General features: G+C 43.3%; 63 protein-coding genes and 2 pseudogenes (2 of these 65 only partly in view). 51 read left to right on the top strand and 14 right to left on the bottom strand.

What is annotated here, in order from left to right:
- On the bottom strand, window positions 1-781 hold the beginning of the coding sequence (locus QFZ77_RS17940; RefSeq protein ID WP_307441544.1) for an LTA synthase family protein. The gene continues 1,331 nt to the left of window position 1, outside the view; 781 of the gene's 2,112 nt are visible here — the first part of the coding sequence; the start codon lies at window positions 779-781; its stop codon lies off the left edge, out of view.
- Window positions 782-1,025: 244 nt separating this feature from the next.
- Between QFZ77_RS17940 and QFZ77_RS17945 the strand changes: the two genes are divergently transcribed.
- Window positions 1,026-1,886: a YitT family protein gene (locus QFZ77_RS17945; RefSeq protein WP_373462750.1), complete on the top strand. Its 861-nt coding sequence runs from the start codon at window positions 1,026-1,028 to the stop codon at window positions 1,884-1,886.
- Here the strand turns inward: QFZ77_RS17945 and QFZ77_RS17950 are convergent.
- Together QFZ77_RS17950 and QFZ77_RS17955 are read right to left on the bottom strand one after the other, a co-directional pair.
- Entirely contained in the window at window positions 1,883-2,581 is a 699-nt protein-coding gene (locus tag QFZ77_RS17950) for a response regulator transcription factor (protein ID WP_307441546.1), read from the bottom strand. The genes QFZ77_RS17945 and QFZ77_RS17950 overlap by 4 nt on opposite strands.
- A 14-nt stretch (window positions 2,582-2,595) precedes the next feature.
- Window positions 2,596-3,954, bottom strand: a complete 1,359-nt coding sequence (locus QFZ77_RS17955) for a sensor histidine kinase (protein ID WP_307441548.1) — start codon at window positions 3,952-3,954, stop codon at window positions 2,596-2,598.
- A gap of 42 nt (window positions 3,955-3,996) precedes the next feature.
- On the opposite strand from QFZ77_RS17955, the gene QFZ77_RS17960 reads away from it, so the two are divergent.
- Together QFZ77_RS17960 and QFZ77_RS17965 are read left to right on the top strand one after the other, a co-directional pair.
- Window positions 3,997-4,998, top strand: a complete 1,002-nt coding sequence (locus QFZ77_RS17960; RefSeq protein ID WP_307441551.1) for a CPBP family intramembrane glutamic endopeptidase — start codon at window positions 3,997-3,999, stop codon at window positions 4,996-4,998.
- A gap of 47 nt (window positions 4,999-5,045) precedes the next feature.
- Complete coding sequence (locus QFZ77_RS17965) at window positions 5,046-6,026, top strand: aldose 1-epimerase (RefSeq protein WP_307441553.1); 981 nt, start codon at window positions 5,046-5,048, stop codon at window positions 6,024-6,026.
- Window positions 6,027-6,100: 74 nt separating this feature from the next.
- Here the strand turns inward: QFZ77_RS17965 and QFZ77_RS17970 are convergent, their stop codons facing one another.
- Together QFZ77_RS17970 and QFZ77_RS17975 are read right to left on the bottom strand one after the other, a co-directional pair.
- Complete coding sequence (locus tag QFZ77_RS17970; protein WP_307441555.1) at window positions 6,101-6,484, bottom strand: YmaF family protein; 384 nt, start codon at window positions 6,482-6,484, stop codon at window positions 6,101-6,103.
- A gap of 60 nt (window positions 6,485-6,544) precedes the next feature.
- Window positions 6,545-8,632, bottom strand: a complete 2,088-nt coding sequence (locus tag QFZ77_RS17975; RefSeq protein ID WP_307441556.1) for an LTA synthase family protein — start codon at window positions 8,630-8,632, stop codon at window positions 6,545-6,547.
- 223 nt (window positions 8,633-8,855) lie between these two features.
- Here QFZ77_RS17975 and QFZ77_RS17980 point away from each other — a divergent pair, with 223 nt between their 5' ends.
- On the top strand, window positions 8,856-10,247 hold the full coding sequence (locus QFZ77_RS17980; RefSeq protein ID WP_307441558.1) for an MFS transporter: 1,392 nt from the start codon (window positions 8,856-8,858) through the stop codon (window positions 10,245-10,247).
- Between the two features lie 66 nt (window positions 10,248-10,313).
- Here the strand turns inward: QFZ77_RS17980 and QFZ77_RS17985 are convergent, their stop codons facing one another.
- Together QFZ77_RS17985 and QFZ77_RS17990 are read right to left on the bottom strand one after the other, a co-directional pair.
- Window positions 10,314-10,958, bottom strand: coding sequence for a DsbA family oxidoreductase (locus QFZ77_RS17985; protein WP_307441559.1), 645 nt, complete (start codon window positions 10,956-10,958; stop codon window positions 10,314-10,316).
- A 50-nt stretch (window positions 10,959-11,008) separates the two neighbouring features.
- Window positions 11,009-11,830, bottom strand: coding sequence for an AraC family transcriptional regulator (locus QFZ77_RS17990; protein WP_307441560.1), 822 nt, complete (start codon window positions 11,828-11,830; stop codon window positions 11,009-11,011).
- A 125-nt stretch (window positions 11,831-11,955) separates the two neighbouring features.
- Here QFZ77_RS17990 and QFZ77_RS17995 point away from each other — a divergent pair, with 125 nt between their 5' ends.
- From QFZ77_RS17995 to QFZ77_RS18040, 11 genes are all read left to right on the top strand, one after another.
- Window positions 11,956-13,983, top strand: a complete 2,028-nt coding sequence (locus QFZ77_RS17995; RefSeq protein WP_307441561.1) for a beta-galactosidase — start codon at window positions 11,956-11,958, stop codon at window positions 13,981-13,983.
- 340 nt (window positions 13,984-14,323) lie between these two features.
- Complete coding sequence (locus tag QFZ77_RS37845; protein WP_373462618.1) at window positions 14,324-14,620, top strand: transposase; 297 nt, start codon at window positions 14,324-14,326, stop codon at window positions 14,618-14,620.
- Window positions 14,621-14,713: 93 nt separating this feature from the next.
- The gene (yidD, locus tag QFZ77_RS18000) at window positions 14,714-14,962 is read left to right on the top strand and encodes a membrane protein insertion efficiency factor YidD (RefSeq protein ID WP_307441562.1); all 249 of its coding nucleotides are present in this window, start codon (window positions 14,714-14,716) and stop codon (window positions 14,960-14,962) included.
- Window positions 14,963-15,329: 367 nt separating this feature from the next.
- Window positions 15,330-17,327: a methionine--tRNA ligase gene (gene metG, locus QFZ77_RS18005; RefSeq protein WP_307449615.1), complete on the top strand. Its 1,998-nt coding sequence runs from the start codon at window positions 15,330-15,332 to the stop codon at window positions 17,325-17,327.
- A 120-nt stretch (window positions 17,328-17,447) separates the two neighbouring features.
- On the top strand, window positions 17,448-17,828 hold the full coding sequence (locus tag QFZ77_RS18010; RefSeq protein ID WP_307441564.1) for a hypothetical protein: 381 nt from the start codon (window positions 17,448-17,450) through the stop codon (window positions 17,826-17,828).
- Between the two features lie 161 nt (window positions 17,829-17,989).
- Window positions 17,990-18,913 carry a metal ABC transporter substrate-binding protein gene (locus QFZ77_RS18015; protein WP_307441566.1) on the top strand — a complete coding sequence of 308 codons (924 nt, stop codon included), beginning with the start codon at window positions 17,990-17,992 and terminating at the stop codon, window positions 18,911-18,913.
- 41 nt (window positions 18,914-18,954) lie between these two features.
- Window positions 18,955-19,734, top strand: a complete 780-nt coding sequence (locus tag QFZ77_RS18020) for a metal ABC transporter ATP-binding protein (protein WP_307441567.1) — start codon at window positions 18,955-18,957, stop codon at window positions 19,732-19,734.
- A gap of 53 nt (window positions 19,735-19,787) precedes the next feature.
- On the top strand, window positions 19,788-20,588 hold the full coding sequence (locus QFZ77_RS18025) for a metal ABC transporter permease (RefSeq protein WP_307441569.1): 801 nt from the start codon (window positions 19,788-19,790) through the stop codon (window positions 20,586-20,588).
- Window position 20,589: 1 nt separating this feature from the next.
- Window positions 20,590-21,303 (top strand): cytochrome c biogenesis CcdA family protein, encoded by a 714-nt coding sequence (locus QFZ77_RS18030; protein WP_307441571.1) that lies wholly within the window; start codon window positions 20,590-20,592, stop codon window positions 21,301-21,303.
- Window positions 21,304-21,475: 172 nt separating this feature from the next.
- The gene (gene mntR, locus QFZ77_RS18035) at window positions 21,476-21,901 is read left to right on the top strand and encodes a transcriptional regulator MntR (RefSeq protein ID WP_047673922.1); all 426 of its coding nucleotides are present in this window, start codon (window positions 21,476-21,478) and stop codon (window positions 21,899-21,901) included.
- Window positions 21,902-22,013: 112 nt separating this feature from the next.
- On the top strand, window positions 22,014-22,976 hold the full coding sequence (locus QFZ77_RS18040) for a patatin-like phospholipase family protein (RefSeq protein WP_307441574.1): 963 nt from the start codon (window positions 22,014-22,016) through the stop codon (window positions 22,974-22,976).
- A gap of 12 nt (window positions 22,977-22,988) precedes the next feature.
- On the opposite strand, the gene QFZ77_RS18045 is transcribed toward QFZ77_RS18040, so the two are convergent.
- Both QFZ77_RS18045 and QFZ77_RS18050 read right to left on the bottom strand, forming a co-directional pair.
- On the bottom strand, window positions 22,989-23,246 hold the full coding sequence (locus QFZ77_RS18045; RefSeq protein WP_307441576.1) for a hypothetical protein: 258 nt from the start codon (window positions 23,244-23,246) through the stop codon (window positions 22,989-22,991).
- Window positions 23,243-24,136 carry a DUF1385 domain-containing protein gene (locus tag QFZ77_RS18050; RefSeq protein ID WP_307449619.1) on the bottom strand — a complete coding sequence of 298 codons (894 nt, stop codon included), beginning with the start codon at window positions 24,134-24,136 and terminating at the stop codon, window positions 23,243-23,245. The genes QFZ77_RS18045 and QFZ77_RS18050 overlap by 4 nt, the downstream gene beginning before the upstream one ends.
- Window positions 24,137-24,337: 201 nt before the next feature.
- On the opposite strand from QFZ77_RS18050, the gene QFZ77_RS18055 reads away from it, so the two are divergent.
- The 5 genes from QFZ77_RS18055 to QFZ77_RS18075 all read left to right on the top strand — a co-directional run bounded on the left by QFZ77_RS18055 (window position 24,338) and on the right by QFZ77_RS18075 (window position 28,399).
- Entirely contained in the window at window positions 24,338-24,829 is a 492-nt protein-coding gene (locus QFZ77_RS18055; protein ID WP_307441577.1) for a YqhR family membrane protein, read from the top strand.
- A 79-nt stretch (window positions 24,830-24,908) separates the two neighbouring features.
- Window positions 24,909-25,340, top strand: coding sequence for a type II 3-dehydroquinate dehydratase (aroQ, locus tag QFZ77_RS18060; protein WP_307441580.1), 432 nt, complete (start codon window positions 24,909-24,911; stop codon window positions 25,338-25,340).
- Between the two features lie 15 nt (window positions 25,341-25,355).
- Window positions 25,356-26,429 (top strand): M24 family metallopeptidase, encoded by a 1,074-nt coding sequence (locus tag QFZ77_RS18065; RefSeq protein WP_307441581.1) that lies wholly within the window; start codon window positions 25,356-25,358, stop codon window positions 26,427-26,429.
- 15 nt (window positions 26,430-26,444) lie between these two features.
- On the top strand, window positions 26,445-27,008 hold the full coding sequence (gene efp, locus QFZ77_RS18070) for an elongation factor P (RefSeq protein ID WP_307441582.1): 564 nt from the start codon (window positions 26,445-26,447) through the stop codon (window positions 27,006-27,008).
- 134 nt (window positions 27,009-27,142) lie between these two features.
- Window positions 27,143-28,399, top strand: coding sequence for an aspartate kinase (locus QFZ77_RS18075; RefSeq protein ID WP_307441583.1), 1,257 nt, complete (start codon window positions 27,143-27,145; stop codon window positions 28,397-28,399).
- An 8-nt stretch (window positions 28,400-28,407) separates the two neighbouring features.
- Here the strand turns inward: QFZ77_RS18075 and QFZ77_RS18080 are convergent, their stop codons facing one another.
- From QFZ77_RS18080 to comA, 3 genes are all read right to left on the bottom strand, one after another.
- Window positions 28,408-28,872: a DUF441 domain-containing protein gene (locus QFZ77_RS18080; RefSeq protein ID WP_307441584.1), complete on the bottom strand. Its 465-nt coding sequence runs from the start codon at window positions 28,870-28,872 to the stop codon at window positions 28,408-28,410.
- A 72-nt stretch (window positions 28,873-28,944) separates the two neighbouring features.
- On the bottom strand, window positions 28,945-29,667 hold the full coding sequence (locus tag QFZ77_RS18085) for a 2-phosphosulfolactate phosphatase (RefSeq protein ID WP_307441586.1): 723 nt from the start codon (window positions 29,665-29,667) through the stop codon (window positions 28,945-28,947).
- Window positions 29,668-29,670: 3 nt separating this feature from the next.
- Window positions 29,671-30,474: a phosphosulfolactate synthase gene (comA, locus tag QFZ77_RS18090; protein ID WP_307441587.1), complete on the bottom strand. Its 804-nt coding sequence runs from the start codon at window positions 30,472-30,474 to the stop codon at window positions 29,671-29,673.
- 336 nt (window positions 30,475-30,810) lie between these two features.
- Between comA and QFZ77_RS18095 the strand changes: the two genes are divergently transcribed.
- The 31 genes and pseudogenes from QFZ77_RS18095 (at window position 30,811) to QFZ77_RS18240 (ending at window position 55,145) form a co-directional block, all read left to right on the top strand.
- A complete protein-coding gene (locus QFZ77_RS18095) occupies window positions 30,811-31,074 on the top strand; it encodes a YqhV family protein (RefSeq protein WP_079409538.1) in 264 nt (87 codons plus the stop codon).
- 72 nt (window positions 31,075-31,146) lie between these two features.
- Window positions 31,147-32,130, top strand: coding sequence for a stage III sporulation protein AA (gene spoIIIAA / locus QFZ77_RS18100; protein WP_307441591.1), 984 nt, complete (start codon window positions 31,147-31,149; stop codon window positions 32,128-32,130).
- A 6-nt stretch (window positions 32,131-32,136) separates the two neighbouring features.
- Complete coding sequence (spoIIIAB, locus tag QFZ77_RS18105) at window positions 32,137-32,655, top strand: stage III sporulation protein SpoIIIAB (RefSeq protein WP_171692456.1); 519 nt, start codon at window positions 32,137-32,139, stop codon at window positions 32,653-32,655.
- A 62-nt stretch (window positions 32,656-32,717) separates the two neighbouring features.
- Window positions 32,718-32,921 (top strand): stage III sporulation protein AC, encoded by a 204-nt coding sequence (gene spoIIIAC, locus QFZ77_RS18110; RefSeq protein WP_029197158.1) that lies wholly within the window; start codon window positions 32,718-32,720, stop codon window positions 32,919-32,921.
- A 10-nt stretch (window positions 32,922-32,931) separates the two neighbouring features.
- The gene (gene spoIIIAD / locus QFZ77_RS18115; protein WP_307441594.1) at window positions 32,932-33,321 is read left to right on the top strand and encodes a stage III sporulation protein AD; all 390 of its coding nucleotides are present in this window, start codon (window positions 32,932-32,934) and stop codon (window positions 33,319-33,321) included.
- 23 nt (window positions 33,322-33,344) lie between these two features.
- Complete coding sequence (gene spoIIIAE, locus QFZ77_RS18120) at window positions 33,345-34,544, top strand: stage III sporulation protein AE (protein ID WP_307441595.1); 1,200 nt, start codon at window positions 33,345-33,347, stop codon at window positions 34,542-34,544.
- A 12-nt stretch (window positions 34,545-34,556) separates the two neighbouring features.
- The gene (spoIIIAF, locus tag QFZ77_RS18125) at window positions 34,557-35,306 is read left to right on the top strand and encodes a stage III sporulation protein AF (protein WP_307441596.1); all 750 of its coding nucleotides are present in this window, start codon (window positions 34,557-34,559) and stop codon (window positions 35,304-35,306) included.
- Window positions 35,307-35,310: 4 nt separating this feature from the next.
- On the top strand, window positions 35,311-35,949 hold the full coding sequence (gene spoIIIAG / locus QFZ77_RS18130) for a stage III sporulation protein AG (protein WP_057307059.1): 639 nt from the start codon (window positions 35,311-35,313) through the stop codon (window positions 35,947-35,949).
- Window positions 35,950-35,984: 35 nt separating this feature from the next.
- Window positions 35,985-36,731 carry a SpoIIIAH-like family protein gene (locus QFZ77_RS18135; RefSeq protein WP_307441599.1) on the top strand — a complete coding sequence of 249 codons (747 nt, stop codon included), beginning with the start codon at window positions 35,985-35,987 and terminating at the stop codon, window positions 36,729-36,731.
- A gap of 156 nt (window positions 36,732-36,887) precedes the next feature.
- A complete protein-coding gene (gene accB, locus QFZ77_RS18140; protein ID WP_057306420.1) occupies window positions 36,888-37,385 on the top strand; it encodes an acetyl-CoA carboxylase biotin carboxyl carrier protein in 498 nt (165 codons plus the stop codon).
- A 104-nt stretch (window positions 37,386-37,489) separates the two neighbouring features.
- Entirely contained in the window at window positions 37,490-38,848 is a 1,359-nt protein-coding gene (gene accC / locus QFZ77_RS18145; protein WP_307441601.1) for an acetyl-CoA carboxylase biotin carboxylase subunit, read from the top strand.
- Between the two features lie 167 nt (window positions 38,849-39,015).
- Complete coding sequence (locus tag QFZ77_RS18150; RefSeq protein ID WP_057306418.1) at window positions 39,016-39,429, top strand: Asp23/Gls24 family envelope stress response protein; 414 nt, start codon at window positions 39,016-39,018, stop codon at window positions 39,427-39,429.
- Between the two features lie 88 nt (window positions 39,430-39,517).
- Entirely contained in the window at window positions 39,518-40,078 is a 561-nt protein-coding gene (gene amaP, locus QFZ77_RS18155; RefSeq protein WP_173184387.1) for an alkaline shock response membrane anchor protein AmaP, read from the top strand.
- A 14-nt stretch (window positions 40,079-40,092) separates the two neighbouring features.
- Window positions 40,093-40,320: a DUF2273 domain-containing protein gene (locus tag QFZ77_RS18160; RefSeq protein ID WP_307441604.1), complete on the top strand. Its 228-nt coding sequence runs from the start codon at window positions 40,093-40,095 to the stop codon at window positions 40,318-40,320.
- A gap of 142 nt (window positions 40,321-40,462) precedes the next feature.
- Window positions 40,463-40,921: a transcription antitermination factor NusB gene (gene nusB / locus QFZ77_RS18165; RefSeq protein WP_307441605.1), complete on the top strand. Its 459-nt coding sequence runs from the start codon at window positions 40,463-40,465 to the stop codon at window positions 40,919-40,921.
- 74 nt (window positions 40,922-40,995) lie between these two features.
- Window positions 40,996-41,862, top strand: a complete 867-nt coding sequence (gene folD / locus QFZ77_RS18170; RefSeq protein ID WP_307441606.1) for a bifunctional methylenetetrahydrofolate dehydrogenase/methenyltetrahydrofolate cyclohydrolase FolD — start codon at window positions 40,996-40,998, stop codon at window positions 41,860-41,862.
- Window positions 41,863-41,870: 8 nt separating this feature from the next.
- A complete protein-coding gene (xseA, locus tag QFZ77_RS18175) occupies window positions 41,871-43,241 on the top strand; it encodes an exodeoxyribonuclease VII large subunit (protein WP_307441607.1) in 1,371 nt (456 codons plus the stop codon).
- A complete protein-coding gene (gene xseB, locus QFZ77_RS18180) occupies window positions 43,228-43,482 on the top strand; it encodes an exodeoxyribonuclease VII small subunit (RefSeq protein ID WP_057306412.1) in 255 nt (84 codons plus the stop codon). The genes xseA and xseB overlap by 14 nt, the downstream gene beginning before the upstream one ends.
- Window positions 43,483-43,531: 49 nt before the next feature.
- On the top strand, window positions 43,532-44,389 hold the full coding sequence (locus tag QFZ77_RS18185; protein WP_373462751.1) for a polyprenyl synthetase family protein: 858 nt from the start codon (window positions 43,532-43,534) through the stop codon (window positions 44,387-44,389).
- Window positions 44,390-44,507: 118 nt separating this feature from the next.
- Window positions 44,508-46,394 (top strand): 1-deoxy-D-xylulose-5-phosphate synthase, encoded by a 1,887-nt coding sequence (gene dxs, locus QFZ77_RS18190; protein ID WP_307441608.1) that lies wholly within the window; start codon window positions 44,508-44,510, stop codon window positions 46,392-46,394.
- Between the two features lie 36 nt (window positions 46,395-46,430).
- Window positions 46,431-47,265 (top strand): annotated as a pseudogene (locus QFZ77_RS18195) (TlyA family RNA methyltransferase).
- A gap of 152 nt (window positions 47,266-47,417) precedes the next feature.
- Window positions 47,418-47,870, top strand: a complete 453-nt coding sequence (locus tag QFZ77_RS18200; RefSeq protein WP_307441610.1) for a hypothetical protein — start codon at window positions 47,418-47,420, stop codon at window positions 47,868-47,870.
- Between the two features lie 2 nt (window positions 47,871-47,872).
- Window positions 47,873-48,322, top strand: a complete 450-nt coding sequence (gene ahrC, locus QFZ77_RS18205) for a transcriptional regulator AhrC/ArgR (RefSeq protein WP_307441612.1) — start codon at window positions 47,873-47,875, stop codon at window positions 48,320-48,322.
- Between the two features lie 15 nt (window positions 48,323-48,337).
- Complete coding sequence (gene recN / locus QFZ77_RS18210) at window positions 48,338-50,065, top strand: DNA repair protein RecN (RefSeq protein ID WP_307441613.1); 1,728 nt, start codon at window positions 48,338-48,340, stop codon at window positions 50,063-50,065.
- 118 nt (window positions 50,066-50,183) lie between these two features.
- Complete coding sequence (spoIVB, locus tag QFZ77_RS18215; protein ID WP_047673952.1) at window positions 50,184-51,524, top strand: SpoIVB peptidase; 1,341 nt, start codon at window positions 50,184-50,186, stop codon at window positions 51,522-51,524.
- A gap of 233 nt (window positions 51,525-51,757) precedes the next feature.
- Window positions 51,758-52,552, top strand: a pseudogene (gene spo0A / locus QFZ77_RS18220) (sporulation transcription factor Spo0A).
- A 174-nt stretch (window positions 52,553-52,726) separates the two neighbouring features.
- Window positions 52,727-53,113 carry a site-specific integrase gene (locus QFZ77_RS18225; RefSeq protein WP_307441614.1) on the top strand — a complete coding sequence of 129 codons (387 nt, stop codon included), beginning with the start codon at window positions 52,727-52,729 and terminating at the stop codon, window positions 53,111-53,113.
- A 274-nt stretch (window positions 53,114-53,387) separates the two neighbouring features.
- A complete protein-coding gene (locus tag QFZ77_RS37850; protein ID WP_373462620.1) occupies window positions 53,388-53,603 on the top strand; it encodes an HAD hydrolase-like protein in 216 nt (71 codons plus the stop codon).
- A gap of 13 nt (window positions 53,604-53,616) precedes the next feature.
- A complete protein-coding gene (locus tag QFZ77_RS18230) occupies window positions 53,617-53,967 on the top strand; it encodes a hypothetical protein (protein WP_307441615.1) in 351 nt (116 codons plus the stop codon).
- An 18-nt stretch (window positions 53,968-53,985) separates the two neighbouring features.
- A complete protein-coding gene (locus QFZ77_RS18235) occupies window positions 53,986-54,333 on the top strand; it encodes a VOC family protein (RefSeq protein ID WP_307441617.1) in 348 nt (115 codons plus the stop codon).
- 149 nt (window positions 54,334-54,482) lie between these two features.
- Entirely contained in the window at window positions 54,483-55,145 is a 663-nt protein-coding gene (locus QFZ77_RS18240) for a carboxylesterase family protein (RefSeq protein ID WP_307441619.1), read from the top strand.
- Window positions 55,146-55,739: 594 nt separating this feature from the next.
- Here the strand turns inward: QFZ77_RS18240 and QFZ77_RS18245 are convergent.
- Both QFZ77_RS18245 and QFZ77_RS18250 read right to left on the bottom strand, forming a co-directional pair.
- On the bottom strand, window positions 55,740-56,561 hold the full coding sequence (locus tag QFZ77_RS18245) for a hypothetical protein (protein WP_307441620.1): 822 nt from the start codon (window positions 56,559-56,561) through the stop codon (window positions 55,740-55,742).
- Window positions 56,562-56,789: 228 nt separating this feature from the next.
- On the bottom strand, window positions 56,790-56,941 hold the 3' portion of the coding sequence (locus QFZ77_RS18250; protein ID WP_307441622.1) for a hypothetical protein. Its footprint extends 115 nt past the window's final position; only the last 152 of its 267 coding nucleotides appear in the window; its start codon lies off the right edge, out of view — the gene reads right to left on this strand; the stop codon is at window positions 56,790-56,792.

Raw genomic sequence — 56,941 nt, forward strand, 5'->3', positions numbered from 1 at the left:
TTGGATCCCAGAAAGCCTCACTTAACACGACAATAACGTTTGGTTTTACAGGGTTGTTTGGATCCCCAGCTTTAATCGGCTTAGGTGAATTACTAACAATAGCTTCAACTGCTTTATCATCGTAACCTTCACGTTTATCGGTAAACATCGACTTGGTATTCAGAAACGTTGCTAATGCGTAGCCGTTTGTTTTGGTATTCTCAACTTGGTTCCATACGGATGCTTTGATACCGCACCATTTCTGAATCGGAAGAGGCAGATCCGTGTAAACCGCAGACAACATAGCGATCGCGATGAGAGCAAGAATTCCACGTTCTTTTAGTGCAACCTTTTTCGAGAATAAGGTCGTGCGGTATAACAGAAAATAACTGGCCGCGAGGAAAAGAAGAAGGATTATCAAAATTTTGAAGCTAAGAATATTCGAGATATATTTCACCATATCCGACGCTTCGCCGGCCAAGACGATATCCCAGGGTGTCAAAGGAACACCTAATATTTTTAACTTAACGCCACTTATTAGGGCCAAGGTAAGAAGAATACCTGAAATGACCCAATAGGCAATTCTAGTTCGACCAATCATGGCGATGAATAACAATAACAAGCTGAAGACGATCCATTCATTGAATAGCAGTTCAAGCAGATGCTTGTAACTCCAAGTAATCATTTCTATATAATGCCCGCGGCTCAAAATTTCCATGATCAATACAGGAATTAGGGCAATTAATAATAGTGGCAATCGTTGCCGGGTTAGAAGCAATAAGCGATTAATGTGCTGGTTCATATATGTCTCCTATGACTTTCAAATTAAGAAATTGTAAATGACAACAGCCATCATTATACCACGGCTGACGGTAATATTCGATGGTATAATATCTAACATTTTTTATAATAAAGTATCAAGGGAAAGGCTTATTTGGCAGGAAAAAGATGGTTTTGTCGAGAAATGTATGTATAGAAGATAGAGAAATGGAGGGGATTGCATGTCAGAGGAACAAATTCAATATGTGAAAAAAGCGACAATGCAAATGCAGCATCGAAGAATGACCAAGAAAGCTTTACTTCGACGCAGCGTGTTTTTATTTTTAGGTGCAGTACTTATGTCAATTGGATTGGAGATTTTCTTAGTCCCCAACAAAATTATTGACGGGGGCATCACGGGAATATCAATCATATTATCTTATCTAACCAATATTCAAGTCGGGATATTTTTGACCTTATTAAATCTTCCATTCCTGTTTATCGGATATAAATTAATAGGAAAAACGTTTGCATTATCAACACTTTTCTCAATTCTAGTCATGTCCACAGGAACGTATCTGCTGCACCCCGTGAAAGAGCTAACCAATGATCCTTTGCTTGCAGCTGTCTTCGGCGGCATTATTCTCGGTATTGGGGTAGGAATGGTTATTCGTTTCGGGGGATCACTCGATGGTACAGAAATTGTTGCGATTCTCGTTTCAAAAAAGATACCGTTCTCCGTAGGCGAGATTGTGATGTTTTTCAACCTATTCATTCTAGGCAGCGCAGGGTTTGTATACAGTTGGGATCGTGCGATGTATTCGCTAATCGCTTATTTTATTGCTTATAAAATGATTGATGTGACCATTGAAGGGTTTGATGAGTCGAAGTCCGTGTGGATCATCAGTGATAGCTTCAGACAAATTGGTGAAGCTATTCTGGACCGCTTAGGGCGCGGTGTCACTTATCTGGAAGGGGAAGGCGGCTTCACGGGAGATAACAAGAAGGTCATCTTCTGTGTAATTACGCGGCTGGAGGAAGCGAAGTTGAAATCCATCGTGGATGAGCTCGATCCTGCAGCGTTTCTCGCAGTTGGCAATATCCACGATGTCAAGGGAGGACGTTTCAAGAAGCGGGACATCCATTAGTCCCCTTTGCCGTCTCCCCCCGTTGTATTTCCTCGTTCAAACAAACCCAAGTCTCTGATTTTCTGTGCGGCATCCTTGCTGCTCGGACTACCTAGTTTCTTCAAGATATGCCCCACATGAATTTTGACCGTTCGTAAGGAGATGAAAAAGCGGTTTGCAATTTCCGTTTGCGTATGTCCTTGATCAATCATCTCTAGTACCTGAAGCTCTGTAGGCGTGATTAGATCGCTGACTTCTTTAACTTTGAATTGGTGCTCTAACCGTTTGAGCCTGCGGAATTCCTCTCTCATCTGTTCAGCTACTGCCGCGTTAATCGAAGATTGGCGTGCATGTACGGCTCGAATAATGGTGGGAAGCTCTTCGAATCTGGATTTAATCTGGTAGTCAATAGCACCGGCTTGAAAGGAACGGAAGATGAAATCCTTCTCCTCCATCGAGGTAAGCATAATCACTTTAACTCCCCAAGATAAGAGCGCTTGTTCAGCAAGTCCAATGCCTGCGGGCTCATCTTGCAGCATGATATCCATAAGAACGACATCGGCTCCTGGTTCCGAATTAGCAAATAGTTCCCTTGCTTCTTCTGCGGTTGATACGGTGCCCACGACAATCAAATCTATCTGTCGATTCAAATAGGCTTTAAGGCCGCGAAGCCAATCAAGGTCATCCTCAACAATCAAAATACGAATTGGTTCCAAGTAGGAATCCCCCTTTATTTCTTTAGTCGGTTGCCGGGGAATGTTAGAAACACACTCGTGCCTTTCCCTGGCGCACTGCTTAATTCCAAGGCCCCCCCATGTTTCTTCATTACACTGTAGCAATAAGCGAGCCCAAGTCCAAAGTTGCTATGACTGCCGCTTTTGGTCGTATAAAACGGTTCTAATACTTGCTTCAGCACGGATTTCTCCATGCCTATTCCGTTATCTCTTATTTCCAAAATAATGTTCTTTTTAGCATGAAATGCTTTAATTGTAAGTTCGCCGCCTTTGGGCATGGCTTCTACCGCATTCATGAGTACATTCGTTAACGTTTCAGCAATTTGCATGGGATCTAATTGAAGAATTAAGTTCTCAGGGGTGCTTTGATTCACCTGAATTATACTTAGGTAAGGTCCAAGAGGAAGAAGGACTTCCTTAATAAGCTCCGCTACATCGATTGAAGATACCCGAAGAGGGAGCTCCTGTGTTTGTTCATGTACTCGGCTAATCATGTCACGGATATGCATGGAAGCCCCCATAACGACATCGATGTCCTGCATAAGTTCCGGTTGATTCGTTTCCTCGGCATGTTGTTTCATTTTCTCGAGGAACAAACGCATTTTCCCGACATCATTCTTAATCGAATGGTTTAAAATCGCGGTTCCCGATGTGATGGCGCGGAGCGTCGAGTCCAGCTTGCGACGTTCGATGAGCAGACGCATTCCGAGAAAACCATATTTGAAAAAGGTAAACACGAAAAAAGGCACAACGAAAGCAAGGATCCATACGTGATAGACCCACATACGGTAAAAACCGAAGCTTGGCATAACGTAATTAAGTATGCCTACACAAAGGATAGGCGGAAGGAGGGCTAAGCAGGTGAACAAATGAGTCCGCTTCATAGCCGGAAGCCGTTCTGTTTTGATTACAATAAGTACAGCACCTATGAAAATATAAGGAATAACCCAGGAGGCTACGATGGGAAAGTCAATGGGCATTTCCTCCGTATAACTGGCTGTGAAAAGGATGCAGGCAATTGGAGGAATGAGTAGTCCTATTGGCAGCCACGTTTGAATAGCCGGTTTCTGCCAGGACGCGTTATATCTCAAAGAAAGCATGGCAAATGAATACGGCAAGCCATAGTAAGATATTAGTGAGCTGATGCCCATGACGCGATAAAGTAGAGCACTAATGGATGGGTTGGGTACTGTTTGCTGGATATAGGGGATAAAGGTTTCAGACAAAACGGCAGCAAGGGCGCCGAAGCCACCGGTAAAAGCAATAGCGCTCATCCAGCGCATTGTACTGGATCGTGGATCTACCATGACAAGCCCCAACGCGATGATCCAGAGTGCAAATAGAACGAAAAGCATGTTTCCTCCGTCAAATGAATCAGATGTTTCTTCTATTGTGGCATGGAGCCAACATTTGCACAAGAGCATCCTTTCCTTCGTAAGTTGGCAGGAAATAGGCGATTATTCTCGAATAAGTGGTTTAGAAGGGAGTGGAACCTTATTGAGGTAAAGAAGCGAAAGTCCTTATCCATTCTAACGATTGTGGGTAAAGTACTATTAACCCTCGTTTTCATTGTTGTGATTACCGTGTTATTATCGATCGTAGCCGCGGTTGTAGCGATTCTGAGGCATCCTGCTCATGATATTAGTATGGCAGGAGTTGCTGGGGATCCATTCTTTATAAAAGCAGCTTTATGGGCGCAAATTATCGGTTTTATTAGCGGTGTTGTTCTTTCATATGCTATTTTCGAAAGACGTAAAGGCTGGACACTTGGACTTCATACTCACCTGCTTGGCAGAAGATTCGGAGAAGGCTTCACTGCAGGCGCATTACTTATTACGATCAGCAGTGCAGGGATATGGCTGCTGGGTGGGATTAAGATCGTATCGTTTCAATGGACTGGAACGCTCGGGCTCGAACTGACGTGGGGGTTTTTACTCTTCGTAGGGGTTGCTGTTAATGAAGAATTATTCGCACGCGGCTATTTACAAGGACTGGTGAAGGAAAGGTTCGGTACCCTATCTGGCATAACGGTTTCGACTGTTGTATTTGCTTTTTTGCATACATTTAATCCAGGTATGTGGAGTTCGCCGCTTCCAATCATGAATTTACTGCTTGCAGGCCTATTGTTCGCCTTATGTCGAGAGTACTCGGGCGGTTTATGGATGCCGATAGGAATGCACTTGTCTTGGAATTTTTTTCAAGGCTGTATCCTCGGATTCGAAGTATCCGGTACACCGATGCCGTCGCTCATTAAGACCGAGATACAGGGAACTTCGCTTGTTTCAGGGGCGGGTTTTGGGGCTGAAGGCAGCTTGGTCACTAGCATAATCCTTGTACTTGGAATTGTTATGATATCTACATACTATCAAAGATGTGCTAGGCAATTGCAAATGAATTAAGTAATGCTTAAGAAAACAAGAACTGCAAAACACAAAGGAGGATTATCATGAGTCAGTACGAGATTATCAACAGCGAGTGGGACGGGGAGTCGACCCTTCGCCTAGTCGACCATCATGCACAGGCTGAGGCCGAAATCATCCCGGCTGTCGGATTGCATCTGTTCCGCTTCGATGTGCGGAACCATGCCTACATCGCGAAGCCAGCCAGCTTGGCTGAGCTTCGCGTCAAGTCTTCGCGCTACGGCGTGCCCATTCTGTTCCCGCCGGGGCGCGTCAAGCTCGCGGCCTTCTCATTCGGAGGCCGCGAGTACAGGCTCCCCGCGAATCGGGAGCCGGACCACGCCCACGGCGAGCTGCGCGAGCGGCCGTGGAAGGTCATTGCCAGCGGCGCGGATGCCGCCGGCGGGGCCTATGTCTCCGCGGAGTTCGACTTCGCGGAGCATCCGGACATGCTGGCGTATTATCCACACGCCGCATGCTTTCGCTTCACGTACCGTCTGAAGGACGGTACGCTGTCACTCAGCGGTGAAATCGCCAACCGCAGCGGTGAAACGATGCCGCTATCTCTTGGCTTTCACCCGTACTTCGCGTTCGCGAAGGGCGAAGCCAACCGCGTACGGGTCGTGATCCCCGCGGCGGCGGAGTGGCCGCTCAGCGCGGATGGTTACGCGGCGGCGGAGCCCGCGTCTTCGCCGCTCACTGCGGCGCTGCAGCATGGCACGCTCGTCACGGAGCTGCCGAATTACCCAGGCGGCTCGCAGATGCTCAGCATCGAGCCGGGGCCGCAAACCTGCGAGCTTCAGTATGAAGCTCGGGGGACTAAGCTCGTGTACGACATGGGAGACAAGTTTCCCATTCACGTGCTTTTCACAGCGCCATGGGCGGAAGCTGTGTCGCTTGAACCTTATACAAGTATCATGAACGTGTTCAACGAGCCCTTTTCGCCAGAAATTTCAGGTGCCCAAGGCTTAGCTGCGGGAGAATCATTCAAATTCAAGTGGTCAATCCATATTGAACCATTGCAGTAACACCCAAAAAAGAGTCAAGGAAAGGCATATCAGCCTTCTAACTTGACTCTTTTTCTTTTCCGTCCCATGAGTACTCACCAAGACTCATAGCTAAGACCAACAGATGAATAACCAGCATAACTGTGCCGGTGCAGCTCCTGGATAAGACCTTCTATTTGCTTAGATTTAACCAGTGCTCCCCCTCGTGAGGTGTTATAAGCATTCAGTTCGACGGTGCCATCTAGTAAATGAAAATGAGTTCCATCCTGAAGTGCTATGGGAGGCCCTGTCGTACCATAATAGGCATGATAATGGCCATATCGGATGCCGGAAATGCCTTGGTATTGATGCACGTGATTGTCATAAGCCGTACCGTTTACACTAAACGTATATAGTCGCAATAAGTGATGATGGTTTAAATCTTCTGATGTTATAATTTTAAAGAAATGAACATGAGCAGGTGGTATACGTGGGTGCATGCCCCCCCCCCTCGGCTACAGGATATGCTTCATCCTATTCGAGGGGGGCTAGAGTCATGACTATTGGAGCGGATAAAAATTGGATTGGCCGATCTTCATCTTTTTATCATCATAAATACGTACTTCGACTTGGTGAGGTTTTCCAGCCTCCAAAGGTGGGTTCTCTGACAGATCAACATAAAGCGTATCTTCACCATCGAAATTGGATTTAAACACTACTCCGTCAATATATACATTGCAGGAGGAATAAAAGGGCTTACCAACAACCTGGAGTTTGTTTTCACTTTGACTCACCTTTGTTATAACGGGATCGCCGTAACCCAAGGTGTAGCCTGGTTGTACAATCGAGTTTTTAAAGCCTTTAGCTTCATAGCCATATCGGCCTCCGAATAAGTTGTCGTATTGAAGCTTCATATAGTCGGTAAGATCACTTTCCTTGATTTGATACTTGTCCCACATCTCATTTGGCGGAATAACAGGAATTTTTTGCGACAATTGGTAGAGATAGTCTGTGTAGTAACTGCCCTGAACACCAGCCATTTGAAGAACCTTGGGACCTAGAAAGGATGGGCTGATCTTTAGATCCTTCTTCTCTTGATCCGCAGGCAGGAAATTGTTCCAAATTAAGAAAGGCGTGTAATGTGTCTTCGTGTACAAATCTGGATCATCAGGAAGGACATATTTAGCATCGCGATAAACCTTATAATTTTCCTCGAAAAAAGGTAAATGATCTCCAAAAAAGAGAATGATCGTTGGCTCTGACTTTCTTGAGTAATAGTCCACTAGGGACTGAAGCGCTTTGTCAGTACCCGAGATACCCTGGGCGTATGTCTCCAAAATACCTTTGGATTCAGGTGTAATATCTCCTTTTACTTCAATCGTGTTTTTGATGAATTTCCCTGGTTTGAAGGGATGATGATTCTCCATTGTGTTCGCGAAAATGAAATCAGGCCCGTCGCTTTTCTCCGTTTCCTCAATAATCTTTTTTACAACAGCTCGGTCCGCATAGTTCGGTCCTTCAAAATCATTTGGGAAAAACTCACTGGCGATGAACCGTGAAAATCCAAAATGCTTATACACCTTTCTGCTGTCGAAAAAATAACTAAAGAATGGATTAATGGAAGTAGCGGTATAACCCTGCCTTGTCGTTATACTGGCTAAAGAGTCAACACCATGATTCATATACTCGATGTAAGGTAATATTTTATCAGGTGATTTCCCAAAGAATCGCATGGAATTACTTGATAAGACTTCAAATTCAACATTTGCAGTGCTGCCTCCGAATTGTGGAGATAACATCCAACCGCTGGTGAATGTTTTTTGCAGCTGATGTAAATTCGGAATAGGATCTCGACTAAACGAGATATTTTTCATAATCGTAGGATCCCAAAAAGCTTCTCCAAGCACCACAATGATGTTTGGCTTTTTGTCATTTACCGCTTTTTTCTCTGGGAGTTGTTCCAGAATGGAGGTAACGGCTTTTTTGTTATAACCATCCGGTTTTGCGACCTTTAGAAAACCTAACATTTGTACAGAGGAATACAAGTATCCATTCTCGTCGTAGGTGATCGTTTGATCCCAAGGCACCGTATAAATGCCATATAAATTCATGAAAGGAATCGGCTTGTCCGTATAAAGACTGGTTGCCATGATGATGGCAATAACAGCATAAATACTACGTTCAATCCAAGTTAATTGGATACGTCGATGCAGGAAAACCAAATGAAATAATAAAGCAATTATCACGAGGAAGATCACAACGGTACCCATTATTCTAAAATTCAGATACCCTTGCAAAAATGCTTTGTACTCAACAATTTGATTATTAAATACAAGGTCCCATGGATAATAAGGCGCTCCAATGGCTTTTAATTTACTGCCGCTAATTGCTCCTAGAGGAAGCAAAATCGAACAAAGCATCCAAAAGGGTAAGCGGCTCCGACCTGTTAATGCAATAAGGAACAAATACATAGTACCAACAACAAAGTAGGCAAGAACCATGGAAAGTGGGTGAGACACGACCCATTTATGAAGTTCATCATAGGAGCCTCTTTCTAAGTATTCAACCATGCCCATCAGTAGAAAAGGTAATACAATAATCAAAATGCGAGAGGGTACATGCTTAAGTATTTGACGTAAATTAGTCATTCGTTGAACTCCTGTTCTATATGAGCCAGTTCCATTCGTCCATTATCTTATATTTTCGAAAAAGATGAAAGATAGCCCTTGACAGCCATAACTATAACATTTATCATTACAGTTAATTGTTATGAAAAATATTACAGTTAGTTGATTGTAATTGTTTTTTCCAGTCAATATAAGAAACTCTTATGATAAAATGGCTGGAGACATAGAAAATGGAGGTGGAACCATGCAGCATGTTGCTACAGCAACAGACATGACACAAGAGAAGGTTATAGATGCCAAGAAGGCTGTGCCATGGATTATTTTTCTTATTTTTTTCGCTGTGTTGAACGAAACCGTTTTTAACGTTTCCACGCCAGCGATCGCCAAGCAATACGCGATTACCCCGACAGGTGTGAGTTGGGTACTCACCACATTTATTATTTTCTTTGGGATAGGCTCGGTTATTTATGGCCGCTTATCCGATATTTTCAGCTTGAAAAAGCTAATTGTTGCAGGAATCGTTATTTATAGTGTAGGTTCTGCTCTGGGCTTTCTTCTTCAAGCTTGGTATCCAGCCGTTATTTTTGCCCGCGCGGTTCAAGGTGCAGGCGCATCAGCTATTCCGGCATTAATCATGGTCGTGGTGGCTCGATACTTTTCACCTTCGGATCGGGGGAAAATATTCGGAATTTTAACATCTACCGTATCATTTGCTATTGCAGTAGGCCCCGTTGTTGGCGGATTTGTCTCATCAACCTTGCATTGGACATATCTATTTATCATTCCACTATTTACACTGATTTCAATTCCTTTCTTCAGACAGATATTACCTGAGGAGAAGCGCAAAGAAGGCAGTGTCGACATTCTTGGTGCGGTCCTCGTTGCTTTTTCCGTGGCGGGTATCACGGTATATTTATCATTCCCTCATTGGTACTATTTGGCCGCGAGTGTGGTCTTATTTATTTGGTTCGTTGCTCATATTCGCCGAGCTAAAGAGCCTTTTATCGAGCCTGCCTTGTTCCGTAACAAGCTGCTTCGTGGCGGTTTGATCGTTGGTTTTCTCATTTTCTGTACAGTGATGGGTATTATGTTTGTTATTCCTTTGATGCTGGCGACAGTAAATGACTTGAGTACGAGTATGATCGGTCTCATTCTGTTCCCTGGTGCCATTTGCGCTGTTGTGTTCGGAACAATAGGCGGTAATTTAGCAGACAAGAAGGGAAATAACTTCGTTGTATACATTGGAATGGGGCTTTTGTTTGTAAGTCTCGCGGCTATTGCCCTCACGGTAGGTCATTCCCCTTGGCTCATTTCAGCTGCATTGCTTCCCACCTATGTTGGTTTTTCCTTTATTCAGACGGCTTTAGCTAACCGTGTTTCCTTGACGCTGGAAGTGCATGAGACGGGTGTAGGGATGGGCTTGTTCAACCTCATTTCGTTTATCTCAGGCGCAGTAGGAACGGCACTTGTTGCCAAACTGTTAGATGGCGGCATGATGGATTTTTACAAGAATCCGGTTTTGAGTACGATAAAAGCTGTACCGTATAGCAATCTTCTCCTTATTTTTGCCGCAGTAGTGATTATTAGTGCTTTATTTTACAAGCAAATATTTGGGAAGAAGCTACACACAGCTTAATCCTTTCGTGTATAAAATAAAAAACCGACTACTTCTCAATTATGAGAGAGTCGGTTTTTGTTTGTTTTAAGCTTCTTCTTCCGTTTGCTCCTCACTGATTTGCTGCAGGGCTTGCAGGAAAGTGGCCGAAGGCTGAGCGCCAGTAAGTGCATATTTACGATTGATTACGAAAAAGGGAACTCCCGAAACTCCAGCTTGTCTGGCAAAATCAAGATCCTCCTCGACCTGCTCTAACCCTTCCTTTACATTTAAACGAGTGGAGGTTTGTTCCCGATTCATGCCGAGTTTTTCAGCAAAATCAAGCAAAACATCCACATTCCCAATATCTTTTCCATCTTCAAAGTAAGCTTTAAATAAACCGTCAACAAGATCTTTTTTATGATCTTCCGGTGCGATAGCGATGAGCTGATGCGCCTTTAATGTATTTGGCATCTTCTCAACTTTGGAGAAATCGAAATATAAACCGGACGCTTCACCAGCCTTTGTAACCTGCTGCAGCATGCCGCTAAGCTTGGCTTCATCTGCCCGGACCTTTTGGAGCATAACATCACGGAAAGGTGATCCCTCTGGAGGTGTTGAAGGGTCTAGTTGGTACGCACGATAGTGGATTTCAACAGGCTCCGATGTAAAATTGGCTAATGCGTCAGTTAAATTCTTTTTACCAATTCGGCACCATGGACAAACAATATCTTGAAATATTTCAATAATCATAGAATAGACTCCTTTAATGAATGAATAGTAACTATTTTTATTATAGCACACTAATTCATTTGCCTAAACCGCTCAGGTGTGAGTCCGACATGCTTGCGAAAACTCGCGACAAAGTGGCTTGTATCTCGGAACCCTACTTGCTCAGCCACATCCTTGACGGTCTGATGCTGCTGTTTCAATAGCATCTCTTTGGATTTGCGAAGACGCATCATAATTAAATAGGAATAAGGGGATAGCCCAAATGCATGCTGAAACAGTGTATTCATGTGTCTAGGTGTAATCTCTAGGATACGAGCCATTTCTTCAAGTCCGATATCAGGGTTATGGTAGTGACTTTCAAGCCAAATCAATAATGGTTGCAGCTGGACCATTTGATTGCGAATAGAGGCGCGGTTATTGATTTGTCCATGCTTCTTTAGCTGAATTAGAAAGTGATATAAATCCGCTGAGGCTTCATACCCCGAATATTCGAGGGCTGCATCCATATTGGCTAAAATTCGTCCTATTTCCCCTTGCAGCGGACCTTCCTCATCCCAACGAAAAATTGCAGACTCCATTAAATCAAAGGAACGAAGCATGGCAGCTGCACAGGTCCCTCCGAATGTGACATATTGCGTGCACCATTGTTCAGTTACAGCCCAATAAGAATGAGGTACACCTGGAAGCAGCAATACCCCTGAACCTTTTGATAAGCGGAATTTTTTCCCTTCCATAGTGAATTCCCCTTCACCTGAATAAGTTTGCAGCCAATGGTAACTAGGAAACCCCTCAGGTCTTAATAACTTTTCTTGATCCTCATGGTGACCAATGCTTTCAATAAATAATGGAAACGGTTGCGCCGTTGAAGGCATTAATTCATATCTTTTATGCATTTTTCACGATCCTGTTCCATTTTATTATATAAGGGTGTAAGAATATTATATTTTAAGCCTCATAATAATCCAATACAATGTACTTATTCTTATATGAATAATCAAAATAAAAAGAGGTGCATAACTTGATAAACAAGAAACTTCCCAAAATTTGGTATGGTGGAGACTACAACCCAGAACAATGGGACAAAGAGATAATGAATGAAGATCTACGGATGTTTAAACTTTCAGGGATTGATGTTGCGACCATAAATGTTTTTTCGTGGGCGCTCTCACAGCCGAATGAAGATACCTACGACTTTGCATGGCTGGATGAAATTATCGACCGTCTTTATGAGAATGGCACCTACGTATGTCTAGCAACAAGTACAGGTGCTCATCCTGCATGGATGGCACGTAAATATCCGGATGTATTGCGAGTTGATTTCGAGGGGCGTAAACGTAAATTTGGAGGACGACATAATTCTTGTCCAAACAGCCCAACTTACCGAAAATATTCAGAGCGGATCGCAGAAAAGCTTGCTGAACACTACAAGGATAACCCAGCCGTACTAATCTGGCATGTTTCTAATGAATACGGAGGATATTGTTACTGCGACCATTGTGCGGACGGCTTCCGAAATTGGCTCCAGGAACGTTATACAACACTCGAAACCTTGAATAAAGTTTGGAATACGGGTTTCTGGGGTCATACCTTCTATGAATGGGCAGAAATTGTTCCACCAAATGCCCTTTCCGAAGAATGGGGAGTGGACAATACAAACTTCCAAGGAATCTCGCTCGATTACCGCCGTTTTATGTCGGATAGTTTGCTTGACTGTTACAAACTAGAATATAACGCCATCAAAAAACATACACCTGACCTTCCCGTAACAACGAATTTAATGGGACTTTATAAAGAATTAGATTATTTCAAATGGGCTAAGCATTTAGATGTTGTCTCTTGGGATAATTACCCTTCCCTAAATACACCTATTAGTCTGACGGCCATGACCCATGACCTTATGCGCGGCTTGAAGCAAGGACAGCCATTCATGCTTATGGAACAAACGCCAAGCCAGCAAAATTGGCAGCCCTACAATTCACTAAAACGCCCCGGTGTTATGAAGCTTTGGAGCTACCAGGCTGTGGCTCATGGAGCCGATACCGTGATGTTTTTCCAGCTGCGCCGATCAGTAGGAGCTTGTGAGAAATATCACGGAGCCGTCATCGAGCACGTTGGACATGAACACACACGAGTGTTCCGCGAATGCGCAGAGCTAGGGTCTGAATTGCAAAAACTCTCAGACAGTCTGCTGGACACTAGAATCAATGCTCGGGTCGCGATCGTTTTCGATTGGGAGAATCGCTGGGCCGTCGAGCTGTCCAGTGGACCGACCGTTGCACTCAAATATGTGGATGAAGTCCACAAATATTATGACGCTCTATTTCAGCAAAATATTCAAGCCGATCTAATAGGCACAGACACAGATCTATCAGACTATGACATCGTTATTGCACCCGTGCTTTACATGGTGAAGAAAGGTTACGCAAAGCGGGTGGAGGACTTCGTCCGTTCAGGAGGAATCTTCCTGACGACATTCTTTAGCGGAATAGTAAATGAGAACGATATCGTCTCACTTGGCGGCTACCCTGGTGAATTGCGCGAGGTGCTCGGAATATGGGCAGAAGAAATCGATGCACTTTTCCCTGATCAAAGCAACCAAATCGTGCTAAAAGAACAATGGGGATCACTCAGCGGTGAGTATCAATGTGGACTTCTGTGTGACTTAATCCATTCAGAAGGAGCCGAGATAAAAGCGGTCTATGGCAGCGATTTCTATCAAGGAATGCCAGCACTAACCGTAAATAAATTCGGGACAGGTCAAGCATGGTATGTAGCCACTAGTCCTGAGTCATCCTTTTTGCAGGGATTTCTAGCTAATTTATGCAAAGAAAAAGGAATAACTGCCCCAATTCCCCCAGTTCCAGGTGTTGAGATTTCACAAAGAACCAATGAGAGTGGAACATATCTATTTATCCTGAATCACAATGATCAATCCGTGAACGTAGATTTAGGAATCTTAAAGGGAACGGATTTAATAGTAGGTCAACCAGTAACCAATACCGTTACACTTTCTGCAAAAGGTGTTCTCATTCTATCAATAAGTTGAACATATTCTTTTATAAGTTTTTGGAAAACAACCTCAGTCTCGAGACAAAGGTTGTTTTCATTTTATGTGTAATTTAACTATTGCAACAAACGTAGCATCGATCTCTCCATAGACGTAACCAATGTTAGTAAAATCGCCTTGAAATGGCTAAGGTCGTGAAATTTCTATTTATATTAGTAGTTTGATTCTGTGGTATCTACAATGAGTGAGGACGGGATAAATCAAACTAAAGTAATTCCTCCATAATATATAGAACTACTCTAACAACACTCGAACCATCCTTCCATCCTACTCAACAGTTCACTACCGTTACGTTGATATTTGAAGCGAGGGTGAGGATATGGAACTGCAATTTACCGATGTGCAATCTCATACGTTTCTAACAGAAGAGGAATGTGAGAATTTCTTAATGAAAATGCGCTGGTCAAATGGGTTTTGTTGTCCTGCTAAGGAGAATAGACTTAAAATAAATAGACTTAATTCCAAATTGATGATACGGAGTATTTTACCTAAGGATCACGAAAGATATTTACATAATAAGAATCGATCGGGCTTTACGTTTAATAAATGGATCATGACTTTTGTATCGGTCTATTTATATCCTACTTTTCTTAAGTGTTTTCAACTCTCTGCTTAGCCATAAAGGGCTTGAATTGACTCGGTCCTTTATTTCAGGCATGATGGATGAGCAGCATGTTTTGAATACAATGGAGTAGGGAGAGAGACTCGGTTGAAAAAGACTTTACAAGTACCTATTTATTTCTATCGGAAGTTTATTTCTCCTTTGAAGCCACCTACTTGCCGATTCTATCCCACTTGTTCGCAATATGCATTAGAAGCAATTGAAGTTCACGGTGCATTGAAGGGATCTTGGCTGTCGGTGAAACGGATTTGTAAATGCCATCCTTTTCATCCGGGTGGTGTTGATCTTGTGCCGGCACGAGCGGAAAATTTATCTCATAATGATCAGTCTGCTTGACAGGCAGCTTATATTTTCGATATATTTGCCTTAAGTTGTAAATATGGTTTCGATGAACGGATAAGTACAAACGGATGCCTATAAACAGAGAGCCGGGTTAGGTGAAAGCCGGTATAGGAGTAGGTTTGGAATATGGTCCCGGAGAATAGGTCTTCGAGCTACCCAAATTACATTTGAGAAACAAATGGCAAAATGGGAGTAAGCTGGCCTCGTGTCCCAGCGTTAATGGGCAAGTCGTAATCGACTTACTGAGCCCCGAGCTTGTGAAAGGCGGGGAAACCTGGGTGGTACCGCGTGAGTTCAGCTCTCGTCCCAAGATGGATGAGGGTTTTTTGTGTTTTCTACTAATTGCTAGGAGGAACGAATGATGTCAACGCAATCGAAAACATTTTACATTACAACACCAATTTATTACCCGAGTGATAAGCTGCATATTGGTCACGCTTATTCTACTGTAGCCGGTGACGCTATGGCCCGCTACAAGCGACTGCGCGGCTTTGATGTTAGGTATTTAACTGGTACGGATGAGCATGGTCAGAAGATCGAGCGCAAGGCCCAAGAGAAAGGGACGACGCCTCAGCAATTTGTTGATCATATTGTTTCAGGAATCAAAGAGCTTTGGGCGAAGCTGGATATTTCATATGATGATTTTATACGAACGACTGAAGATCGTCATAAAGCTGCCGTTGGTAAGATTTTTCAAAGATTACTGGATCAAGGGGATATTTATTTAGGTGAGTATGAGGGTTGGTACTGTATTCCCGATGAATCTTTTTTCCCGGAAAGCAAGCTGGTAGATGGGAAATGTCCAGATTGTGGGCGACCTGTGGAGAAAATGAAGGAGCAAACTTATTTCTTCCGGATGAGCAAATACGCCGATCGCTTAGTGCAGTATTATGAGGATAACCCAGATTTCATCCACCCAGAATCTCGTAAAAATGAAATGTTGAATAACTTCATTAAACCAGGTCTTGAGGATTTGGCTGTATCCAGAACGACTTTTGACTGGGGAATCAAAGTTCCTGGGGATCCGAAACATGTCATTTATGTCTGGATCGATGCGCTATCCAACTACATTACCGCGCTTGGCTATGGTTCTGAAGATGAAAGTAACTTCAAGAAATATTGGCCTGCTGATGTTCATTTAATGAGTAAGGAGATTGTTCGATTCCACACGATTTATTGGCCAATTATGTTGATGGCTCTTGATTTACCTTTGCCGAAAAAGGTGTTTGCGCACGGCTGGCTGCTCATGAAGGACGGCAAAATGTCGAAGTCCAAAGGGAATGTTGTCGATCCGGTTACGTTGATCGACCGTTATGGATTAGATGCGCTGCGTTACTATCTCATGCGCGAAGTGCCTTTTGGGGCGGATGGAACATTTACGCCAGAAAGTTTTGTTGAGCGAGTCAATCATGATCTCGCCAATGATCTCGGGAATCTATTGAATCGTACGATCGTGATGATCGATAAGTACTTTGCAGGCAAGATTCCCGCTTATGTTGCGGGGGCTACAGAATTTGACGAAAGTCTCTTGGAGACTGTTCGTTCTACGGTAGCGAAGTACGAGGAAGCTATGGAAAAGATGGAATTTTCCATTGCGCTTTCAGCTGTGTGGCAGCTTATCAGCCGTACGAATAAATATATCGACGAGACGCAGCCGTGGTCGATGGTGAAGGATGAGGCCAAGAGAGAGATTCTTGGCTCCGTGATGTATGTGCTGGCAGAATCCCAGCGCATTTCATCCGTGCTGCTGCGTCCGTTTTTGACCAAGACGCCGGAACTGATTTGGCAGCAGCTAGGCTTAGCTGACGAAGACCTGCCACGTTTGACGGCGTGGGAGAGCGTGCAAACCTTCGGGCATCTCCCTGCTGGCACAAAGGTGCAGAAGGGAGAGCCTATGTTCCCTCGACTGGACGTGGAGGCAGAAATCGCCTACATCGTCGAGGCTATGGGAGGCGGCGCTGCAGCTAGCGCCGACGAATCGACAGCGGCAGCACCTGCGGCTGCTGCCAGTACAGTGCCCGCGCCAGAGGCAAAGGATGAAATCGCAATTGACGATTTCGCCAAGGTGGAGCTGCGCGTAGCACAGGTGTTATCGGCGGAGCCTGTGAAAGGCGCCGATAAGCTTCTCAAGCTGCAGCTCGACCTCGGATACGAGCAGCGCCAGGTTGTCTCGGGCATCGCGAAGTTTTACTCGCCCGAAGAGCTTGCTGGACGCAAAGTGATTTGCGTCACGAATTTAAAGCCCGTCAAGCTGCGCGGCGAGCTGTCACAAGGAATGATTCTCGCCGCTTCACATGGCGACCAACTGACTCTTGCTACTGTCCCTGATTCGATGCCGAATGGAGCCATTGTGAAATAATCGGAACCAATCGAATAAACACCCTATCCCTTATTTTTCCGGGATGGGGTGTTTGAGTTGGATGGGTGTTTTTAATGTGAGTGGGGCATGATAAAGGAAACTAACCACGGAGTGAGGCATATGAGTGTTCGGTTTCTTGTGAAATTAATGAGTATAACAGGAATGGTTATTCTTATATCGGCTTGTTCGATTTTCGGTGGCGACTCGGGTAAGAAGAAGGAGGATGCCAAAAAGGATCAATCGAAATCTAAAACACAGAGTACAAAAGGGAAAGAAAGTATTATTAATCAAGAGTTGAAAAAGCAATACGAGATGTACAATGAGATTCTTCAATATAAGATTGAACAGGATAAAAAGCTTATTAAACAGTCAGAAGAACGTTATAAGAAGTTAAAAGAGGAAAGTGATAAACCATCTGATTCTAAGGAAAGTGGGGATACAAGTAAAAAGGATTCAGGTGGCAAGAAAGGTGATGAATCGGGTGGAGGTCAATCGAAATAACCATCACGAACCATTAACTTGCAACAGATGGGGCCATGCTGTGATTCGGCAGCTGGCTTTTTTGTTTTTTACGCTTCGATGTATTGACTTCAATTAAGGGGACTCGTATAATCAATTCGTTAATAAAAATTATTACGATTTAGAAAATGGGTGGGTTGATTATGATGGTAAGAAATAAGAGAGTTCTTTACATAGTCTTATTGGCTATTTTAACGGTTGTCATGGCTGGTTGTGGAAGTACTGCAAGTTCGAAAGCTAAGATGGTTCAAGGCAAAGTCAATGTAGTGACCAGTTTTTATCCCCTTTATGAATTTACCCGCAACATTGGCGGGGAGTATGTGAATGCAATCAATTTGGTCCCAGCTGGCGTAGAACCGCATGATTGGTCGCCTAAGAGCAGAGACATCAAAAATATGACCCAAGCCCAGGTTTTTGTGTATCAAGGAGCAGGATTTGAAGGTTGGGTACAGGACTTCCTCGGTAGTTTGTCGGCAGACTCGACTTTAAAGGTAGTTGAGGCTAGTAAAGGGGCAGATTTAATAAAAACGACGGAAAATAAAGAGGAATATGACCCTCATGCTTGGTTAAGCCCGTTAAACGCTGTGAAAATGGCTAATAATATTAAAATGGCATTGATTGAAGCGGATCCTGCTCATAAGGATGTTTTTGAGCAAAATTATACGGAATATGCAGCGAAATTGACCGATTTGGATGCGCGATATAAAAAAGAAATTGCTCTTACATCGAAGAAAGAAATTGCGGTTTCCCATCACGCTTTCGCTTATTTATGTAGGGATTATGGTTTGACACAAATGTCCATAATGGGATTATCACCGGATGCTGAGCCGACTGCTCAGGATTTGAAAAAAATGAATGAGTTTTTGAAAGAACATGGTTTGAAATATATTTTCTTTGAAGAACTGGTATCAGATAAACTAGCCAAAACGTTAGCTAAAGATGCTAAAGTGGATACAATGGTACTTAACCCGATAGAGGGATTAACGGATGAACAGATGAAGGCAGGCAAAGATTATATCTCGATCATGGACGAAAATTTGAAAAACCTAGTAATTGCCTTACAATAAGGTAAGCGTAATTCTATTCTTAATGAGTCAGGAGTAAAAAGATGGAGAATAACAGTAAAAACTTTTGCCATCGGAGCATAGTATCTATTGATAAGCTTTCATTCTCCTATGATAATAAGAAAGTGATAGATAAGCTTCATTTCGATGTTCTTGAACGTGATTTTGTGGGTGTCATTGGTTCCAATGGCGCTGGGAAAACCACGCTGCTTAAAATGCTTGTCGGTCTGTTGAAACCAACAGAAGGGGAGATCAGGCTGTTTGAAAGCCCACTGAGCCAATTCAAAGATTGGGAACGTATCGGTTATGTTCCTCAAAAAAATGCGTTCAACCCCTTATTCCCAGCGACAGTCAGGGAAATTGTTTTATCTGGTATGTATAGCAAGAAGAGGGTCTATCGCCGGTTGACCAAAGCCGACATTCAAAAGGCTGAAGACGCGATGCTTGCAATGCGCATCGAGGATTTAGCTGACCGTCGTATCGGTCAGCTGTCGGGGGGACAGCAGCAGCGTGCTTTCCTTGCACGCGCTATCGTAAATAACCCTGAGCTGCTCATACTCGATGAGCCGACGGTTGGCATCGATGCTGAAACGCAGGTCGGATTTTTTCGAATGATCCGCCATATGCACCAGCATCATCATATGACCTTCATCATGGTATCCCATGATATGGACATGATGCAGTCATATCTAGGTACAGAGCCGCAAAAGGTTAGTGGCGGCATTAAGTTTTATGTAAAGCATACCCATGATCCGGAGGATTGCCGTGAGACGAACTTGACACACTCAATCGGCCAGATTCGTGAGATGATCGGAGTTCAATAAAGAGGAGAGACTTTGTTCTCCGAACAAAGATCCCTATATTAGGAGCGGGCATTTTGGACATATTTACGGAATACTTTTTTCAACGTGCATTAATTGGTGGCATTCTGATTGGGCTTACAGCGCCTTTAATGGGCGTTTTTCTTGTCCTTCGACGGTTGTCCATGATTGGGGATACACTTGCGCATGTTTCAATTGCAGGTGTTGCTCTTGGATTTCTCATTAACGTGTATCCTTTGGGTGTTGGCCTCGTGTTCGCTTTGCTTGCATCGTTTGCCATTGAACGTTTGCGCAAAGCCTACAAGACCTACGCTGAGCTTTCCATAGCCATTATTATGTCAGGCGGGGTTGCACTGGCGACTCTCCTTTTTACTATTGGCAAAGGCTTTAATATGAACGTCATGAGTTATTTGTTCGGCAGTATTTACACATTGGATTCAACCGATTTATGGGTTGTTTTTGGTGTTTGTGTGCTCGTAATTGCCGTAATCGCGGCCCATTTCAAAGAGTTCTTCCTTATGTTCTTTGATGAAGATGCAGCGAGTGTAAGTGGACTTCCGCTTAAATATTATAATATGATGATTACAATGCTAACAGCTCTTGTGATATCAGTCGCTATCAAAATTGTTGGTGCACTGCTAGTTTCCTCGTTATTAACCATACCGGTAGCGTGCAGTTTATTGATCGCTCGGAGCTTTAAACACTCCGTCTTTTTAGCGATACTATTTTCTGAAATTGCTGTTGTCATTGGACTTGTCATTGCGGGTGTATGGGATCTCGCTCCGGGTGGAACGGTTGTACTCACTCTCATATCGATTCTGATCGGGATCATTTTGAAAAGAGGATTGAGGATTTAATATGGATTCTGTTAATTTGTGGATTGCTTTATGGGCGGGAATTGCTTCCTTCATATCACCTTGTTGTTTGCCCTTATATCCTTCTTATCTTTCCTACATAACGGGAATTTCAGTTAGTGAATTGAAATCAGGGGAATCTTCCTCGGCAGTTCGGCGTCAAACGATGCTGCATACGTTAAGTTTTATCGTTGGGTTTTCGATCATTTTTTATGCGTTAGGCTTAACAGCTGGCTTCCTAGGCAATTTTTTCATCGATTATCGTGATTTGCTTCGACAAATAGCAGCTTTATTAATTTTCATCATGGGATTGTTCCTGCTTGGCATTTTCCAGCCTCAATGGTTAATGAAGGAACGTAAATTGCAAATCAAATTTCGTCCTGCCGGCTATATAGGTTCTGTACTTGTTGGAATGGGGTTTGCAGCAGGGTGGTCCCCTTGTGTTGGACCGATTCTGTCCGCCATCCTTGCGCTTGCTACAACGGAGCCTGGTACATGGTTTCAATTAACGACCGCCTATTCGCTTGGCTTTGCGATTCCATTTTTTATATTATCTTTTTTTATTGGATCTACGAAATGGATACTGCGCTATTCAAACCTGATTATGAAAATAGGAGGGGGCTTGATGATCGTCATTGCGGTTCTGCTCTACACAGGCAAAATGACGCAAATCACGCTTTGGTTAAACTCCATAACCCCCGATTGGTTAAAGTTTTAATCACGTGAAATATTCAATCTTCGCATGCGGGAATTTATCAAAGATTTGCTCTGTGATAAATTCCCTTAGTGTGTTTACTTGAACCATGGGATATTTGACCGCATCTGGGTTGATGCATTATGATAGTTAAGCAGTATGTGGAAATAAAGGAAAAGCAGGGGGAAATAAAGCAATGGCAACGCCAAGTATGGAAGACTATTTGGAGAGAATATACAAGCTTATTGACGAGAAAGGTTACGCTCGTGTCTCCGACATTGCTGAAGGGCTTGAGGTGCACCCCTCTTCTGTAACTAAAATGATTCAAAAACTGGATAAAGATAATTACTTGATCTATGAAAAATATCGCGGACTCATGTTAACTCCCAAAGGGAAGAAAATGGGGAAGCGTTTAGTGGAGCGTCACCAACTTCTAGAAAATTTCTTAACGACTATTGGTGTCCAAGAGGACAATATATATAAGGATGTAGAAGGAATTGAGCATCATTTAAGCTGGGATTCCATTACTTGTATTGAAACGTTATTAGAATATTTTCGAAGAGAACCGAATCGGATGGATGATCTAATGAATGTTCGTAAAGATTTAGAGGCTGAAAGCTAGGCAGAGACCGCTATTTGCGAGGCTCTGTCTTTTTTTTGGGTATATAAACATACTGCCACCGCATACATAACAATGGAAGCCCTATAGTCGATATACTAGGAGGGGTGTCGATTTGAAGATCAACGGAGTGTTTGAAGGCGGGGGCGTAAAGGGGATTGCACTAGCTGGTGGAGTAAGCGCGGCGATGAAGCAAGGGCATGTCTTCAATGATGTCGCAGGTACAAGCTCAGGGTCCATCGTAGCGGCTCTTCTGGCCGCAGGTTATACAGGAGAAGACATGAGGGAAATGATCCTGAGATCACCTTTCAGGTCGTTTATGCAGCGCTCACCTATTTTTAATACGAAAATTATTGGTCCGGCCGCGCGGCTGTTCATCAAAAAAGGCTTGTACTCCGGAGCAGCGTTGGAGGATTGGGTAAATCAACAATTAGCAGCCAAAGGAATCCGTACATTCGGTGACTTGAGACATAATCAGCTGCGCGTTATTGCATCCGATATTACGCAAGGTAAGCTGTTGATACTACCTAATGATATCGCGCAATATGGGATAGATCCACGCAAATTTTCTATCGCCAAAGCCGTTCGGATGAGCACGAGTATTCCTTATTTCTTCGATCCTGTCATGATTCGGCGCAAAATAAAAAGCTCTGCAAAGGCAGCGCCATTCGCAGAGCAATTTTATTATATTGTTGATGGTGGCTTGTTAAGCAACTATCCACTTTGGGTATTCGACCAGGAAACGGATCGTGAGGATATCATCCCTGTTATTGGTTTCCAATTAGTCGGTAAAAGCGACATGCCCACACATAAAATTAAAGGACCGATAACCATGTTGGAAGCGTTATTTGGTACGATGCTAAGCGCACATGATGAGCGCTACATTGAGCAAAAGAATCGGTTCCGTACGGTCAAAATCCCTACTTTAGGTGTAGGAAATACGCAGTTTAACATATCGAAAGAACTCAGTATGTCTTTATACGACTCAGGCTTTCAAGCTTCCACTGATTACTTCAATAATTGGTCCGCTGAAACATATGAACAGAATTACGATAAGTTAGTTTTGCGACGTCAATAACACTTAGTGGTATTAATGATATTTCGGTAAATCGTCTGAATCGGAATCTTTACTTCCGTTAATAACACGGAACTTGGCGTTTTTCCTTTTCCCTTTGGCAGGCCCCCGACCAGTCGAATTCTTTCTCCAACGAGAAGGTGGGAATTTGTATAGAAAAAAAATAATCCCTAACACGAGAATAGGAATGAATAAAGTTCGCAAACTTACCAGCAAACCAATCGCAATCAAAATCGCAATGGCGATCTCGATCGGGGAAAATTTTCTTCTCATGCCCGTCCCTCCAAAATCCGTTGTTCTGCTTCACGCATGCGGTTGAAAGAAGCAATCGACACCTCAACTTGACTGTCTTCAGGTTCCTTGGTAGTAAGCAATTGAAGCCATAGTCCTGGATAGCCTAAGTAACGAAGGACAGGAACCTCACGAAGCGAATTAGTGAATCGTAATACCTCGTAAGAAACACCAATCACAACAGGCAGCAATATTAAACGCTGCACGATGCGTTCAACATATCCGTCATAGTGAAGAAACGAGTAAATGACGACCCCGATCAATACGGTGAAAACGATGAAACTGCTGCCACAACGATAATGAAGCGTGTTGAATTTCTGTACATTACTTACCGTAAGTTCTACGCCTGCCTCATAAGCACTAATGACCTTGTGCTCAGCACCATGATATTGAAACAATCTGCGGATCATGGGTGTCAAAGATATGAAATAAATATATCCGACAAGTAAAATAATCTTAATAACACCTTCTATAAGATTATGAAGAAATTGATTGCTAAATACATTTTGAAACAAAAACTGTTCGATGACAGCTGGAACCAGCGTGAATACGAATTTCCCAAATAAAAATGAAATCACACCCACAACAGCTACGCCAAGAATCATCGAAATATTAGAAAAGAAGCCTGGTTTTTCTTCTTTCTTGGCACTGTTATCATCCTCGCCTTCTTGTTCAGCGAAGGATTCAGCCGAGAAATTCAAATGCTGTGCGCCTTTAGCGCTTGATTCTATGATTCCCACAATACCGCGTATAAACGGAATTTTCTTGAGTGTTTGGACCCAAGGGATCACTTTCTTCGGTACTTCTAAGTAATCAAGGGAACCATCTTTTTTGCGCACAGCGGTTACATGCACATTTTTTCCTGCGAACATGACGCCTTCAATGACGGCTTGTCCTCCGTATATACTGTTTTGTTCTGCCACAAGATCCACCTTCTTATCTTTCTCAAATTCGGTTATTTGTACTTTCTTATTGTAACGGATTCGTAGATTGAATGCTACCGATAGCGGTAGAACATACTATTCTTACCTAAGGAAAGACAAGTAACATCTGCAGAGAAAGGAAGACAATGGATGACAGGTGATAATAAGGAAGAAAAACTCCTTACAAATCGTTGGTTATTTGCCCTTTACATCGGTTTTTTCGCTGGATTCATATGGGGTGCAATCAAGATTGTTGAGTACTATTTAAAATTTACCAAGATTGTAATCGGTTTTCTTGTAGAGCCTTTTTTCAAACATGATTTTCTGCATACTTGGCAGGGAACGCTCATTGGATGGGGTTTCTTCACTTTATTTTCAATCGTTGCTGCGTTTATCTATATGGTCACGATGTGGAAGCTTCAGGGGCCATGGTGGGGGCTAGGGTATGGTGCTCTATGGTGGGCAGCGATATATTTACTCATAGGCCCATTATCAGGGATGACCTATTGGATTCATGATCTGGATCTAGATACCGTTCTTAGTGATTTTTGTTTGTTCCTACTGTGGGGAATGTTTATAGGTTATTCCATTTCTATTGAATACACGGATGTAAGAACAATACGACCTATACACAAGACATGAAAGTTATGGTAAAATATCAAGGTTAAATAGGCTTGTAGAGCCCATTTTTCGATGAAAAATGCTTGGGAGTGATTTCCTGTTGAAAAAGGTTCTAGTCATTAATGGTCCGAACTTAAATATGCTCGGCGTACGTGAACCTGGCGTGTACGGAACGGTTTCGCTTTCAACGATTATTCAAGGTTTGAATGAATTAGCTGAGGCGCTGTCGATCGAGCTTGAAAGTTTTCAATCGAATCATGAAGGCGATATTATTGATAAAATTCATGAAGCGTTTGGTACAAAGAATGGTATTGTGATCAACCCAGGAGCATTCACGCATTATAGTTATGCTATTCGCGATGCACTTTCCACGGTTCAATTGCCAACTGTAGAAGTTCACATTTCGAATATACATAAGCGCGAAGAGTTTCGTCATCATTCGGTTACAGCGCCTGTCGTTATCGGTCAAATCTGTGGATTCGGTGCACAAAGCTATGAACTTGGTTTAAGAGCATTATTACCCCATATGTGAAAGATTGGTGATCTCATGCAGGAGAAACGTATTGAACGTCTTCGCAAAGTTATGCAACAGCAAGATTTAACGGCAATACTCATCACGAACCCTTACAATCGTACATATGTATCTGGTTTCACTGGTTCTTCTGGCTATGTCCTTATAACATTAGACCGTGCCTTATTGTTAACTGATTTTCGTTATATGACGCAAGCTCCTCAGCAAGCTAAGCTATTTGAAGTTGTTGAGCATAAAGCTAAAGCAATCGAAACAGTGAAGGAACTCTTACAGCAACAAGGGATCACGAAGCTTGGCTTCGAGCAAGTGGATGTATCCTATGGTGATTTCCTAAATTACCAAGAAGGATTAGCGGGTATCGAATTGGTGCCTACATCACGCGTTGTTGAGTTAATTCGAATGATTAAAGATGAGGCGGAATTACAGATTATGCAAGAAGCCGCCGATCTAGCTGATCAAACTTTCTCCCACATTCTTTCTTTCATCAAGCCAGGTGTTCAGGAGAAGGATATTGCCCTTGAGATCGAGATGTTTATCCGCAAAAATGGGGGGACTTCTACATCGTTTGATTCGATTGTAGCCTCTGGAGAACGTTCTGCGCTTCCCCATGGCAAAGCAAGTGATCGCGTGCTCCAAATAAACGAATTTGTCAAATTGGATTTTGGAGCGTATTATAAAGGGTATTGCTCAGATATCACTAGAACAGTTATGCTAGGTAAGCCGACAGACAAACATAAAGAAATTTATGACATTGTACTGGAAGCCCAATTAAACTGTTTAGCCAATCTCAAACCAGGAATCACTGGCAGAGAGGGCGATGCTTTTGCACGTGATGTTATTGTAAAGCATGGCTATGGCGATTACTTCGGTCACGGTACCGGACATGGTTTAGGCATGGAGGTTCATGAAAATCCACGCTTGTCGAAAACCGAGGAAATGATTTTAACACCAGGTATGGTGGTTACAGTTGAACCCGGCATTTATCTCCCCAACTTTGGTGGAGTTCGAATTGAGGATGACGCAGTAATTACTGACACCGGCATTAAAATACTTACACATTCTACCAAAGATTTTCTTATTATTGACTAGCGGAGGGATTCACAAGTGATATCAGTTAACGATTTCAAAACAGGTCTTACGATTACAGTTGAGCATGATATTTTTACTGTTCTAGATTTCCAACACGTTAAACCAGGTAAAGGCGCAGCATTCGTGCGCTCCAAGCTTAAAAACCTACGTAACGGGAATACCGTTGAACGTACATTCCGTGCTGGCGAGAACGTTGGCCGCGCACACATCGATAACCGTGAAATGCAGTACCTGTACGCAAGCGGTGACGAGTATACGTTCATGGATACAGAAACGTATGATCAGTTCGCGCTTTCTCATGAACAGTTGAAATGGGAATTGAACTTCCTCAAAGAAAATATGAATATCAAAATTTTGAGCTATCAAGGCGAAATTCTAGGAATCAACCTACCGAAAAGCGTTGATTTGAAAGTTATTGAAACAGAGCCTGGTATTAAAGGCAACACAGCGCAAGGCGCTCTTAAAGGTGCAAAAGTAGAGACAGGACTTATGGTTCAGGTTCCACTTTTCATTAATGAAGGCGACGTTCTTACGGTTGATACCGAAGATGGCAGATACATCTCCCGTGCCCAGTCTTAATGGGACAAGCCTCTCTGACTCACTCGAGTCAGGGAGTTTTTTTGTATGTAGCGTGCATTTCTTACCACAGGGTCACATTTTATGCTATAATATTGAATTGTTATGCACTAGAATGCGTTGGGAGTGGGTCAGCTTTGTCTCTTATAGTGATGAAATTTGGCGGAAGCTCTGTCGGTGATGCAGAGCGAATGAAGCGTGTTGCAAAAAGAATCGTTGAGCGAAAACAAGCAGGACATAGCTGCGTTGTTGTCGTTTCGGCGATGGGAGATACAACGGATGATTTGATCGACCTGTCTAAGCAAATTTACGATGGAGCCCCTCCGGCTCGTGAAATGGATATGCTGTTAACGACAGGAGAGCAAGTATCGGTAGCTCTCTTATCGATGGCGATACATAACTTGGGTGAGCAGGCGGTTTCTTATACCGGTTGGCAAAGTGGTATTTATACGGAACCGGTTCATGGTAAGGCAAGAATTACGGATATTCAGCCACATCGTGTTCTGAAGGCTCTAGAACAAGGCAATGTCGTCATTGTAGCCGGCTTCCAAGGGATGACCGAAGCGGGTGAGATTACCACACTAGGCCGCGGCGGGTCGGATACAACGGCTGTTGCGCTTGCTGCTGCTATTAAAGCAGATTTATGTGAGATTTATACCGATGTAGATGGGATTTACTCGACAGATCCGCGCATCGTGAAGGTTGCGAGAAAGCTAAATGAGATTTCCTATGATGAGATGTTGGAGCTTGCTAATTTAGGGGCTGCTGTTCTTCATCCAAGAGCTGTAGAATATGCCAAAAATTATAACGTTACCTTAGTGGTACGTTCCAGCTTTACTTACAATGAAGGTACCAACGTGAAGGAGGAAGCAGTGATGGAGCAAGGAATCGTCGTTCGAGGCATCGCTTATGATAAGAATGTGGCAAGAATTAGTATTCTGGGTGTACCTGAGAAACCGGGACAGCTGGCGAAAGTGTTTATTGCGCTTGCCGAAGAGCAAATTGATGTCGACATCATCGTACAAAGCGGTGTGATCGGCGGTTCGGCTGATTTCTCTTTCACAACGACCCTTGCAGATCGTGAAAAAGCGTTGACCGTCATTGAACAAATTCGCGGTGACATCGGATATCGTGAAGTGACTTCTCAAGTGAACCTTGTGAAAGTGTCCATTGTTGGCGCTGGCATGGTAAGTACACCAGGCGTTGCTGCAACGATGTTCAAAGTGATTTCTGATCTTGGTATCTCAATTTCGTTAGTTAGTACATCCGAGATTAAAATGTCGTGTGTCGTTGATAACACGAACCTAACCGAAGTTATCCGTGCTCTGCATACAGCGTACGGCTTGGACACTACGGAGCAAGCGTTTGTTGGTGGACCAGAAGATCGCAGATAATCGAAATCTTAACCGATTTTATCCGAAATAAAATAAGCTAGTTTTAATAAAAAAGCCGTTATTCCGGCTGCCATTAAGGGGCCAACCGGAATGCCGCGCATAAATATAATGCCAAATATGGAACCAATCACAAGACCCACAATTAATTGTGGGTCTATTTTTAGCAGTTCCAACCCTTTTCCATTCATATAAGTAGCAATAGCTCCGCCAAGTAGTGCGATGATACCCGGCCAAGTGGTGAATACCGATAGGATATCCTTCATAGAGATGCGCTCGCTGGCAAAGGGGACCAGGACCCCAATCGTCAAGAACAGCAATCCAAGTTCCAATCCTCTGCGCTCCATCGTGGGGAAATAACGATCTAAACCAATAAGTTTAATCGCAAGTAAAATGCAAGCCGCAGTCGTAATAATGGGTGATCGGCCAATGAGTCCAATAATAATGAGAATAACTAAGAGCAAATTGCCATTCATAATCAAAACCCCTTGTCCTCATACTTCAATCTTAGTTTATGAGAAGGGCATGTATTTAGAACGCAGGCGAGTCTATCCGTGGTGAAGCAGTACCATCTGATCTCGTTGCAAGATGGGAACATGATCTGTGGTATTCGTTTTTGCGCACAAAACCAAATCAGCCTGGGAACCAGACTTATTCATTTTCTTTCCATTACTGCAGGTTAATATTGTTTCATATAACGTATCCTTCGATTGCAGATAACATCCTCGAACAGCCATGCCGAAATCATTAACTGCCATATTTTTGTCACCGAGCAGAATGGATAATTCCTCAAGGATAAGACCTGCGCAAAGCCCGTCTTCCATTGAGAAAACATCTTGGGTTCCTGCACATAAAATAACGGTGTCCCTTTTGAAATCGACCGCGGCCTTCGCACAGGCCTTACTATTTAATAGGGCTCCCGCTAGCACGTGATCAGCTTTCATCGCTTTCTGAATGCCTCTTGTTCCATTCGTGGTTGTGAGAATAATTCGCTTGCCTTGGACGGCTGCTTTAGTGTATTCCAGTGGCGAATTACCGAAATCGAAACCAGGAATCTTTTTACAAAAACGCTCGCCTCCAAGCAAATCACCCTCACGAAATAACTCTTTGGCTTTCAGAACTGTTTCCACAGGAACAATGGCTTTGCAACCGTTAACCAGTGCGGTGATGATCGTGCTAGTTGCACGTAAAACATCAACGACAATGACGGTTTTATGAAGAAATTCGTCACTTCTAGCTTCGCCGATGTTGGCGACAACCTCGATATGCATCTTTTAATCCTTTCTGGTACCCAAAGACAACGTATCGGAACGGAGTCCTCTCCGTAATGCTTCCAACGCAATCAACTCATCCGGTGGAATATTGCCCAAGTGGATGTTGGGGCCTAGCATGTTAATTAAATGCACCTGCTGACTTTTGAGCGGTGCTTCCCATAAGAGCTGCTGTCCGGGAATTGCGGAAAGCACTCTTTGCAATTCGTCGTCTTTACATTTCCCGTTATGATCAAAAATACCGACGCCCATGCCTGACTCCCGGGCTTCAATGGTAACCATTTTTGCCCCGATTTCCGTGTCGATCAAGACCGTTTCAATTAATTCCTCCAACTCAATGGAGGATCCCCAGCCTTTCTTGCCATATTCGGTAATGACCTCGAAACCCTCCTCCAATCCTCTGGCAATAAGCTCGTTTCGAAGTCTGCGCTCCATCTCAATCGTCCCGTCGGAAATTTCAACACCATTAAAACCAAGTGCGATAAGCATGTCAAAAAAAGAGCTTACTGCATTCTGTCTGATGGCAACCTCCAGAAAGGTACCACCCGGGTAAATGCATATGCCGTTTTCTTTTGCTGAGTTAATCTTACTTTTAAGTACGTGTAACGGATAAAGCGGCGAGGTACCGAAGCCAATCTTGATCATATCCAGATGGCTGCTTGACGTGCTGAGCAGATCTTGAAAAGCGTTCAAGCCTAATCCTTTATCCATCACCATCGTTTTACCCAGCGTTCTTGGTTTAGCCTGCCTTTGTCCTGTGGGATCGGCTAGAACGGGGTTCCATTTCAAATGAGAGGTCACTTCCATCTGTAATTCTCCTCACTGTCCTTTGAAGGTTCAATTCTGTGTTCAGCATATGCATCTTCACAAATGGAGGTGCCCAGCATGCCTAAAATCAGACGAGCTTGCATAAGGTAGGGTAAAAAGCTTTGACCCTACCTTATGCGTTCTGTCGAATAAACGGTCACTCCGCGAATTTATAAAAACCTCCAGGACTCCATTGTAAAGCTGTTCCTTTTATTGGATTGAGTTGGTAGGAACAGCTTTACAAAAGTCGCTCTTCCGGCCTTTTATAAATCCGCTCCATTAAATATTCGACGACACATAAAGCTCAAACATTTTTACGAGGAGGAGTAGAAAGAAATGAACAAAATTGTCCTAACGATGGCTTCGCTGAGGATGATGTCGGGGAGTATCGAAATTATCGCAGCGATCTTGATGCTGAGGCTGGCGACGGTGGAGAAGGCGCTGCTGGTGAACTCAGGGCTGGCTCTAGTAGGTCCTCTAGTATTACTAGCAACAACGACGATTGGATTAGTAGGAATAGCAGAGAAACTATCATATGGCAAAATGCTGTGGGTGATTGCGGGAGTAAGCTGCCTCTTTATTGGTATTTTAAAAAAGTAATCGGTCATATTTCTTTCTATTAAGCATAGAAATGAGTATAGAAGACTGGACAACTTGGAGGGATGTCTCCCTATGCTTGATTCGATTACGCACTTGCTGCCTCAAACTTTCCGATTTCTCTTAGCCGGACTACCGCCGGACGTACAAGCTAGTGTTGAAGAAATCAGGGTGAGAGAGTCACGGCCCCTTGAGATTAGCTGGGGGGACCGTTATACCTTTGTGGGTGAACGGGGGGAGATGTTGACTCAGGAAACGAAGGCATATAAGCCGACACGGCAGGACTGTCTAACGTTACTAGAGATGCTCACGAATCATTCCTTGTATACCTTCGAGGAAGAGCTGCGTAGAGGCTATATAACGATTGCTGGCGGCCATCGAGTAGGACTAGCAGGGCGAACCGTTTTGGATCAGGGACATGTCAAGCAAATACGTGATGTGAGTTCTTTCAACATAAGGATTGCCCGCGAGATCCAAGGGGTCGGCCGAGAGGTGTTGCCACAGCTATTCGATCCTATACTGAGAAGCATCCATCATACGCTCATCATTTCACCTCCGCAGCATGGGAAGACAACGCTGATCCGCGATTTGGCTAGATTGATTAGCCGGGGAGAGTGGGGGACGAATAACGTTTCGACGGCTGGTAAGAAAGTGGGAGTGGTGGATGAACGATCAGAACTGGCTGCATGTGTCAAAGGGGTGCCCAGATTCGATCTGGGGCCACGAACTGACGTTATGGATGGTTGTCCGAAGGCGGAAGGCATGATGATGATGATTCGGTCGTTATCGCCAGATGTCCTGATTGTGGATGAGATTGGGCGTCCAGAAGATGCGGACGCCATCCATGAAGCTGTTCACACGGGGATTCGCGTCGTAGCCACTGCGCATGGTGCTGATTATGAGGATGTACGCAGGAGGCCGGTTCTGAAACAGCTGTTGGAAGAGGGTGTATTCACGAGGTATGTCATCCTGCATAGAAGAAAAGGTGCACAAGCTTCCTATCGTATCTTAGATTGTCAGGGCAAGCCCTTGGAACTCTATCCTGTGCGTAAAGGATGATGTTAGATGCTGAAATTTGTCGGAGGGGTTCTTATTATCGGTGCTGCCACATTGTTTGGCTTCCTAAAGGCTGCGCACTATATAAGACGTCCCAAGCAAATCCGTGGTCTTATCAGTGCATTAGGGAGAATGGAGACGGAAATCATGTACGCACTCACACCGCTGCCTGAAGCATTCGCCTCACTCAGCAAGCAGGTTGCAGAACCGCTTTCTTCCTTATTTCGAATAACTTCAGAGCGTTTATTGAAGAGTGACGGTAAATCCACCCGTGAGATTTGGCAATGGAGTGTCAATGATGTATGGACAAGAACTTCGATGAAGCAAGCGGAACAAGAAGTGGTGCTGCAGCTAGGAGCCGTTCTTGGACTCACAGATCGAAGTGATCAAATCAAGCATTTACGGCTCGCGATTAGCCAACTTCAAACAGAAGAAACCGAGTCTAGGGAAGAACAGCGGCGCTACGAGAAAATGTGGAAAAGCCTCGGTGTCTTAATCGGAGCATTGATCGTGATATTGATGTATTAATGGTAGCAAGGGATACTTGGCCGTACAAGTGAGTTCCTTGTCAACAGAGTGAGGTGCCTGGAATGAACGTAGATGTGAATGCCATTTTCCAGATCGCCGGCATCGGTATCATCATCGCGATGATCCATTCGGTGCTCAAGCAGATGGGCAAAGAGGATATGGCACACTGGGTCACGGTCATTGGCTTCGTGGTCGTGCTCTTTATGGTCGTCAGTATGCTCGATCATTTATTTAAAGAAATCAAAACGATCTTCCTATTCCAATGAGGTGGGCCTGATGGAAATCATCCAGATCGTAGGTTTAGGACTCATCGTTACGATATTAACGCTCATCATCAAAGAGCAGAAGCCAATGTTCGCTTTCTTGTTGGCAGCATTTACGGGCATTATGATTTTCTTGTTCCTCATCGGTAAAATTTCTTCTGTCATCCAGGTGCTCGAGGATTTAGCTCAAAGGTCAAGCATCAATATGGTTTTTCTCAAAACGATTCTGAAAATCATTGGTGTTGCTTACATCGCTGAATTCGGTGCTCAAATCGTGCGAGATGCCGGTCAAGAATCCATTGCCTCCAAGATCGAGCTTTCCGGGAAAGTGCTCATTATGGTGATGGCTATTCCAATCATTACAGTCATCATAGAGACCGTCGTTAAACTGCTCCCTGCTTAGATGATCCATGAGGAGTGACATTTATGAATCTACTTTATTCGCACCAGAAGCTGAACAACCGCTGGATCATTTTGTTCATAATGACAATGGGCTTGTGGCTTGGATTGACGGGCAATATGGCCGCCGAATCGCCTGCGGATGTCATTATCAAGGAGCAGGCCAACCATCTGAATACGGAACCTGTTGAACAATACTGGGATAAGCTCATGAAGGATTACGGCGGTTACTTCCCTGAAAGTAAGACGCCAACCTTCATGGAATTGCTTCTTGGGACCAAGGGCATTAGCATGAAGAGCATTTTCAAAGGGTTGCTTAGCTATGTGTTCCACGAAATCATCATTAATGGAAAGCTGCTTGCTTCGATCGTTATCCTGACGATTTTCAGTATGATTCTCGAAACGCTGCAAAGCTCCTTTGAAAGAAATACGGTCAGCAAGCTTGGTTATTCAATTGCCTATATGGTTCTAATTATTATAGCAATCAACAGCTTCAGCGTAGCAATCGGTTACGCTAAAACGGCTATTTCATCCATGATTCAATTCATGATTGCCATTGTACCTTTGCTGTTAACTCTTTTGGCATCAATGGGCAATGTCACTTCTGTGGCGATTTTACATCCACTGATTGTGTTCATGATCCATTCAGTTGGCACAGCGATATATGTGTTTATATTCCCTCTATTGTTCTTTTCAGCTGTCCTGCACATCGTAAGCTCCCTAAGCGAGAAATACAAAGTCACCCAGTTAGCGAACCTGCTGCGCACAATAAGTTTAAGTTTGCTGGGAGTATTCGTCACTGTTTTTCTCGGCGTTATATCGATTCAAGGGACTGCGGGAGCGGTTAGAGATGGGGTTGCGATTCGAACGGCAAAGTACATTACCGGAAACTTTGTCCCCGTTGTGGGACGCTTATTCTCGGATGCAACAGAGACAGTGATTGGGGCATCGCTGCTTGTGAAAAATGCTATCGGACTCGTTGGGGTTGTCATTCTAATCTTGTTGTGTGCGTTTCCGGCTATCAAAATTTTAACGCTAGCTTTCATCTATAACTTATCCGCAGCGATCATGCAGCCCTTGGGAGATAGTCCGATTATTGCTTGCTTGCAAACGATAGGTAAGAGCTTAGTTTATGTGTTTGCGGCACTGGCAGCCGTCAGCTTAATGTTCTTTCTAGCTCTAACGATCATGATTGCGATCAGTAATGTCTCCGTGATGATGCGGTGAAAGGAGGCAGCTATGGATTGGTTAGCGGGATGGCTAAAAAGCGTCATCATGGTCATTATGTTGGCTACATTTGTTGATCTACTACTTCCCAGTAATACCATGCAGCGATATGTCAAAACGGTTATGAGTTTATTCATCCTGCTTACTTTGTTATCTCCGGTACTTCAATTGTTTCAGAAGGATTGGGACATCGATCAATTAATCGGTCAAGCGGAGCAGCGGCAAACCGAAAAAACAATGCTTGCAAGCAGCGGTAGTGGAAATCCATTTATGAAATCGCTCGATGTGATTACGAAGGATGCTCAAAAGCTTCAAGAAGCAGGACAAAAGCAATCACAGCAAATGATTCAAACACAGCTGGCTGAGCTGATGAAAGAGGATTTACAGAAGCAAACAGAGCTGATCATTCAAGACGTTCAGGTGCTGGCGCAAATCGACAATAACGGGAAACCCGCTATAACGAAAGTCAGGGTAACCCTTGATGATATAGAAGCGACGAAACAGGTACGATCAACGTCAACCACTAAAAGCATAGCTGTCATGGAACCAGTCAAGCCAATTGATCCGATACGGATCGAACCAACAACGAAGCTGCAGGGAAGTAACCCCAGTGACAAAGAAGCAGCTGCTCTGCCTAAGTTATCGTCACGAATAGAGCAAGAGGTTGACCATCTCAAGCAAAAAATCGTGCGTGATTGGATCGTGGAGCCTGCACAGATTGATATCCAAATGAAACAACGGAATGGAAGGATTGCGAGGTGAATCGATGGGAACATTGCTGCAATGGATGGAGCACAAATTCGGCGGAGGTCCGGGAGGACCCAAACGCAAGAACACGCTCTTGTGGGTCGTTATGATTGGACTCTTGGGAGCTGCGCTGATGATTATGAATGCATTTATGACTGTAAAAGATGTTGATCCCATCAATGCGGGCAGAGCCTCTCCGCAACCCAGCAAAGAAACATTTCTCAACAGTACATCCAAAGAAAATTCTACCTTTCACGATTATGAAGCGGCCTATCAAACGCAGTTGAAGGAGATTTTGCAGAAAATTGTTGGCGTAGGCGATGTTGAAGTGCTCGTTACAATTGAGTCCACGGAAGAAATGACAGTCGACAAAAATTATAATGACAATCAGCAAATGACAACAGAACGCGACAATGGTGGAGCTACACGGAATATATCCCAGGTAACGCGGAGTGGTGAAGTGGTTGTCTATCAAGTGTCTGGTGACCAGAAACCGCTTGTGCTCAAATACATTAAACCGAAAATCAGAGGCGTCATCGTTGTCGCCAAAGGCGCCGAGAATCTCACGGTGAAAAAAATGATTACAGAAGCTGTAGAGCGAGGACTTGATGTGCAAGCGAGTAGGATCTCTATTTTACCCCGTAAAACTGGGGGATGAATGTGGCAGTAAATCAAAATTGAGGAGGAATTTCAATGAATGCGAAAAGACAAACAATTTGGCTCGTTTCTATGCTTAGTTTAATGGTGGTGCTTTCCGCTTATTATCTGTTCACAGAGGATGTTAATAAGCTTGATTTAGCAACAACGGAAACGATCAATAAAACGCAAGAAGTGAAGATTGATATGAGCCAGGTTGACCCTGCGAACGCAGCTAAAACAGATGTGAAAGCGACAACTGGTGGAGATGCAAAAGTCGACACGAAAGCTGTGACACCGCAAAATTCAACAAAAACAGACGCAAAAACAGATGTTAAAACCGATGCTAAAACAACAACGACGCAAGATGCTTCCAAAGCGACTAAACCAGATACGGCTAAAACGGATGATCAAGTTCTGAAGATCGTTGAGGAGCAAGCGAGAACGACATCAGCTAGCGATTATTTCACGAATGAGCAAATGAAACAAAGAGATTATTTCAGCAAAACATCCTCGGATTTAATGGAAATCATTATCGATTCTAAGAAGACACCTGAAGCTGTAGCTAAAGCGACAAATGATTTAGCGAAGCTGACAGATATTCAAGAAAAAGTAGAAAATTTACAAGATGTGCTTATGAAAGACTTCCCGCAAGCCATTATTAATCAAGATGGAAACAAGTGGAAAGTGACAGTTCAAAGCGATAAATTGGAGAAAAGCCAAGGTGTAACGATCGTTGATATGGTAATGAAAGAGCTTGGTACAGGTCCGGAAAATATTAAGATTCAATATGTTCGTCCTTAGTAAAAAGAGGTGAGTTTAGCCTGCTGGGGATGGCAATGGAAAGGGTCCGGACAAACTGGACTCTTTCCATTTCTTGCGTTTATGGGTATAATACATACGTTGCGGCTATGAAACCGCATTTTTTACTGGTTCACCAACCTTGAAGGAGTGACATGAATGTTTAAATTGAGTGAAATCAAAGAGTTGATCAAACTCGTCGATCAATCCTCTTTACAAGAGCTTGAAATCGAAAATGAAGGTGCACGCCTTTCTATTCGCAAGCCGAATAAAACGGAGTCTGTCTATGTAACGGCCCCCGTTCAACACACGTATGCTCCGATCGGTCAAGCAAGCATTGCTAACACAGCACCTGCTGCCGCTCTCGAAGCTTCGATCCCTGCGACTACTGGACATGCTAAGCAAGAGGACTCATCTTTACATAAGATAGTTTCACCGATGGTAGGAACCTTCTATCAGTCTGCTTCTCCTGGCTCTGCTCCTTTCGTAAGTGTTGGCTCTAAAGTAGGCGACAAAAACGTCGTCTGTATTGTGGAAGCTATGAAATTGATGAATGAAATCGAAGCTGAAATTAAAGGTGAAATCGTTGAAGTGCTCGTAGATAACGGTCAGCTTGTTGAGTACGGTCAACCTTTATTTTTAGTTAGACCAGAGTAAGCGATTAGTAAGCTTATGCTTATGACGCAGTTTTGCTTGAGCAAAACTCAATACACGCTTATGATGCAAGTTTTCCTAACGGAAAACTCTTAGGAGGAAAAATAATGAAATTTCATAAAATCCTAATAGCGAACCGCGGAGAAATTGCTGTTCGTATTATCCGAGCTTGTCGCGAGCTTGGCATTTATTCAGTGGCTGTTTATTCAGAAGCTGATCGCGATGCGCTTCATGTGCGTCTAGCCGACGAAGCCTATTGTATTGGGCCAACAGCCTCCAAGGACAGCTATTTGAACTTCACGAACTTGATGAGTGTTGCTACGCTAACAGAATGTGATGCGATCCATCCGGGATATGGCTTCTTAGCAGAAAATGCGGACTTCGCTGAAATTTGCGAAAGCTGCAATATTACATTTATTGGTCCATCCCCAGATGCGATAAGCCGGATGGGTGATAAAGCGGTTGCCAAGCAAACGATGAAAGAAGCGAGAGTACCGATCATTCCAGGTTCGGACGGTTTGGTTGAGAACATTGACGACGCGATCGTCATTGCTAGAGATATCGGTTACCCGATTATCATTAAAGCGACTGCAGGCGGCGGCGGTAAAGGTATACGTATTGCTGAGAACGAGGAAACACTCGTACAGCAAATTACGGCAGCGCAGCAAGAAGCACAAAATGCTTTTGGCAACGCAGGTATATATTTGGAGAAATACTTGACTGGCATGAAGCATGTTGAAATTCAAATTATTGCTGATAAACACGGTAATGTTGTTCACTTAGGTGAGCGTGATTGTTCCGTACAGCGCCGTAGACAGAAGCTTGTTGAGGAAGCTCCTTGCCCAATTCTGACAGCTGAAACACGCACAGCGATGGGGCAAGCAGCCGTTCGTGCAGCGAAAGCCGTTAATTATTCCGGTGCTGGAACTCTTGAGTTCCTACTTGGCCCTGATGGGAATTTCTATTTCATGGAAATGAACACGAGAATTCAGGTTGAGCATCCCGTAACCGAAATGATTACAGGAATCGATATCATCCAAGAGATGATTCATGTTGCAGAAGGTAATCCATTATCTTTTGGACAAGAGGACGTCCGCATTAATGGATGGGCTATAGAGTGTCGTGTAAATGCGGAGGATCCGAATCGGAACTTTATGCCTTCAGCGGGTCAAGTGAAGTTTTACTTGCCGCCAGGTGGTTTTGGTGTTCGTGTTGACAGCGCGGTATATCCGGGCTACACAATCCCGCCACACTATGATTCCATGATCGCTAAGCTTATTGTTTGGGGAAATACGCGAGAAGAAGCGATTGCCCGCATGAAAAGAGCGCTCACCGAGTTTGCGGTGGATGGTGTGAACACGACGATTCCATTCCATTTAAAGCTGCTTGAGCACAAGAAATTTATCAAGGGTGACCATGATATTAAGTTCTTGGAAGAACATGATGTGAATGATCCAGAATCTTAGACAAACATTTGTCATATTTTTGGTGAAATGGTATAGTAATAAATTAAGATGGCTTATCCAAACCATGGATCAAGCAAGGGAATGCTTATGAAACAAGTTTGTTTCACAAACTCAGTTATGCTTACGACGCCAGTTTTGCTGGCGCAAAACTCTAAGGAGGTGCCACAATGAGCACAATCGCTCCGGATTACGTCAAAACAGACATGGGCAGCATCCAAATTGCCCCCGAGGTTATCGAAATCATTGCCGGCTTGGCAACGGTGGAAGTGCAAGGAGTAGCGGGGATGAGTGGCGGATTAGCTGGCGGCATTGCTGAATTGCTTGGACGTAAGAATTTGTCCAAAGGCGTAAAGGTAGAAGTCGGACAACGTGAAGCAGCCATTGACGTCTCCATCATTATTGAATATGGCAATCGGATTCCTGAAGTTGCAAGCGACATTCAACAAAATGTGAAGCAGGCAATTGAATCGATGACAGGCTTAAACGTTGTTGAAGTTAACGTTCATATTCATGATGTTCATTTTAAACAGGTAGATAAACCGGTTGAAGAAGAAACAGCAGCTGCCCATCGTGTGAAATAGGCGGAATTGCTGCATCCATATGGATCAATTGAAACCCCCTACAGGTTGCAGGGGGTTTCCTCTAACTATAGGAAGGGGACAAGCTTACGTGGGTAAAATTGTGGACAGGCTCTTGCTACTTCTCTATAGCCTAATTATTCTAGTTGCTTCTATCGTTGTTTTGTTCACAGCTTCGAGCTGGATCCCGTTAGAACAAGCAGGTCAAATGCTAAGTAATTTTTATTTCGAAAAAAGCTTTGCATACCCAGCGATTATCATCAGTTTGATCATGCTGTTGATCTCTGTTCGTTTCCTCATTTTAACGCTGCGCCGCGGTCGTTCTCAAGCGCCATCCATCGATCAACGAACGGATTTCGGAGATATTCGCATCTCGATAGAAACGGTTGAGAATTTATCTTTGAAAGCTGCTGGTCGCACCAAAGGTGCCAAAGATCTACGTGCCCGTGTTAGGGTGAATCAATCAGGTCTAGAAATTACGATCAGAACCATTGTAGATGGGGAAAGTTCGATTCCTGAACTTACTGAAGAGATGCAAAGTACTGTGAAAAGTTACATCGAAGATATTACTGGCATTCCTGTAGCTTCCGTAACCGTATTCGTAGCGAACATCGTGCAATCAGCCCCAACTTTTAAAAGCCGAGTCGAATAGAGGTGAACCCACTCATGTGGAATGAGCTGTGGGAGTCCCATAGGGGCAAAGTGATCGGAGTGGCAGCAGGCGTTTTCTTCGGCTTCATTTATTTATTTTTTGGTTTTTGGGATATGTTGATCTTTGGATTCATTGTTCTGCTCGGCCTTTATGTAGGGAACAAACTGGATCGGAAAGAAAGTTTCGTCATTCTTGAAGACATTTGGCGCTATCTCACGCAAAAATGGAGAATGTTTCGCTAAAATCCCTGGTTCTACCATGGATTTTTTTGTTTGGATTCATTCCAATATGACGTATACTAGTAAAAAGAGTTTTTTAGGACGAGTTACATCCATGATTGCTTAAGAAGTCAGTTTTCTGGCGAAAACTTTTAGGAGGACCACAATGAAACGCAGAATTGCACGAGAAATTGCCGTACAAAGCCTTTACCAAATCCAGATGAATGAGGCTACACCTCAGGAAGCTGTCCAAATTGCGATTCATGAAGCAGAGCATGATAATGAAACAGAGTTGAATTTTTCCGGAGATAAAATTGACCCTCTATACATTGTTGAACTCGTTGAGGGTACATACAGTAACAAAGTTAGAATTGATGAACTGCTTGAAGAGTACTTAAAAGGTTGGGCGATGGACAGGCTCTCACGGATTGATCGTGAAGTGTTGCGTTTGGCTGTGTATGAAATGCTGTACAGAGATGATGTTCCACCTAAAGTTGTCGTCAATGAGGCGATTGATTTGGCCAAGCATTATGGCACGGAGGAGTCAGGCAAGTTCGTTAACGGTGTACTTGGTAAAATGATTAAAGAAGTTGAAGATTTAAAGGGCAAAGTAACACCGTCCTAATTAACATTGATTATTCAACCATTTATATATAGCCATAGCAAACGTTTTTCACAAAACTCTTAGGGGGAAATAACATGTCTGCAAAAGTTATTAATGGGAAAGAACTCGTGAGTTCCATCCGTGAGGAGATCAGGTCGGATGCGGCCGTGCTTACTGCGCAAGGCAACCAGCCTGGTCTTGTCGTTGTTATTGTGGGAGAAGATGCGGCTTCACAGGTATATGTAAGAAATAAAGCGAAAGCCTGCGATGATGTAGGGATTTATTCCGAAGTACATCGTTTACCGGAAAATACAACGCAGCAAGAGTTAATTGCACTTATTCATAAATTTAATAGCGATAACCGAATTAACGGCATTCTTGTTCAATCACCGCTGCCTAAGCATATCAATGAAGAAGCAGTTGTTGATGAAATTGATCCGCTTAAGGACGTGGATTGTTTCCACCCTATTAATGTCGGTAACTTGATGATTGGCAAAGACGGTATGAAACCATGTACACCGCATGGTGTTATCGAAATTCTAAAACGCACAGGAGTCGAAATAGCTGGTAAGCACGCTGTAGTTGTAGGAAGAAGCAACATCGTAGGCAAACCAATGGCTATGCTTCTTCTGCGCGAGCACGCGACGGTATCCGTTGTCCACTCTCGTACTCCGAATATGGAGGAAATCACGAAACAAGCGGATATTCTTGTTGTTGCTGTTGGTAAAGCTCATTTGATTAAAGCTCAACACGTGAAGCCTGGTGCTGTCGTTATCGATGTGGGGATGAATCGTCCTGCTGACGGTAAACTGACAGGGGATGTTGATTTCGAAGCGGTAAAAGAGATTGCAAGTGCAATCACACCCGTACCAGGTTGCGTAGGTCCAATGACGATTACCATGCTGCTTCGCAACACGGTTGATGCAGCTAGTCGCGCAGCTAAAGCGAATGTGAGCGTTTAATTAGGAGTATGGCGAGAAACGAGACGAAGATTTTATCTGTTAAGGATTTGAACCGGTATATTAAACTCATGCTAGAGGGCGATTCCCGTCTGCAGGATGTTTGGGTTCGTGGGGAAATCTCTAATTTCACTCACCATTCCAGCGGTCATATGTATTTTACGATGAAAGATGCGGATGGCAGACTAAAAAGCATCATGTTTGCTTCTCATAACCAGAAGCTCGGTTTTTTACCGAAAGAGGGAACGAAAGTGATCGCTCGCGGTAATATTTCCGTATATGAAAGAGACGGAGCGTATCAGTTCTATGTGACGGCGATGCAGCCAGATGGCATCGGCAGTTTGTATATGGCCTTCGAGCAGCTCAAGAAGAAGCTCGAAGGGGAAGGACTGTTCGCGGCGGAGCGCAAGAAACCGATTCCTCGGTTTCCGCGCGCGATCGGCGTGATTACGTCTCCGACAGGGGCTGCTGTGCGTGATGTCATCATCACGCTGCAGCGCCGCTACCCGTCGGTCCAGATTCTTCTGTACCCGGTACTGGTACAGGGAGCGCAAGCAGGCCCTTCGATCGTTAAGGCGATCGAAGCCATGAACCGGCTCGGTGAAGCCGACGTGCTCATCGTGGGCCGCGGCGGCGGCTCGCTCGAGGAGCTCTGGGCGTTCAACGAGGAAGCCGTTGCGCGGGCTATCTGCGCCTCCGCGATTCCCATCATCTCGGCCGTCGGCCACGAGACGGACTTCACGATCGCGGACTTCGTCGCCGATCTGAGAGCGCCGACGCCTACGGCGGCGGCTGAGCTCGCGGTGCCGAATCACCTCGAGCTGAAGCAGCAGCTGTCGCAGCTTGCGCAGCGGCTGCACTACGGGCTGCTCCAGCAGCTGCGCCGCAAGCAGGAACGGCTGGAGCGCGCGAAGCGCTCCCCGTTCCTGACGAACCCCCGCAGGCAGCTGCTGATGCAGCCAGCGGAGCGACTCGACCGGCTTGCGGAGCAGCTCGGTTACCGCATGCGCCAGCGCCTAACGCTGCTAGCGGAACGGCGATTGAAGCTGGAGCGCCGCTTATCCAGCTTCAATCCCAAAGAGCAGGCCGTGTCGGCAAGGCGGCGCTTGGATACTTCCAAGCGGCAGATGCTCACGGCCATGCAGACCCTCCTGCGTACGAAGAAGCAGGAGTGGCAGTCCGGCGTCCGTCATTTGGACGCCCTCAGCCCGCTAAAGGTCATGCAGCGGGGCTACAGCTTGGCGTACGACGAACAAGAGCAGGAGCTCATTCGTTCCGTCTCCCAAGTGAAGGTTGGAGATTTCGTTAAGATTCGTCTCAAGGACGGAAGATTGAATTGTCAGGTATCGGGGATGGAGGAGAACAAAGATGTCTACGAGTGAAACGGAAGTTAGCTTTGAACTGGCCATTGAGCAGTTGGAGCGCATAGTTGCCCAATTGGAAAGCGGCGATGTGCCTTTGGAGAAAGCCATTGAGCTTTATCAAGAAGGCGTTCGGCTCTCCCATCTGTGCGGTGTGAAGCTTGAACAAGTGGAGAAGAAAATTGAGATGCTGGTTGAAGGTGAATCGGGTACTGTGAGCAGGAAGCCTTTCCAACCTGTCTTGGAAGATAAGGGGAATTAGGTTGAATAAGACGTCTACCATTCATGAATATATAGCTTCCCATGCTGATATGGTTGAAGCGGCATTAATCCAAGCGCTGCCTGCAGCATGGGATGTTCCGGGTTCTCTTCGTGAGTCCATGAATTATTCCTTAATGGCTGGAGGCAAGCGCTTGCGTCCCATTCTGGTGCTAGCAGCAGCTGAAGTGCTTGGGGGTTCCCTAGATGCAGCGATGCCTGTTGCTTTAGCCATTGAGATGGTTCATACTTACTCCCTGGTTCATGATGATTTGCCAGCAATGGATAATGATGATTATCGCCGAGGCAAGCTGACGAATCATAAGGTGTACGGTGAGGCCATGGCCATTCTAGCTGGCGATGCATTGCTGACTCATGCTTTCTTCAGCATTACGCAAGCCCATAAAGGCCATGGCATTCCAGCAGAACGTGTGTTGGCCATCACAGAAGAGCTTGCCATTTATGCAGGCGCTAGAGGTATGGTTGGCGGTCAAGCTGCTGATATGCTTGGAGAGCAAGGCATTACAAAGCTTGAAGAATTAGCTTTCATTCATACGCATAAGACGAGTGATCTCATTGTTTTCTCTTTACGTGCTGGCGGTCATATTGCTGGCGCAACGGATGCACAGTTGGGTGCACTTAGTGAATTCGGTAATGCCATTGGTCTTGCTTTTCAAATTCAGGATGATATTTTGGATATTATCGGTGATGAGAAGAAGTTAGGTAAGCCTGTAAAGAGCGATGAGAAGCAGCAAAAAGTAACTTATCCCTTTTTTATCGGGATCGATGCTTCGGAGCAGAAGGTTAAGGATTTGACGAATCACGCCAAAGAAGCACTGCTTCGTGCACAGATAGCACACCCAGAAAGGCTTCTCCAACTGGCGGATTACTTAATGCAGAGAGATCATTAATCCGTTATTGAATGTATGATTCCCCTTGCGTTTTTGTCGTTTTACACGAAATACCCAATTTATGATATAATGGTGAAATCGATCTCAGTATTTTCACATTGAAAGTGAGGAAACAAGCGTGCTGCTCGAACAAATCAATCGGCCTGAGGACTTGAAGCGTTTATCCTTGACGGAGCTTGAGACATTGGCTGGTGAAATCCGTCAATTTCTGATTGAGAAGCTGTCCGTTACAGGTGGACACTTGTCCTCCAATTTAGGTGTGGTTGAGCTCACCATTGCTTTACATACCTTGTTCCACAGCCCGTATGATAAATTTATTTTTGATGTGGGTCATCAAGCTTACGTACACAAAATTTTAACTGGTCGCAAAGATAAATTCGATACTCTTCGCAAATACAAGGGACTTTGTGGATTCGTAAAACGTTCTGAAAGTGAACATGACGTCTGGGAAGCCGGGCATAGCAGTACTTCGCTGTCAGCCGCAATGGGAATGGCGATGGCTCGCGATCTTAAAGGTGAACACAATAAAGTTGTTGCCGTTATTGGTGATGGGGCGATTACCGGCGGTATGGCGTTAGAAGCAATGAACCACATTGGTCATGAGAAGAAAAATATTATGGTCATTCTGAATGACAATGAAATGTCGATTGCGCCCAATGTCGGGGCTATTCATAATTATTTGAGCAAAATTCGTTCGGATCGTCATTATCTGAAGGCCAAAGAAGAAGTTGAACATTTACTTAAGAAAATTCCTGCCATCGGCGGCACCTTGGCCAAAACCGCGGAAAAGCTGAAGGACAGTCTCAAATATTTTGTATTAAACGGTGTTTGGTTTGAGGAATTAGGGTTCACTTACATTGGGCCTGTAGACGGACATAATTTGCCAGTGTTGCTCGATACGCTTAAACAGGCTGAGAAAGTTAACGGTCCTGTGCTTGTTCATGTCGTAACGACCAAGGGTAAAGGGTATACGCCAGCCGAACAGGATTCGCACAGTTGGCATGGTCCAGGACCTTACAAGATCGAATCAGGTCAGGTGCTTAAATCCGTAGGTCCCCCCATGTATACAGAAATTTTCGGGAATACGTTAATCGAGCTTGCTGAGAAGGATTCCAGAATTGTTGCTGTTACTCCAGCTATGCCTGGAGGCTCTGGGTTACTGAAGTTCGCGAAGCAGTTCCCCAATCGGATGATTGACGTCGGAATTGCGGAGCAGCATGCGGCAACACTATGTGCAGGTCTTGCGAGTGAAGGCTTGAAACCAGTATTTGCGGTGTATTCCACTTTTCTACAGAGAGCTTACGACCAAGTCGTCCACGACATTTGCCGTCCGAAGCTGAATGTTACATTTGCTATTGACCGTGCGGGGTTTGTAGGTCCAGATGGCGAGACCCATCATGGTGTATACGACATTTCATTTCTACGGACGCTGCCGAACATGGTTCTTATGATGCCTAAGGACGAACGTGAATTAAGAGATATGATGCAGACTGCTCTTGAGTACAATGATGGACCTATCGCATACCGCTATCCAAGAAACAGCGGAACGGGATCGAGTATCGTTGAAACTCCAAAGGCGATTCCAATCGGTACATGGGAGACATTGCGTGATGGGGATTATGCTGCTGTACTTGCAGTTGGGCCGATGGTGCAGATTGCCGAAGAGGCAGCCGAACAATTGGCTAAGGAAGGCATCAACCTTCGCGTTGTCAATGCACGATTCATCAAACCGCTTGATGAAGCCTACTTACTCCAGCTAGCGAGTGAGTCTATTCCAATCATCACGATGGAAGAAGGTTCTATCCAAGGCGGACTTGGCAGCAGCGTAGTAGAATTCTACGCAGCCAAAGGTGTCGTTGGACTACACGTGCAAATAATGGGTATCCCGGATTACTTCGTTGAGCATGGAAGCGTGAAGGAACAACGTGAAGAAGTTGGACTTACCACACAAAACTTAGTCACTGAAGTGAAGAAGCTAGTGCCACGTAAACGACAACGAGCTTAGGCTATGGATGATAAGAATAGGAGTAACACAAATACAATGTCATCGGATAAAGAACGATTAGATCTATTGCTTCTTGAGCAAGGCTATTTCGAAAGCAGAGAAAAGGCAAAGGCCGCCATTATGGCAGGCCTTGTTTTGTGCTGATGAAGAACCTGTAGATAAAGCGGGTATGAAGATCAGCCGGAAAGCTGTATTGAAAGTGAAAGGTGCGCTTCATCCTTATGTAAGTAGAGGCGGCCTTAAGTTAGAGAAGGCATTGAAACAATTTGATATCGATTTAAATGGAGCAGTTATGCTTGATATCGGAGCCTCAACAGGCGGATTTACAGACTGTGCTCTGCAAAATGGTGCTGCCTCTGTGTACGCCGTCGATGTTGGCTATAATCAATTGGATTGGTCGCTTCGTAATGACGAACGTGTTCATGTTATGGAGAGAACGAATTTTCGCTATACGAAAATGGAGGATTTGAACGGTCCACGGCCAACATTTGCAAGCATTGATGTTTCTTTCATTTCGTTGAGAATTATTTTACCGCCATTGAAGGAGATCTTGTTAGATCAGGGACGAGTGGTTGCGCTCATTAAACCTCAATTCGAGGCAGGTAGAGAGAAAGTTGGAAAATCCGGTGTTGTACGCGATCCTGATGTGCATGTGGATGTGCTCACCACAGTGTTAACTTTTGCAGAAGAGTTAGGCTTTCGCTTGAAAGGACTGACATACTCACCAATCACAGGAGGGGAAGGGAACATTGAATTCCTTGCCTATTGGTCTATTGATACAGATGGGGATGCTTCTCTTGCTGACGCTTCTTCTCTGAAAGATTTGATTGCAGGGACGGTCAAAGAAGCACAAAAATTGCATGGCAAATAAACTCATCTTTGAGAACGCCTTTTTGCGGCCCAGAGATGGGTTTTTTCAGTAGATAGGAAAGTATCAGTTTTATATATAGAGTTCGTTTACCCTTGCTTCATAAAGAAGGATTTTCCGGGTAAATCCGCGAATACTATGGCGAGGTGAAGGACATGGAACAAGGCGATGTTAAAGTCATTTTGTTAATCCTGATCATAGTTGTTGGCATTATCTTTTGGCGCTTCCAAAGGTGGCTAGACGGACCAAATAAGAAGCGAAGAAGGATTCCTAGACGCTCAGAAATACCTCAGGATGAAGTCGTGGAGCTGCTTGAAGGAGCTGGCTTTGATGTGCTTGCCGGTAAAACCAAAATTCCTATCAGCATGACGATCAACGAAAGAGAACAGCTGGAAAGCCGGCTATTCATCGATTATTTTGCCCAGAAAGAAGAACAAATTTACATCGTGAAAGTAGCAAAGGAACGTAAACCACTTGAAATGACAGGAAGCGCTGTTCGTGATATGCTGCTAGCCTATAGTCTGATTTATCCAGAAACTGATGGCGTGCTTTATGTGGATATGGCTCTAAACAAAATTAAAAAAATCACATTTCATATAGAGGTGTAAGGATGAAAGGTCAAAGACATGTAAAAATCAGAGAGATAATTACGAATCACGAGATTGAGACGCAGGATGAATTGGTGGAGACTCTTCGGGCTGCTGGCTTTCATGTCACACAAGCGACAGTCTCACGTGATATCAAAGAGCTTCATCTGATTAAGGTTCCCTTGGATGATGGCAGATATAAGTACTCCATGCCGGCTGATCAGCGATTTAATCCGATGCAAAGACTACGAAGAGCATTGAGTGACCATTTTGTTAGCATTGACCATACCGACAATCTTGTCGTGATGAAATGTTTACCAGGTACAGCCAACACGATTTGCGCACTTATTGATAATCTAGAGTGGAGCGGTGTCATGGGGACGATTTGCGGAGATGATACCATTCTTGTGATTTGCCGCGGCAAAGAGAACAGCCTCACTTTTGTGGATGATGTTATGTCATTACTATCTTAATTTCAGGAGGAGCACATGCTTACAGAACTTTCGATTCGTAATTTGGCTGTTATTGAACATGTACATATTCGTTTCAAAGCTGGCTTTCATGTCCTAACAGGAGAAACAGGCGCAGGTAAATCGATCATCATCGATGCTTTAACACTTATTGTTGGCGGTAGAGGATCTTCGGAATTGGTACGTTACGGTGCAGATAAAGCAGAGATAGAAGCAATGTTTGAATTACCATCCACGCATCCGGTTTGGCATACGCTTACAGAACTCGGCATAAGTGCAGATGCCAGTGAGCATTTGCTTATTCGTAGAGAAATCACCGCAACGGGTAAAAGCTCCAGCCGCATTAATGGTCAACTGGTCAACTTGACGATGCTGCGCAAAACAGGGGAGTGGCTGGTTAATATTCATGGTCAGCATGAACATCAATCCCTTCTGAATGTAGATGAACATATTCATTCTCTCGATTTATTCGGTGATTCTGAAGTTGAGGCTGCGAAAAAAAACTATCAAGCTAGCTATGATCAATATATGAAACTGCAAAAAGAGCTGCGAGAGCTTCAAGAAACAAGCAAACAAGCGCTTCAAATGCTAGATTTATATCGTTTTCAAATCGATGAAATTTCGGCTGCAAAACTAAAAATGGGGGAAGATGAGACCTTAATCGAAGAGAAGCGAAAACTGGCTAACGCGGAAAAACTATTTCAAAGTTCTTCCGAGGCTTATGATTTCCTCTATGCGACGAATCGTGGCTTAGATGCTGCCGGAAAGGCGGTTTCCAGACTGCAGGATATCGTTCAACTTGATCCAACGAAGCTAAGTCCTCTTCTCGAGCAAGCGCAATCCGCGTATTATCAGATGGAAGACGCCGCTTATCAACTGCGTGATTATCGAGATGGCATCGAGTTTAACCCTTCGCGTTTGGATTTTATTGAACAAAGATTAGATATGATCACGTCTCTCAGGCGAAAATATGGAGAGAATATTAAAGAAATACTCGTTTATTTGGATAAAATTAAAAGTGAAGTCGATACCATTGAAAATAAAGATGAGCATATTCGTAAATTAGAGGACAAGCTTGCGGCCGAAGAAAAGCAGTTGGGCGTAGCGGCTTTGGATCTTTCCAATTTACGCAAAGGGATTGCTGAACAGCTTGCAAGCCAAATTGAGCATGAACTTCGTGATCTGCAGATGGAACGCACGCAGTTCCGTGTACAAGTGGAACAAACACTTGACGAACGAGGCATTCTTGTTGAAGGAAACAAAGTACGTTACTCACGGCAAGGGATCGACCAGATTGAGTTTCTCATGGCCCCCAATCCTGGAGAGCCGTTACGCGGTCTTAGTAAAATTGCTTCTGGCGGGGAGCTCTCACGTATTATGCTCGCGATGAAAACGATATTTGCACGCATTGATCAAATTCCTGTCCTTGTTTTCGACGAAGTAGATACAGGTGTAAGTGGCCGCGCGGCGCAAGCTATTGCAGAAAAAATGTCCGTTTTGTCAACAAACTGCCAAGTTTTCTCGATTACGCATTTACCTCAAGTGGCTAGTTTCGCTGATGTTCATTTCTATATTCGGAAAGAAGTGGATCAAGAACGAACGTTTACACGTGTTCAAGATATGCCGGATTCTGGACGAATTGAGGAATTAGCGAGAATGCTTGGCGGAGTTGAAGTGACGGAAACCACCCTGCATCATGCAGGGGAAATGCTTGCCATGGCAAGAAATAAGAAAGCAAGGGCATGAAAGTATAGATAGTCAGCATTTTCAGTTATAAAACGGAGAGAGTGGGGTTAACTTAAAGGTACGCATTTGACGACGACAATCGTCAAGGCTCAAGGAAGTGTGAAGGAGCGTGAAGATATTGCAATCCAGCAAAAGAAAAAGATTGTTCGGACTCCTGCTCGTCTTCTTCGTTTGTATGGTAAGTTTGTCTCCGCCTTTTCAAAGCTTTGCCTCCTTCCCTCAGGAACTTCGCTTATTCAGCGGGCAGGGGAAGCAGCTCCAATTAACAATGCCGGTCAACGCCCAAGTCACGGTAAAAGATACGGATATTGTAAAGGTAAACGGCAATGCCAAGCACTCATTTCAAGTTAATTTGAAAGAACCCATCTCTTTGCAATCCGATCACTCTGGGCAAACAGAAATGAAGCTCAAGCTGTTCGGTGCAATCCCCATCAAGACAGTTAAAGTAAACGTAGTACCGGATTTGAAAGTCATCCCAGGTGGTCAAACAATCGGTGTGAAAATTAAGTCTGCCGGTATTTTGGTCGTAGGTCATCATTTAGTAACTGTTGCCCAAGACCAAAAAGTTTCACCTGGTGAAGAAGCGAAAATTCAAGTTGGTGATTTAATTACTAAGATCAATGGCAAAGATTCCAAGGATGTTAGTAAGGTTGCCGATCTTGTAGCCAAATCCGGAGAAAGCAAAACACCCCTGGAGCTAAAAATCCTTCGTAACAATGAAGAGATTATTGTTAAGCTGCAGCCTGTCTATGACGTCGTAGATAAGTCTTATCGCTTAGGTCTGTATATTCGGGATTCAGCTGCGGGTGTTGGTACTCTAACCTTCTACGCACCAGATCAAGGTGTGTACGGGGCACTGGGACATGTTATCACGGATATGGATACCCAAACGCCTATCATCGTTGGTGACGGCGATATTGTGTACTCTAATGTGACCTCTATTTCTAAAAGCCATAATGGAGATCCCGGCGAGAAACATGCTACTTTGTATAAAGATAGTAAAGTCATTGGTAATATCGAAAGAAACACGGCATTCGGTATTTTTGGAAAAATGTATGCTGCTCCTGACCACAGCTTGGACAAAGAAGCTATACCTGTTGCTTTCGCTGAAGAAGTAAAAGAAGGACCTGCTCAAATTTATACGGTCGTGGAAGGACAGAAAGTCGAAAAATTTGACATTCAAGTTGTCCATGTATCCAAACAAGACATACCAGGTACTAAGGGTATGGTTATTAAAATAACAGATCCGCGGTTGTTAGATAAAACAGGCGGTATTGTTCAAGGGATGAGCGGCAGCCCTATTATCCAGAATGGCAAGTTAATCGGAGCCGTTACTCACGTATTTGTGAATGATCCTACAAGTGGTTACGGTTGTTTCATAGAGTGGATGCTTCAGGACTCAGGTATTATTCTTAGACCTTCTTCAGGAGCCTCTTACAAAGAATCAAAGGCGAGCTAGAAGCCTTTGATTCTTTATTTTATTTTAACCTCATTCTACAAGGAAAAACACGGCCTCATGTGAATTTGTCGAAAAATGTTGGATATAGAAGATAAATATATTATTATATAAGAAAGTGAATTAAAAGAAAAGAAAAATAATATTCGACAGAAGGAATTTAAGTTGAGGTGTCGAATACCTTTACTTAAGAGAGAAATACCAACTTGTATGAGTAGCTAAAGGAGGATTTTATTTTGCAAAAAATTCAAGTGTTACTAGCAGATGACAATCGTGAGTTTACCCATTTATTATCAGAGTTCATTGGTGAGCAAGAGGATATGGAAATTGTAGGAGTGGCGTAGAACGGTAACGAAGTTCTTCGTTTTCTTGAGCAACAACGTGAATTGCCGGATGTACTCATTTTAGATATTATTATGCCTCACTTGGATGGCCTGGGTGTACTTGAAAAAATGCGTGAGATGAATCTTCCCACACAACCGAAAATCATCATGCTAACCGCTTTTGGGCAAGAAAATATCACTCAAAAAGCTGTGCAACTTGGAGCCTCTTACTACATTCTCAAGCCTTTTGATATGGAAACGCTAACGAACCGTATACGCCAGCTTGTTGGTAACAATCAAGCATCCGCAACCACTTCAACATCACGTGCAAATATTGTACATATGCCTAAAGGGAAAAACTTAGATGCTAATATCACCAGCATCATACATGAAATCGGCGTTCCTGCGCATATTAAAGGATATCAATATCTTCGCGAAGCGATCACGATGGTTTACAATAATATCGAAATCCTAGGTGCTATCACCAAAACTTTGTACCCAGCTATTGCTGAGAAGTACAAGACTACACCTAGCCGCGTTGAGCGCGCCATCCGTCATGCGATTGAAGTCGCTTGGACGCGCGGCAACATTGATTCAATTTCGTTTATCTTCGGATACACGATTAACATCTCGAAGTCCAAACCGACCAATTCGGAGTTCATCGCGATGGTTGCTGATAAGCTTCGCATCGAGCATAAGGTTTCTTGAGAGGGTTAGAATCTTTGTAATATCTCGGATTTAAGGATTTGGAAATTACTTACACGTAATATATGAAAACCAATAAACTTGTTTTGAAGCCTATAAACTTTTCCCATCTCACCCAATAAACCTTTTTGGTTTATTGGGTTTTAATTTGCCGAAAAAAGAGATGGAGGATTTTGTATGAAGTTATCAGAATTGGAGTTTTATGTTGAAGATTTTATAACGTATTGTCAGAACAAGAATTTATCGCGCAAGACACTTTCATCTTACGAACAATCATTAAAGTTATTTGTTGCCTATTTAAAGAATGTGCATGATGTTGATAAGATAAAAGAAGTTCGGACAGGTCATATCAGGCAGTATGTTTCATATGTGCAAGAACGTGGGAAGTATACTGTAGTTAATCGGGAGTCATCGAAACTTGTTAATTTTCCTGAAAAGAGAACAGACTATAAGAAAGAGGTTTCATCGATCACAATAAATAACTATATTCGTAACATTAAGGTTTTCTTTAACTGGCTGAAACAAGAAGGAGAGTTACTCAAAAATCCTGTTGAATCAGCATAATTTGCATTTTTTTGAATCCCCACAGAGATTTTATTTGAATCCTGGCTCGCTCGGTTGTTATGATAAGCCTCTTGCTCGCTATGCAATATTAGATATTGGAGAATGTATCGAAGTCCATTTAAAAGAAACTTCATATGAGAACAAGGCTTTTTTAAGTCAATACAACAAATTAGAAGTTCCAGCTAGAGAGTTTATTCTAAAGATTTTTCATGGAAACCAACATCTTGAAGTTAAATAAAACATGGATTTTATCTGAGTAGGAGAGTGGAAATTAGTGATACATATTGGATTGGACTTTGATGATACTTTAATGGATACAAGGAAATCTATTGTGAGTGTTCTTAATAAACAACTTAATCGTAATATTATGTTCGACGAAGTTACTATTTACGAAATATCCGAACTTTATGGGCAGAGTTTTGAAGAATTTCAAGAGTTTTTTATCATTAACCAAGGAGCCATACCCTTCCTTACAGGAAACACTATCTAGGTTAGTCGATAAAATGAAATTTACAATTATGACTGGAAGACCGATTGAATGGATGGAATCCGCAAAAAAGTGGATTAAAGAAAATGGTATTGTGGTTGAATCTTCACTATGTGCATCGCAATTTGAGAATGGGAAGCTAGAATGTGCAACGTTAAATGGGGTATCACTTTTTATCGAAGACCATCCAACACATGCCCTATCCTTAGCTGATGGAGGTATCAACGTACTGTTGATTGATAAACCGTATAATCAAGAGTGTCAACATGAAAGAATAACAAGAGTGAGAAATTGGGAAGAGATTGGCAAGATTCTTGATACTCTAGTATCACAAAATGTAAGAACGCTTAATAAAGAGAAGTTTTGACTAAGGGAGGAATGGATAGTGCAACTACGTGAATCAGGTATCATCTTATTTTGCGAACACTACGAACAAGCCTTAAAGTTTTACACTGAAAAGATTGGACTTCAAATTCGTGGACAAAAAAGTGATTTAGCTGTACTGGATTTTGGTGGCAGTTATCTAATGATAGAGGATAATGGCATTGCTTCAGCTTCACCAAAAACTAGAGAGCAAAATCCAATAGTGATAAGATTCAACGTTGACGATTTCGAAAATACGATTCTTGAAATAAAGAATCGTGGTGTTGAGGTTGATGTACATTCGTTTAATTGGGGCAAGATAGGCGTTATCATTGACCCTGAAGGAAATAGAATAGAGATAAAGGATTAGCGTTGCATAGGTTTCTACTCTAATGTTGTTGTGGGCTAAGTATATTGGTATATGATTATTAGACATGGATTTCGTGTAAGGAAATAAGGTTATAACCAATACTAATTTTTGGAAATGCGTTATAAAATCAGATTGAAAGGACTACTTTAATGACTGTACAGCCAAAAACCTGTAGTGTGGAAATAACAAAGAAAGTACAGATAGACTATCTCATTTCTTTTCCAGAAGGGTATGAAGACCAAAGTCGTGATTGGGGACTGATTATCTTTTTACATGGTATGGATATGAGGGGTGAGGATGTAACCCAGCTATGTAATTATGGACTGCTTGAAATAGTCAATGAAGGTAAATTATCATTACCTTTCGTGGTAGCTGTGCCCCAATGTCCTAGTGAATCGTATTGGAATATGGAGCGTGACGCAGTTGTCGCTTTGGTAGACGAACTTACAACTAATCATCGAATAGATTTAAGTCGAATTTATTTAATTGGATACAGTTTAGGCGGATATGGCGTTTGGGATTTAGCTATCCATAATCCAAAAGCGTTTACAGCAATTGTACCATTAAGTTCAGGTGGACAAATATCGAAAGCAGATAAACTTAAAGATATACCAATATGGGCTTTTCATGGAGCCAAAGATGAGATTATCCCATTAGAACAAATGATGGACATGGTAACTGCGGTAGAAAAACATCAAGGAATAGTAAGATTAACTGTTTACCCTGACCTTGGACATGACATAATGATGGAAACATTGGGTAACCAAGAACTATATGCGTGGTTGCTCGAACAAAAAAGTAGGGGAATTTAATAGTTCAATAAAGAGAAGTTTCATTAAGGCACAATCAAGAAGTTGTGCCTATGTTATCAGAGCGTCTAGGAAGCCTTGTTGGCGTTCAAGAGATTAGGGTTGGTTAGATATTTGAGAAGCCTTCCTTTACATTGTAGAAGGCTTTCGAGTATGACTACTTAAAAGGAATTAACGTTTGATTCTATAATAAGCTTTATGATTATTGCATGTAGGCATTAATTTATTGATTAAAGCTGTTTCGTCTATAAGTCGGTCGGTATCTCTACATACATAATAGCCTTTGACGATACATTCTTCTAACTTAAAATAGGTATCTCTATAACGGTTTCCTTGAACACTTTTTCTGATACATTGGCTTTGTCCCTGAATAAAATTACTTATTCTTGTTGGTTGCTTTTTTCAACCGTTCTTGTGCTCTTTGGCGACGGAGTTTCGATTTTGGCGTGTCGGTCTTTTTTAAGGAATTTATCAAGGAAAGTAGATCATTACCCTTTAGTACAGATGAGTCGTTACAGTTCGTCTGCTTTGGTTTATTACTATCGTCCATAATTATCTCTCCTAGTGTATGAAAGTTATTGGCTCGATCAACGTTTTCTATACGTCAGCTACATGCATGACCAAAGTTACTTTTCGTTCCAAGTCAGTTGCAATAAAAAACTCCGTTTTGTTATTACTTCTGAAGATTGATCTCACAACACCACCGTTCTTAAGAGCATTTGAATTTAAGGCAATATCCAATTCTGTCGATTGACCCCACTTATGTGAGAAATGGTTTTTTATTGAATCATGTAATTTGCTAATACCAAGTTGATCTATGCAACGCTTTGTTATCATTAATTTATCATTTAAGTTCTCAGAGAAACGTTTATTACGGTCAGTTTTATATTTGCCTTTCATGTTTCCAAGAAAACGTTGTTGCTTTCTCACATTGTAACAAGCAGTATAAAACTCTCTATATTGTTCTTCAGTTAAATTATTATTCGATGCAAGAGTAGTTATCAGTTTATTATGATTTTCTCTTGTAACATCATGAATAGACAAATCCCTAAGAATTGAGGAATCCTTCATTGATTCGTTTAGTTTATTCCATATCGGAAATACATTTCCATAGTTGCTTCCTTTTTGTGCCCAGTTTAAAGGTACAGCATGACCTAAGCTTAGAACATGTTCAGGAAACCGATTATTGGTTAGTGGACACATAGAATCAAATATATCAAAGAAAATTGTTCGCCATTCATTTGTTCTTAAAGTTCCAGATAATCCGATTTTCCTTGCTTGTTTGTTAGCATAATTCACTCTACAAATCATGTGGCTTCTTGTTTTATGGACTAGAAGATAATCACCTAAATTAATATCAATTTGTCTTTCTGCTTTGGGGAAATAAATAGAAAAAGCTAATATGCCGTTTTGATTCAAAATTCTTATTCCTCCATTCTTTATTTTCCAATAGCCTTCCTAGCGGTGTTATGAGCAGTTTTGTAGTATGCTAAACTTTTTCGGCGTCCAGTATATTTGACGTTGAACGCAATTTGAGGATAGGTTGCAGTTAGCATTTCAAGGAGGTCAACTATTTTATCAATAACGTCTATGTACAGTTCTTTGGCGGCTATGGTCTTATTAAGGTATCTTTTGATTATGTTGCAGTCAGAAAAAAAAAATAACCCTTTCCAAGATTTCAGTAGAAATTATTCTGGTTTCCAACAATTTAGCTATGATATTAAGACTAAATTCAAGTGCTAACAACTCGCCGTATAATGGGTCAGGAATCGTTACAAGTCTTAGTTCTGATTCATTAA

This window comes from Paenibacillus sp. V4I3, assembly GCF_030817215.1.
Classification (GTDB): Bacteria; Bacillota; Bacilli; order Paenibacillales; family NBRC-103111; genus Paenibacillus_E.

Excerpts from the sequence above, each read along its gene's own strand:
- spoIIIAF (WP_307441596.1), top strand. The coding sequence starts at position 34,557 with ATGGATTGGTTAGCGGGATGGCTAAAAAGCGTCATCATGGTCATTATG.
- metG (WP_307449615.1), top strand. The coding sequence starts at position 15,330 with ATGTCAACGCAATCGAAAACATTTTACATTACAACACCAATTTATTAC.
- QFZ77_RS18080 (WP_307441584.1), bottom strand. The coding sequence starts at position 28,872 with ATGAATGGCAATTTGCTCTTAGTTATTCTCATTATTATTGGACTCATT.
- ahrC (WP_307441612.1), top strand. The coding sequence starts at position 47,873 with ATGAAAGGTCAAAGACATGTAAAAATCAGAGAGATAATTACGAATCAC.
- QFZ77_RS17945 (WP_373462750.1), top strand. The coding sequence starts at position 1,026 with ATGCAGCATCGAAGAATGACCAAGAAAGCTTTACTTCGACGCAGCGTG.
- xseB (WP_057306412.1), top strand. The coding sequence starts at position 43,228 with ATGTCTACGAGTGAAACGGAAGTTAGCTTTGAACTGGCCATTGAGCAG.
- spoIIIAG (WP_057307059.1), top strand. The coding sequence starts at position 35,311 with ATGGGAACATTGCTGCAATGGATGGAGCACAAATTCGGCGGAGGTCCG.
- QFZ77_RS37845 (WP_373462618.1), top strand. The coding sequence starts at position 14,324 with ATGGAACTGCAATTTACCGATGTGCAATCTCATACGTTTCTAACAGAA.
- QFZ77_RS18225 (WP_307441614.1), top strand. The coding sequence starts at position 52,727 with ATGAAGTTATCAGAATTGGAGTTTTATGTTGAAGATTTTATAACGTAT.
- QFZ77_RS18150 (WP_057306418.1), top strand. The coding sequence starts at position 39,016 with ATGAGCACAATCGCTCCGGATTACGTCAAAACAGACATGGGCAGCATC.
- QFZ77_RS18020 (WP_307441567.1), top strand. The coding sequence starts at position 18,955 with ATGGAGAATAACAGTAAAAACTTTTGCCATCGGAGCATAGTATCTATT.
- accC (WP_307441601.1), top strand. The coding sequence starts at position 37,490 with ATGAAATTTCATAAAATCCTAATAGCGAACCGCGGAGAAATTGCTGTT.
- comA (WP_307441587.1), bottom strand. The coding sequence starts at position 30,474 with ATGGAAGTGACCTCTCATTTGAAATGGAACCCCGTTCTAGCCGATCCC.
- QFZ77_RS18010 (WP_307441564.1), top strand. The coding sequence starts at position 17,448 with ATGAGTGTTCGGTTTCTTGTGAAATTAATGAGTATAACAGGAATGGTT.
- QFZ77_RS18030 (WP_307441571.1), top strand. The coding sequence starts at position 20,590 with ATGGATTCTGTTAATTTGTGGATTGCTTTATGGGCGGGAATTGCTTCC.
- QFZ77_RS18240 (WP_307441619.1), top strand. The coding sequence starts at position 54,483 with ATGACTGTACAGCCAAAAACCTGTAGTGTGGAAATAACAAAGAAAGTA.
- spoIIIAE (WP_307441595.1), top strand. The coding sequence starts at position 33,345 with ATGAATCTACTTTATTCGCACCAGAAGCTGAACAACCGCTGGATCATT.
- mntR (WP_047673922.1), top strand. The coding sequence starts at position 21,476 with ATGGCAACGCCAAGTATGGAAGACTATTTGGAGAGAATATACAAGCTT.
- spoIIIAB (WP_171692456.1), top strand. The coding sequence starts at position 32,137 with ATGCTGAAATTTGTCGGAGGGGTTCTTATTATCGGTGCTGCCACATTG.
- QFZ77_RS17955 (WP_307441548.1), bottom strand. The coding sequence starts at position 3,954 with ATGCTTTTCGTTCTATTTGCACTCTGGATCATCGCGTTGGGGCTTGTC.
- QFZ77_RS17985 (WP_307441559.1), bottom strand. The coding sequence starts at position 10,958 with ATGATTATTGAAATATTTCAAGATATTGTTTGTCCATGGTGCCGAATT.
- QFZ77_RS18050 (WP_307449619.1), bottom strand. The coding sequence starts at position 24,136 with ATGTTCGCAGGAAAAAATGTGCATGTAACCGCTGTGCGCAAAAAAGAT.
- folD (WP_307441606.1), top strand. The coding sequence starts at position 40,996 with ATGTCTGCAAAAGTTATTAATGGGAAAGAACTCGTGAGTTCCATCCGT.
- QFZ77_RS18135 (WP_307441599.1), top strand. The coding sequence starts at position 35,985 with ATGAATGCGAAAAGACAAACAATTTGGCTCGTTTCTATGCTTAGTTTA.
- QFZ77_RS18185 (WP_373462751.1), top strand. The coding sequence starts at position 43,532 with ATGGTTGAAGCGGCATTAATCCAAGCGCTGCCTGCAGCATGGGATGTT.
- QFZ77_RS18055 (WP_307441577.1), top strand. The coding sequence starts at position 24,338 with ATGACAGGTGATAATAAGGAAGAAAAACTCCTTACAAATCGTTGGTTA.
- QFZ77_RS17990 (WP_307441560.1), bottom strand. The coding sequence starts at position 11,830 with ATGCATAAAAGATATGAATTAATGCCTTCAACGGCGCAACCGTTTCCA.
- QFZ77_RS17975 (WP_307441556.1), bottom strand. The coding sequence starts at position 8,632 with ATGACTAATTTACGTCAAATACTTAAGCATGTACCCTCTCGCATTTTG.
- spoIIIAD (WP_307441594.1), top strand. The coding sequence starts at position 32,932 with ATGGAAATCATCCAGATCGTAGGTTTAGGACTCATCGTTACGATATTA.
- xseA (WP_307441607.1), top strand. The coding sequence starts at position 41,871 with ATGGCGAGAAACGAGACGAAGATTTTATCTGTTAAGGATTTGAACCGG.
- QFZ77_RS17980 (WP_307441558.1), top strand. The coding sequence starts at position 8,856 with ATGCAGCATGTTGCTACAGCAACAGACATGACACAAGAGAAGGTTATA.
- recN (WP_307441613.1), top strand. The coding sequence starts at position 48,338 with ATGCTTACAGAACTTTCGATTCGTAATTTGGCTGTTATTGAACATGTA.
- QFZ77_RS18065 (WP_307441581.1), top strand. The coding sequence starts at position 25,356 with ATGCAGGAGAAACGTATTGAACGTCTTCGCAAAGTTATGCAACAGCAA.
- QFZ77_RS18200 (WP_307441610.1), top strand. The coding sequence starts at position 47,418 with ATGGAACAAGGCGATGTTAAAGTCATTTTGTTAATCCTGATCATAGTT.
- QFZ77_RS18015 (WP_307441566.1), top strand. The coding sequence starts at position 17,990 with ATGATGGTAAGAAATAAGAGAGTTCTTTACATAGTCTTATTGGCTATT.
- QFZ77_RS18230 (WP_307441615.1), top strand. The coding sequence starts at position 53,617 with ATGAAATTTACAATTATGACTGGAAGACCGATTGAATGGATGGAATCC.
- QFZ77_RS17970 (WP_307441555.1), bottom strand. The coding sequence starts at position 6,484 with ATGCACCCACGTATACCACCTGCTCATGTTCATTTCTTTAAAATTATA.
- spoIIIAA (WP_307441591.1), top strand. The coding sequence starts at position 31,147 with ATGCTTGATTCGATTACGCACTTGCTGCCTCAAACTTTCCGATTTCTC.
- accB (WP_057306420.1), top strand. The coding sequence starts at position 36,888 with ATGTTTAAATTGAGTGAAATCAAAGAGTTGATCAAACTCGTCGATCAA.
- QFZ77_RS17965 (WP_307441553.1), top strand. The coding sequence starts at position 5,046 with ATGAGTCAGTACGAGATTATCAACAGCGAGTGGGACGGGGAGTCGACC.
- QFZ77_RS18160 (WP_307441604.1), top strand. The coding sequence starts at position 40,093 with ATGTGGAATGAGCTGTGGGAGTCCCATAGGGGCAAAGTGATCGGAGTG.
- spoIIIAC (WP_029197158.1), top strand. The coding sequence starts at position 32,718 with ATGAACGTAGATGTGAATGCCATTTTCCAGATCGCCGGCATCGGTATC.
- QFZ77_RS17960 (WP_307441551.1), top strand. The coding sequence starts at position 3,997 with ATGGAGCCAACATTTGCACAAGAGCATCCTTTCCTTCGTAAGTTGGCA.
- QFZ77_RS18085 (WP_307441586.1), bottom strand. The coding sequence starts at position 29,667 with ATGCATATCGAGGTTGTCGCCAACATCGGCGAAGCTAGAAGTGACGAA.
- QFZ77_RS18095 (WP_079409538.1), top strand. The coding sequence starts at position 30,811 with ATGAACAAAATTGTCCTAACGATGGCTTCGCTGAGGATGATGTCGGGG.
- nusB (WP_307441605.1), top strand. The coding sequence starts at position 40,463 with ATGAAACGCAGAATTGCACGAGAAATTGCCGTACAAAGCCTTTACCAA.
- QFZ77_RS18045 (WP_307441576.1), bottom strand. The coding sequence starts at position 23,246 with ATGAGAAGAAAATTTTCCCCGATCGAGATCGCCATTGCGATTTTGATT.